Genomic DNA, 57,491 nt, shown 5'->3' on the forward strand with positions numbered 1-57,491 from the left:
GGCCGCTACTCGGCCGAGGTTGACGCCGAAGTGGTACCGCAGCCGCGCAACCGTGTGGCGCTGAAAATCAAGATCAACGAAGGCACCGTCGCTGCCATCCAGCACATCAACATCGTTGGCAACAACGTGTTCGACGATGAAACCCTGGGGCAGCTGTTCGAGCTGAAGACCACCAACTGGCTGTCGTTCTTCAAGAACGACGACAAGTATGCCCGCGAAAAACTGTCCGGTGACCTGGAGCGCCTGCGCTCCTACTACCTGGACCGCGGCTACATCAACATGGACATCGCTTCCACCCAGGTGTCCATCACGCCAGACAAGAAACACGTCTACATCACTGTCAACATCAACGAAGGCGAGAAGTACACCGTTCGCGACGTGAAGTTGTCCGGTGACCTGAAAGTGCCGGAAGACCAGGTCAAGTCGCTGCTGCTGGTGCAGCCGGGCCAGGTGTTCTCGCGCAAGGTGATGACCACCAGCTCCGAGCTGATCACCCGTCGTCTGGGTAACGAAGGCTACACCTTCGCCAACGTCAACGGTGTGCCGCAGCCCAACGATGAAGACCACACGGTCGACATCATGTTCGTGGTCGACCCGGGCAAGCGTGCCTACGTCAACCGCATCAACTACCGCGGCAACACCAAGACCGAAGACGAAGTGCTGCGTCGCGAAATGCGCCAGATGGAAGGCGGTTGGGCTTCGACCTACCTGATCGACCAGTCCAAGACCCGTCTGGAGCGCCTGGGCTTCTTCAAGGAAGTCAACGTCGAGACCCCGCCGGTGCCTGGCACTGACGACCAGGTCGACGTCAACTACAGCGTCGAAGAGCAAGCCTCCGGCTCGATCACCGCCAGCGTCGGTTTCGCCCAGAGCGCCGGCCTGATCCTGGGTGGTTCGATCAGCCAGAGCAACTTCCTCGGTACCGGTAACAAGGTGTCCATCGGCCTGACCCGTTCGGAATACCAGACCAAGTACAACTTCGGTTTCGTGGACCCCTACTTCACCGCCGACGGTGTCAGCCTGGGCTACAACCTGTTCTACAACACCACCGACTACAGCGACTACTACGACGATGGCGTTTCGTACTATGCGATCAACAGCTACGGCGCCGGGGTCAGCTTTGGCTACCCGATCAACGAAACCTCGCGCCTGACCTACGGCCTGACCCTGCAGCATGACGACATTTCGCCGGGTACCTACAGCGCCGACGAGATCTACGACTTCATCTCCCGCGAGGGTAAGAGCTTCAACAACCTCAAGGCGTCGATCGGCTGGTCCGAGTCGACCCTGAACAAAGGCGTGCTGGCCACACGTGGCCACTCGCAAAGCCTCACGCTGATGGCCACAACACCTGGCAGCGACCTGTCGTTCTACAAACTGGACTACAACGGCCAGGCCTTCCTGCCGGTGACCAACAACACCTCGCTGCGCCTGCACACCGAGCTGGGCTATGGCAATGGCTACGGGTCCACCGACGGCTTGCCGTTCTATGAAAGCTACACCGCAGGGGGCCAGGGTTCGGTGCGCGGGTTCAAGGACGGCACCCTCGGCCCGCGCAACACCCCGGCCACCGGTACCTACGCCAGCGCAGGTCAGGCTTACTATTCCGACCGCGACACCGACGTGCTAGGGGGCAACATCCTGATTACCGGCGGCGCCGAATACATCTTCCCGTTGCCGTTCGTGAAGGACCAGAGCCAGCTGCGCAGTTCGTTGTTCGTCGACGCCGGCAACGTGTATGCCGACACCTGCTACCTGGCGACCACCCAGGGCTGCGGCAGCGTCGACCTGGCACAGATGGCCGTGTCGCTGGGGGTTGGTGTGACTTGGTACAGCCCGATGGGGCCACTGAGCTTCAGCCTGGCGGCACCGTTGAAAAAGCCGGACAACGCCGAGACCCAGATCTTCCAGTTCTCGCTGGGGCAAACCTTCTGATACACCGGCCATACACTGTAGGAGCGGCCTTGTGTCGCGATGGGCTGCGCAGCAGCCCCATAAGTTGTTGCCGTGACGCTGAAATCCAGGGGCTGCTGCGCAGCCCATCGCGACACAAGGCCGCTCCTGCAGGGACCGCGTCGGGCCTGTTTGAGTATTACCCGCTTTTACCCCCGCTTAACCCAAGTTGACAGTCACCTTGCCTAAGCTGGCCAACACCCGAACCCGCCCAGCAGGACACCCTCATGCCTCCGTTCACACCCTGTTTCCCCACATCACTGCGCCACGATGAAGTACCGATCGCACTGCTCGACCTTGTCCAGCAGCGCCTGGCCAGCCTGCTCGGTCCACGCTTTACCGTGGTGCTGGGCGGCAGTGGCGATGGCGCCGGGGTCAGTCATTACCACCTGGCGATACACCACAACCAGAGCGGTGTTTCGCTTGAGGACTACGGCGACGTTGGCGCCGGTTTCATCGAACGCCTGCTGCGCATGAGCGCCCAGGTCAGGGATATGCTCGACTCAGCCACGTTCGACCGTATGGCCAGCGACGACCCGGGCCGACCGCTGGTATGGCTCAGCGAGCTGGCCAGCTACGGGGAAAGCATTACAATGCGCGCCCCAATCTGAAATATGTTTTTCCCATGAAATCACTGCTTTACGCTGTAACCTTAGTGTTTTCCTTCACCCTCCCCGCGTTGGCCAACCCACCGGCAACGTTCACCGAGGCCAAGGTGGTGGCCAAGCAGAAGGTGTACCTGGACCAGGCCAACAGCGCCATGGGCGACCTGTACTGCGGTTGCAAGTGGACCTGGGTGGGCAAGTCTGGCGGGCGTATCGATGCTGCTTCGTGTGGCTACCAGACGCGCAAGCAACAGAACCGCGCCGAGCGTACCGAATGGGAACACATCGTGCCCGCCTACACCTTTGGCAACCAGCGCCAGTGCTGGAAGAACGGCGGCCGAGAGCATTGCGTGGACAACGACCCGGTGTTCCGCGCCATGGAAGCCGACTTGTTCAACCTCTACCCGGCCGTGGGCGAGGTCAACGGCGACCGCAGCAACTTCAACTACGGCATGGTCGCTGGCAATGCCGGCGAGTATGGCCAGTGCACCACCAAGGTCGATTTCGTCCAGCGCGCCGCCGAACCGCGCGATGAAGTCAAAGGCCTGGTGGCCCGTACCACGTTCTACATGTTCGACCGTTACCAACTGAGCATGTCGCGCCAGCAGCAACAGCTGCTGATGGCCTGGGACAAACAGCACCCGGTGTCGGCCTGGGAGAAAGAGCGCGACCGGCGCATTGCCGGGATCATGGGGCATGCCAACCCGTTCGTGAGCGGGGAACGCAAGTGGACGGCTGACTACAAGCCGGTTGGCAGTGGCGTGGCGCAAGCGGTGCCGGTGAAAGCCGCCAATGCAGAGGCCAAGCCGAGCCTGGCCAGCGTCCAGTCAGTCGGGGCCGTGCTTGGCAACCGCAACAGCCACGTCTACCACCTGTCTGCTGGCTGCCCGGGCTATAACCAGGTTGCAGCCAAGAACCAGGTTACCTTCGCTAACGAGGGTGAGGCGCAGGCAGCGGGCTATCGCAAGGCAGGTAACTGCCGATAGACCTGTATCGTACTGGGGCTGCTGTGCAGCCCATCGCCGGCAAGCCAGCTCCCACAGGGACTGCGCAAGGCTCAGGCCTGTGGAACCCTGTGGGAGCTGGCTTGCCGGCGATGGGCCGCATAGCGGCCCCTTGTTCTCACGTCCTGCACGCCTCATTCACCAAATTCGCCGGCCGCTCACCGGCCAGCGCGCTGAGCAGGTTGTCTACCGCGCAACGCGCCATGGCCTGGCGGGTTTCCTCGGTCGCCGAGCCGATATGCGGGGTCGCTACCACGTTATCGAGCTGCAACAGCGGCGAGTCTACTGACAGCGGCTCCTGCACGAACACATCCAGTCCCGCACCACGTATGCGCCTGGCCCGCAGCGCTTCGATCAGCGCTTGCTCATCCACCACACGCCCGCGTGAGATGTTCACCAGTATCCCCTCAGGCTTCATCAACGCCAGTTCCCGTGCGCCGATCAGGCCTTCGGTGCTGGCGCTCAGCGGCACGGTCAGGCACACGAAATCTGCCTGCTGCAACAACTCATCCAGGCTGCACTGACGTGCTGCATGGCGTGCCTCCACCTGCGGTTTTGGGCGTTGGCTGTGGTACAGCACGCGCATGCCAAAGCCGGCTGCCGCGCGCCGGGCCAAGGCCTCGCCGATGCGGCCCATGCCGACGATGCCCAGTGTCTTGCCGTGCACATCACTGCCAAAGTGCGCCGGCCCCAGGTTAGCCTGCCAATGGCCGTCACGCACCCAGTTCGCCAGCTCCACCACCCGCCTGGCGGTAGCCAGAATCAAGGCAAAGCCGGTGTCGGCGGTGGTTTCGGTCAGCACGTCAGGTGTGTTGGTCAGCATCACGCCACGCCGGCTGAGTTCGGCAACATCGTAGTTGTCCACGCCCACCGAAACGCTGGACACCACTTCCAGCTGTGGCGCCAGGTCCAGCAGGCTGGCATCCAGGCGCAGGCTGGCCCCCAGCAACCCGTGAGCACCCGGTAACGCATCGCGCAGGTGGGCCAGGCCATCGGGCTGGGAGGTATCCACCCAGGTCACCTCAACGCGATCTTGCAGGCGTGCCATCAAGTCGTCGGAAAGGCGTTTGTACAGGACGATTCGCTTCTTCATTGCAGGTTTCCTAAGGGTTCATGGCCAGCCGCGAGCTGTTGCGCTTGGCCCGGCCAGATGTCTGGGAAGTATTGAGTGCAGCGGTCAGCGCCACTGCGGTCAGCAGCGCGCCGCACATGAACAGATAAGAGGCGCCGGGCCCGCCGGTAGCGCCGTTGAGGTAGCCCACCAGCCAAGAGCCGCCGAACGAACCCAGCGCGCCCATGCTATTGATCAGCGCCATGGCCCCGCCTGCAACGTTGGCCGGCAGGATCTCGGGCACGATTGCGAAGAACGGGCCATAGGGTGCGTACATGCACGCGCCGGCGACCACCAGCAACGCGTACGACAGCCAGAAATGCTCGCTGCCCAGGGCGTACGAGCCATAGAACGCCACGGCGGCAATCAGCAGCGGCGGCCAGACGAAGCGCTTGCGCTTTTGCAGGCGATCGGACGCCCAGGACACGCCTACCATCGCCAGCACCGCCGCCAGGTAAGGCACCGAGGCCAGCCAGCCGGCCTGCACGATATCGACGTTGGCCGCCTGCTTGAGAATCGACGGCAGCCACAGCACAAAGCCATACACGCCAATGCTCCAGCAGAAGTACTGCAGCGCCAGGATGATCACCTGCGGCGAGCGGAACGCCTCGCGGTAGTTCTTTACAGGCTTGATGCCCTGCTGCTCGTCAGCAAGTGCCTGCGCCAGGGCCGCCTTCTCCTGATCGCTCAGCCACTTCACCTGGGCCGGGCGATCATCCACCAGGCGCCACCAGAAGAACGCCCAGATCACGGCAGGCAGGCCTTCGATGATAAACATCCAGCGCCAGTCGTAATGCTTGATCAGGTACCCCGACACCACCGACATCCACAGGATGGTCACCGGGTTGCCGAGCATCAGGAAGGTATTGGCACGCGAGCGCTCGGCACGAGTGAACCAGTGGCACAGGTACACCAGCATGGCCGGCATGACGGCGGCCTCCACCACCCCGAGCAGAAAGCGGATACCGATCAGCATGTAGACGTTGCTGACCATGCCGGTGAGCGTGGCAAGGCCGCCCCACAGGATCAGGCAGACGAAGATCAGCTTCTTCACGCTGCGCTTTTCGGCGTAGATGGCGCCGGGCACCTGGAAGAAGAAGTAACCGAGAAAGAACAGCGCACCCAACAGCGAAGACAGCACCGGGGTGATGTGCAGGTCTTCGGCCATGCCGGAGGCGGCGGCGAAGCCGTAATTGGCGCGGTCCAGGTACGCCAGGCTGTACGTGACGAACACAATCGGGATGATGTACCACCAGCGGCGAGGTGCCAGGCTTTGGCTTTGCATGGTTTGTTTCTCCTGAGCTTGTTGTTTTTGTCGCAACAGGTATTTCGGGGCGGCTCACGCGCTTCTGCGCAAGTCGTGGGCCTCCAGTTCATGGCGCAGCGGCAGCCCTTCCATGTCGCCGCGCGACTGCACGGCACGGCTGCCGCACCAGTTGCCACGCGCCACCGCCTCTTCCACCGCACGGCCCTCCAGCAACGCGCTGAGCACACCGACGGCAAAGGCATCACCCGCACCGACGGTGTCTACCACACGGCTGACCGGAACCGGTGCCACCTGCCCTTCGCCCTTGGCGCTGCGCAAGTAGGCGCCGGCGTCGCCCAGCTTGATCACCACCAGTTCCACCCCTTGATCGAGGTAGAACCCAGCGATGTCCGCCGGGGTGTGCTGGCCGGTCAGCAACCGCCCCTCCTCCAGGCCCGGCAAGACCCAATCGGCCTTGGCCGCCAGGGCATTGATTTCGCGGACCATGCTGCCTTGATCCGGCCACAGCGAGGGGCGCAGGTTGGGGTCGAACGAGATGCTGCGCCCGGCTGCACGCATGGCGTCCATCAGTGCGTGAGACAGAGCACGGCAGCTGTCGGACAGCGCCGGCGGGATGCCGGTGGCGTGCAGGTGGCGAGCCTGCAGGCAGGCTGGGCCAAGCAGCGCGGGCGACAGCCTGCTGGCTGCCGAACCGCGCCGGTAGTACTCCACTGCCGGGTCGCTACCATCATCGCAACGGGCCTTGAGCTGAAAACCAGTCGGGTAACTGGGATCCACCTCGACACCGGAACAGTCCAGGCCTTCGTGGCGCAAGCTGTCGAGCACAAAACGGCCCAGCGAATCGTCACCAACACGGCTCAGCCAGCGCACTTTGAAACCCAGGCGAGCCAAGCCGATGGCCACGTTGCTGTCCGCGCCAGCGATGCGTTTGCCGAACTGGCCGACACTGGCCAGGTCGCCGGTCTGCTCGGCAACGAACATGGCCATGGTTTCGCCAAAGCACAGCACGTCATGCTCATGCATGGGCCACCTCCTCCCCCGCGCCCAGTGCAGACAGGCTGCGTACCTGCGCACGGGTAAGCGCCAGCAAGTCTTCGCCAACCAAGGGGTATTCGACGGCGCGCACCACGCCGGGCGCGAACTCGGTCATCAGCGCTGCCCACGCCTGAAGGTCCGCCGCTTGGGGCGGTATGGCAACCAGGCGGCCATCGGCCCGGCGCTGCACAGCCTTGCAATGCACATAGCGCACCCAACGGCCCAGTTGCCGTGCGGCTTGCCGCGCAGGCTCGCCCTGCCACTGCCAGTTGCCGATGTCGAAGGTCATGCCCAGGCGCAGCCCAAGCGTGTCGGCCCGCTCAAAGAACTGCAGCAGCGGTTCGATCCTGCCACCCTGTGCGGTCTGATCGTTCTCCACCAGCAACAGCGGCCCATGGGCAGGCAGCAGCGCCGCCAGAGCCATCACATCGCAGTGCTCATCGAAATGCCCCAGCGATACCTTCAGCGCCACCGCGCCAAGCGCCCGTGCGGTTTCCAGCTTGTGCACCAGTAGCGGGTCGGGCACGCCTTGCGCGGTCCACAATTCAAGGGGGGTCGAGTACAGGCATTCCAGGCGCACTGCGGCTATGACCGCACCGAGTGCAGCCGCGTCCGGTGCACTGGCAAACAATTCTTCGCGCAATTCCACTCGGCTGACGCCAGCGGCTGCCAGCATGTCCAGGAACTGCTCCTGGCCACGTTGCCGCACAAAGTCGGCGCCGTAGCTTGAGAGGCTGATGGAAACGGGGTTCGGGTGCATTGTTTTTATCCTTATGAAACCGGTTTCATTTTTAATCGGCAGTAGCAGGCGCAGGCCTGCCGTTGGTTACTGGGGTTGGGTTGAACCGCGGATGATCAGGTTGGCCTTGAAGTCGATGCGTCGGGCTGCCCCGCTGTCGCCGCGCAGGCGATCGAGCAGGCTTTCGAATGCCGCCACACCGATACGCTCGGTGGGCTGGGCCAGTGCCGTGATGCCTTTGCCGACCAAGGGGTACCAGTCGAGGTCGTCGAGGGCGATCAGCCCGACGTCGGCAAACAGGTTGCACCCGGCCTCGTGCAGTGCTCGGGTCACCGCCAAGGTGGCAATACCGTTGAAGGTGAAGATTGCTTGCGGGCCATGGCCATGGCTGGCAAGAAACGAAGCCAGTTGGCCCTGCAGCCCGGCGCTGATTTCCAGTACCTGCTGACGCATGCCGGGCCGACGGCTGACCGACGCGCCGAATGCCTGCACCCGCTCCAGCCGTGAGCTGGTGCCATCGAGGGGTTCGCTGACCGCCAGGATGTCGCGGTAGCCCTGGGCTTGCAGGTGGTCGAGGGCCTGCTCGACGGCGTCGGCATTGTCCAGCCCTACCAGGTCGACATTCAGCTCGGGCAATTGGCGGTCCACCAGCACCATCGGAATGTCCCGCTGCAGGTTGAGCAATTCGCCGGGGTGATGGCCGAGCGTATTCACGATCAAACCTTCGACGTTGTAGCTCTGCAGGGCCACCAGGTGGTGGCGCTCCTGCTCGTCGTCGCGGTTGGTGTTGCACACCACCAGGCTGTAACCGTGCTGACGGCAGGCGGTTTCCACGCCATGCATCACGGCCACTGAATAGGGGTTGAGGATATCGGCCACCAGCATGCCGATCAGTCGCGTCTGGCCGCGCTTGAGGCCGCGGGCCATCTGGTTCGGGCGGTAGCCGAGACGTTCGATGACCTCTTCCAGGCGCTTGGCCGTAGCCTCGGCCAGCAATTGGCGATCGCCACCGATGTAACGGGAGACGGTAGCCTTGGAAACACCAGCGACACGCGCTACTTCGCTAATGGTGACCCGTTCGCGGGCATGGGCAGGCGCGTCGGTCATGGGCTGTCCTTATGATTATTGTGCTAGCGATGAAACCGGTTTCAATACAGCAAAACTACGGCAGTTCGTCAACCTGCCGTTGGTCGGCAATGATGAAACAAAGATGATACTCAAGATTAGATAAGCAAATTAAATTATTGATTCAAATACAATTTCAACCAAAAAAAATGTGGAAGCAGGTTCACCCGCGAATGCGTCGGTAGATTCGACATCGCATTCGCGGGCAAACCCGCTCCCACAGTGGATCAGGGTGCAGCTGGAGAGGTCAGCGAAGCGACTTCACATCACCGGCCGTAACGGCGCTGCCCTGGTTACCCCAACTCATGCGAATGAAGTTCACCACCTCGGCTACCTCCTGATCGCTCAGGCGCCAACCGAACGCCGGCATGGTGAAGTTCGACGGCGCGGTGTGCGTCGCCGGCACCGTGCCCCCCGCCAGCACCACGTGGATCAGCGACGTGGCATCTGCAGTCTGTACCACCGGGTTGCCAGCCAAGGCCGGGAACACGCGGGTGTAGCCCTGGCCGTCGGTGCGGTGGCAGGCTGCGCAATTGTCGATGTACACCGCCGCCCCGGGCTTACTGTCGTCGCCCTTCCACAGCGCATCCGCCACCTGTTTGTCGTAGACGTGCGGCTGGTCATTCGGGTCGCTCGGTGGCAGGGTCTTCAGGTAACGGGCGATTGCGGTAAGGTCGGCGTCACTCATGTGCTGCATGCTGTGTTCGACCACATCGCTCATGCCGCCGAACACCGCGCTGCGATCGCTGCGCCCGGTCTTCAGAAACTGCACCAGCTGCGCTTCGCTCCAGCTGCCCAGGCCGTCCTTGTGATCGCCACGCAGGTTTTTCGCAATCCAGCCTTCCAGCGGTGCGCTGCCGGCCAGGAACTGCTCGCCATCTGCAGGGCTCAGCGCCTTTTCCTGCATGGTCAGCGCACGCGGTGTATGGCAGGCGCCACAATGCCCAAGGCCTTCGACCAGGTAAGCACCACGGTTCACCACCGGGTCGGCTGCCGCCGATGCCTGCCAGGGCTTGGGCTCTGGTGCGAACAGGCCGCGCCAGATTGCCAGCGGCCAACGCATGCTCAGCGGCCAGGGAATGTCAGTAGCCTTGTTCGCCTGCTCCACCGGCTCCACGCCTTTCATGAAGTAGGCGTACAGCGCCTGCATGTCCTGCTCGCTGACCCGTGCATAGGACGGGTATGGCATGGCCGGGTACAAGGTGCTGCCATCCTTGCCGATACCCTTGCGCACAGCCTGGTCGAAGTCTTCGAAACTGTACTGGCCAATGCCGCTGGCCGCCGGGGTGATGTTGGTGGAGTACACCGTGCCGATAGGGGTTTCCATTGGCAGGCCGCCGGCAAAGGGCTTGCCGCCCTTGGCGGTATGGCAGGCCACGCAGTCACCGGCGCGGGCCAGGTACTCGCCCTGGCGCACCTGTGCATCGTCATTCGCCAAGGCCTGTGCGGCCACAGTGGCACCCAGCAGCAGGGTTGCGATCAACATTGTCTTCATGCTCATCGCTCCTCAGGCCTGGACCAGCGGGCCGGGGTTTTTCAGATACTGCTCGCGAATGGCACGTGCAGACCAATAGGTCAGCGCGGCCACCAGCCCGGTCGGGTTGTAACCCAGGCCCTGCGGGAACGCCGAAGCCCCCGGCACGAACACGTTATGCACGTCCCAGCTTTGCAGGTAGCGGTTCAGGGCACTGGTCTTGGGGTCGGTACCCATGATCGCACCGCCGTTCAGGTGAGTGGTCTGGTAACTGGCGGTGTTGAAGTGATCCTTGACCTGCTTGCCCAGCACCGCAATGGCCTTGGGGTTCATCCCCTGAGCGATCTTGCTCAGTTTGTCGACCATGAACTGGTTCATCTTGATGTCGTTTTCCTGCCAGTCGAAGGTCATGCGCAACAGCGGCTGGCCGTAGGCGTCGCGGTAGGTGGGGTCCAGGTCCAGGTAATTGGCACGGTAGGACTGGTGCGCACCGTGGGCGTCCATCGAAACCTGGTGGGTGTAGTAGTCGGCTGTGGCTTTCTTCCAGGCACTGCCCCAGGCCGGCGTGCCGGGCGGGTTGGAGGTGCCGGCAATCGGCCGGCTGCCGGCCTGGTTCACCCACATCGGCGAGCCACCGACAAAGCCGTGCGGGCCATGGTCGAAGTTGTCGGCATTGAAATCGTCGATGGCAATGCCGTTGCCACCCGCGCCAATGAAGTTGTTGGTGTAGGTGTTTTTGTCGAAGAACGCCTTGACCGTGCCCATGTTCTGGTAGGCGAAGTTACGCCCGACCACACCTTCGTTCTTCACAGGGTCGTAAGGCTTGCCGATCCCGGAAAGCAGCATCAGGCGCACGTTGTTGAACTGGAACGCCGACAGGATCACCAGCTCCGCCGGCTGCTCCACCTCGCGCCCCTGGGCATCGATGTAGGTCACCCCGGTGGCCTTGCGCTTGCTGTCGTCCAGGTTCACCCGCAGCACGTGGGCATTGGGCCGCAACTCGAAGTTGGGCACCTGGCGCAGCGCCGGCAGGATGTTCACGTTGGGCGAGGCCTTGGAGTACATGTAGCACACGTAACCGCTACAGAAACCACAGAAGTTGCACGGCCCCATCTGTGCCCCGTAGGGGTTGGTGTAAGGCCCGGAGGTGTTTGCCGATGGCAGGTTGTAGGGCTTGTAGCCCAAGCTGGTGGCGGCTTTTTCGAACAGCCTTGCCGACACCACGTTCTTCTGCGCGGGCAATGGGAACGGGTTGGAACGGTCCGGCGCGTAGGGGTTGCCGCCCTTCCCTTCACCGACCACCTGGCCGTTGACGGTCCACGCCTGGCCAGAGGTGCCAAAGACCTTTTCGGCATAGTCGAAATACGGTTCCAGTTCTTCGTAACTGACGCCAAAGTCCTGGATGGTCATGCCTTCGGGGATGAACTTGCGCCCGTAGCGATCTTCGTAATGGCTACGCAGGCGCAGCTCGACCGGGTCGACCCGGAAGTGCACGCCCGACCAGTGCAGGCCCGCGCCGCCCACGCCCTTGCCCGGCAGGAAAGCACCGAGCTGGCGATTGGGCAGTGCCACGTCAGTCACGCTGTGGCGGACAGTGACGGTTTCTTTCGACACATCCACGAACAGCTTCTTGCGCACGCTATAGGTCAGCTCATCGATCACTTGCGGGTAGCTGCCTTCCGGGTAGGTATCCTGCATCGGCCCCCGCTCCAGAGCCACCACATGCAGCCCGGCCTCGGTCAGTTCCTTGGCCATGATCGCGCCGGCCCAGCCGAAGCCGACGATAACCGCATCCACTTTGTTTAACACAGTCGCCATGCCTCAGGCCCTCTCGCCGCGGATCGATACAGCCGGGAACGGGTAAGGCTCGTTGCGCTCGACCCAGTCCATGAAGTCGGCGCGGGCACCGGGGAAGCCAATCTGGGTCCAGCCGACCATGCCTTTGTTGCCGCCATGAATCGGGTCGCAGAAGAACCCCTCGCGGGTGTTCTGCACCAACAGGCTGAAGAACACCTTCGCCGGGACGGTGTCGAACACTAGCTCTCCTGCCTCGACCTTGCTGAGAATACGGTCTCGGGTAGCGCTATCTTGCGCGGCAAAAACTTGCCCGCCGTTGGCTTTGCACCAGCCGTCCACGGCAGCGATGCCCAGGCGATAGATTTGTTGCGGGCTGAGCTGCAACTGGTAGCCCAGCTCGGGCGCGGCGTCGGCGTTGAATGGGCCTTGCATGTACCACTGCGCGCCAGTCGCGTAGGGGGTGTTCATCTGGCGGTCGATGAACTCGGCGGCGCCGGCTTCGAGTGCGCCGGGGCCAAGCTCATCGGCCGGGATGATGCGCGATACCGCAGCTTGTACAAACGCCCACTCTTCGGCGCTGAAGAACGTCGGTTGATAGTTGCCTGCGGGCGGTGTGGCCGGCACTTTCGGTTGCTGATGCGGTTGCGGGGCCGCAAGCAGCTGGCTGCCGCCCACGCCAAGCCCTGTGCTGGCCACGGTAACGACTGGGATCAGGGTCAAGGTCTTGCGCAGAAAATCCCTGCGCGGGTTGTCTGGAGCATGCTCAGGCATTGCGAATCCTCATCGGCTGTGCGGCGGCCTTGATAAGCGCCATCTGATTTTCTGTGGGAGGTGATCTTGATAGGCCATCAAGAAGACAGCCGGATAATCTAGCGCGTTCAGAAATGTTTTGAAACCGGTTTCATACCTGGACATATGACCCGCTGGGCCGCCGCGACACTGTCAGCGGGTCAAGGCCTTTTCACATCTGCTTCACTCTCTGCGGATATCCACCTGCAAACCAGGAGCGATTGTGTCAGAGCTCAGAACGCGAACGTGTACCCCACAATCACCCGGTTCTCATCCGCTGCATCGGCAAAATTCGAGCGCATGCTCGCATTGCGCCAACGCAGCGACACATTCCGGAGCGCCCCCGACTGCACCACGTAGGTGACATCCGTGGTCCGCTCCCACTCCCGCCCTTCTCCGCCGCCAGCCGCCAGGGCCCTGCCCTTGACGCTGGCTATGCGCTGCGGGTCCACCTGGTCGCCCTTCACATAGCGCACGTTGAACGTCAGCCCGGGGATACCCACGGCAGCAAAGTTGTAGTCATAGCGCAGCATCCACGCCCGTTCGTTGGCCAGGGCAAAGGTGCTGACCTGCTGTTCGCTGAACAGGTAGGTATCGGTGCCACCCACGTAGGCATATGCCGTATCGCCACGCACTTTCTGGTAGCCACCACTGAACGTGTGGCCCTGCACGCTGTACCCGAAGTTGGTACTGAGGGTCTGGTTGTCGACTTCGCCCAGCAATGCCCGGCCCTGCTCGCGTGCGTTGAACCAGCGCCACTCGGTGAACACATCCCCGGGCCCCAGGCGGGTCTTGAACTTGAACCCGGCAAAATCACGCCGGAACAGGTCTTCGAGCGTGCTGGTGTGAAGGCTGAGGGTCAGGTTGTTCAGCGGCTGGTAATCGACACCGCCGTAGTACAGCCGGTCACTGGTTACCGTCGCCGAGTAGGCCCCTTGCTGCGCCATGGCGGTCAGGTCCTCATAGTCGGTGGAGTCACGCAATTTGGTGGCATCCACCTGCAGCAGGGTGAGCGTGAGCCGGTCGAGGTCCTTGCTCACCAGTTGCGCACCGTTGAACCACTGGGGGAACAAGCGGCTGTTGTTGGAGGCCAGCAAGGGCAGTTGTGGGCTCAGGCCACCCACTTTCAACTCGCTTTGTGCGAGCCTGGCCTTGAAGGTAGCCACGGCCTTTGTGTAGTCGTCTGCGGCGCGTTTGTCGCTGTTTCGCGGCAACAGGCCGGTGCCGCTGCGGTCAGGCGAGGAGTCCAGCTTGAGCCCAAGCATGCCGGCTGCGTCCAGGCCAAAGCCGACCACACCGTCGGTGTAGCCAGACTGCAGGCGCAGCATGAAGCCTTGGGCCCATTCACCGCGCCGCGATTGCGTGGCGCTGTCACCGTGAAAGTCGCGGTCGAAATAGAAATTGCGCAGTTCCAGGCTGCCGCTGGCGTCATCGATGACGCCGGCCTGCGCGTTTTGACAGGCGCAGCAAAGCGCCCCGAGCATCAGCGATGCTCGCCGGGAAAGAGTGATCATGGGTGTGCCTTGTTCTTGTTGTTAGAAGACTCAGCGCCAATCAGGTACGGGGGTTGCGCACGAAGCGCATCACCACCAGGCAGGCGATCAGGATCAGCGGGGCGATGGACAGCATGCCCATGGAGTTGCTGCCGGTGAGGTCATTGATCTTGCCCACCATCACCGGTGCGACGATGCCGCTGAGCTGCCCGACCGAGTTGATCGCCGCAGTACCAGTGGCAATTGCCAGGCCCGAGAAGGTCGATTGTGGAATGGTCCAGAAGATCGGGATGGCGATGAACGTACCTGCGGTGGCCAGCACCAGCGCGGCCATCATCGCCAGCGACGAGTCGGAATACAGGCACGCCAGCAGGTAGCCGACAGCTGCCGCCAGCAGGCAGTACACCAGATAGCGCTTGCGCTCGCCGGTACGGTCGGAGAGCCGGGTCAGCAACACCATGCCAATGCAGGCCACCGCGTAAGGCAAAGCCGACAGCACACCAACCCAGAGCATGTCCTGCACACCTGATGACTTGATCAGGTGCGGCATCCAGAAGTTGAGGCCATAGGACGCAGTCTTGATCACGTAGTAGATGAACGCCATGATCGCCACTTCGCGGGTCAGCAATACCCGCCAGATCGAGCCGAGGACCGGCTTTGCAGCGCGTTTGTCCTGGGCCAGGTTTTCCACCAGCAGGTCCTTCTCTTCACGGCTCAACCATTTCGCCGCTTCGATGTCGCGGTCCAGCTTCCACAGCACCAGCAGGCCCAGCAGCACACACGGCAGGCCGGACATCAAGAACAACCAGTGCCATCCGGCCAGGCCCAGCACGCCATCCATGGTCCCCAGCAAGACACCTGCTGCCGGGCCACCCACCGCGCCGGCCAGCGGCACCGCCAAAAACCACAGGCCATTCATCTTCGCCAGGTGCTTGCGGGGGAACCAGCATGCCAGGTAGAACAGGATCGCCGGGCCGAACCCAGCCTCCATCACCCCGATCAGAAAGCGCAGGAAATACAGGGTGTACTGGGTATAGGCAAACACCAGCGCCGCCGTCGCCAGGCCCCACGACACCATGATCCGGCAGATCCAGGCCGGTGCGCCATAGCGCTTCAGGCCCAGGCTGCTGGGCACTTCGAACAGCACATACCCCACGAAGAACATGCTCGCGGCCAGGCCATAGGCGGCATCGCTGAGGCCCAGTTCCTGCTGCATCTGCGCCTTGGCGAAACTGATGTTGATGCGGTCGAAGTACGAGAACAGGAAGCAGATGATGGCCAGCGGCATGATGCGCCAGGCCACGCGGCGGTACAGCAGCAATTCATTGATGTGGCTGTCGTTGCGCTCACGCGCCAGTTCGCCGGTCATGGCAACCATGGTGGATCTCCATTCTTGTAATTATTGGAGAGCAGCGACGCCTTCATGGGCGTCGCCAGCGGGTTTTCAGCGGATGCGGATCAGTTTTTCCTTGAAACTCTGGCCTTTTGCGACGTACTCGGCGGCGTTGCGCTGCATGCTGGCGATGGCTTCGGCCGTCAACTCGCGCACCACCTTGGCAGGCGCACCAAGAATCAGCGAGTTAGCGGGGAACACCTTGCCCTCGGTGACGATGGCACCGGCACCGACCAGGCAGTTGTTGCCGATGACCGCGCCATTGAGCACCACTGCTTGGATGCCGATCAGCGCGCCATCACCGATGGTGCAGCCGTGCAGCATGGCCTGGTGGCCGATGGTGACGCCCTGCCCCACAGTCAACGCAAAGCCGGGGTCGGCATGCAACACTGCGCCTTCCTGCACATTGCTGTGCTGGCCGATACGGATCGGTTCGTTGTCGCCCCGTAGCACGGCCTGCGGCCATACGCTGACCCCTTGTTCGAGGGTTACGTCGCCGATCACGGTGGCATCCTCGGCAATGAAAGCTTCCGGGTGCAGGTTGGGCGCAAGGGTGTCGTATTGGTAAATCGCCATCTCAAACCCTCCTCAAGCTGCGTCGTCGGTTTTTAGCACGCCGGCCGCGCACAGCTCGGCAATGTGCGCATCGCTGTAACCCAGTTCGCGCATCACCTGGCGGGTGTGCTCGCCAATCCGCGCTATCGCCCGGCGTGGCTGCAAGCGCTGGCCGTCCAGCGACAGCGGCAGCAACGGCATGGGTGTGTGGCTGCCGTCTTCCAGTTGCAGGTCGGCCATACCGCCGCTCTGCTGCAAGTGCGGGTCATTGAACAATTCTTCCGGGCGGCGGATCGGCGCAAACGGGATGCCGTTGGCCTCCAGTTGCAGCGCCAGTTGCCCGGCATCCAGGGGCGCGAACACCTCGGCCAGGTGCGCCAGCAGCCTTGGCCGTTGCAACACACGGTCGTTGTTGCTGGCCAGTGTCGGGTCATCGAGCAAGGCGGTCTGCCCCAGCACCTGGCACAGCGCATGCCACTGCCCTTCGCCGGTGGCGGCGACAAACATCTGCTCGCCACCGGCGAAGGTGAACACGTCGTAGATGGCCCAGGCACTGATGCGATTGGGCATCGGCGCGGCTGCCTCGCCGGTGACCACGTACTGCTGCATATGCTGGGCGGCCAGCAGCACGCAGTTCTCGTACAGGGCACTTTGCACCTCGCGGCCGCTGCCGGTGGTGTGGCGCTCGTTGAGCGCTGCCAGCACGCCAATGGCGCCGAACATGCCGCCCATGATGTCGTTTACCGAACTGCCCGCGCGCAACGGCCGGCCCACCGGCCCGGTCATGTAGGCCAGGCCGGCCATCATCTGCACCACCTCGTCCAGCGCCAGGCGGTTGTCATAGGGCCCGCTGAGAAAGCCTTTGTGCGAGGCATAAATCAGCCGTGGGTTGCGCTGGCGCAGCGCGGCGTAGTCCAGGCCCAGCGTGCGCATGCGCCCAGGTTTGAAATTTTCGATGAACACGTCGGCCGTATCGATCAATTGCAGCACGGCCTCGCGCCCCTCGGGCGTTTCGACATCCACGGCGATGCATTGCTTGTTGCGGTTGAAGGTGCGAAAAAAACCCGCCCCCGCGCCCAGCAGACGGCGCGTGCCGTCGCCGCGCACGGGTTCGATCTTGATCACTTCAGCGCCAAGGTCACCGAGGATCATGCCGCAGGTCGGGCCCATGACCATATGCGAAATTTCGACGACACGGATGCCGTCCAAGGGAAGTCTGGACATCGTGGTATTCCTCGTTCAGGCGGGTCAGGCGTGGCCGGCAGCGTCAGCGAAGTTGAGCGGTAGCCCGGCGCGGGCGATGCAGCCATACAGGGGCTCGCCCGGTAGCGCTTCGCTCAGCACCTGGCGCGACTCGATCAGTGCGGGCAAGTTGATACCGGTGTCGTAACCCATGCTCTGCAACATGAACACCAGGTCTTCGGTGACAGTGTTGCCCGACGCGCCAGGGGCGAACGGGCAGCCTCCCAAGCCAGCCAGAGAGGCGTCCAGCTCGCGGATGCCCTGCTGCACCGCGACCAGGCTGTTGGCCAGGGCCAGGCCACGGGTGTCATGGAAGTGCGCGGCCTTGAGGCGGTTACCGGCAATCGCCCGCACAGCCTGGAGCACCGTTGCCACCTGGCCCGGGTTGGCGTAGCCAGTGGTGTCACCCAGCGAGACAAGGTCGCAACCGGCTTCGATCACGTGGCGGGTCAGTGCACACAGGTCGGCCAGCGGTACCTCGCCCTGACGGGTGCAGCCAAAAGCGACCGACATGCCGGCAATGACCGGTACATCCTGCAGGCCCATTTCAGTACGCACTTGGCACATGCGCCCCAGTTCCTCGACCATCTCCATGGGCGTGCGGCGCACGTTGGCCAGGCTGTGCGCCATGCTGACCGATACCGGGGCGACGATGCGATGGGCGCCAGACTCAAGTGCGTCCCTGGCGCCGCGCAGGTTCGGGGCCAACACGGTTACCTGCAGGCCCGGGTATGTGAGGGCGTGGGCCACCACCTCGCGGGCATCGGCCATTTGCGGCAGCAAGCGTGCCGGTACGAAGGAAGCGACTTCCATGTGACGAACGCCGGCGGCGTAAGCGGCGTCGATCCAGCGGCGTTTGGCGGCCGTTGGCATGATGGTCTGCAGGCTCTGCAGACCGTCGCGCATGCCGACTTCGTTGATTGTTATTGTTGTCATCACGGTCTCTCTGTCTGAAGCGTTGCGCCAGACTAAGAGCTGGATGACGGGCAGAAAAGACGTGTTTCACGGGCTGATCCATCGTCAGCCACGATGGATCAGCCCGCGACCTGCCAAGCCGGTGCACGCAGCAACAGGTGGTCAAGCAGGCGCCGTGCCGACAGCGACAGCGTGTGCCGGTCGCGCATGCAGATGACGAATTCGCCAAGCGCCCAGTCGTCCGTCAGCGGGATGACCCGCAGGTCGAACAACGCCGCATAGCGGGCCACGGCCTCTTGCGGGAACACCGCCAGGCCAAGGCCGAATTGCACCAGGCGGTATGCCGCGTCGAACGACGATACATACGAGCGAAAACGCAGCTCTTTGCCTGCCTGTTCGGCGCTTCTACGCATGAAAGCATTCAATGTGGCGAAGGCAGAGAGGCCCAGGTGGTCGTAACACAGGGTTTGCGCGAAGGCAATCTGGCTACGGCCAGCCAAAGGGTGATCAGCAGCAACGACCACGGCCAGGTGATCCTGCCGGTACGGTACGAATTCCAGGTCACCCACCGCCATGGATTTGCGGCAGATGCCAAGGTCTGCATTGCCCTCGGCCACACCACGAACGACATCGGTGCTGAAGCGCTCCTCGATATCGGCCTGAATCAGTGGATTCTCCAGCATGAACGCCGACAGTTCCTCGGGCAGGAACTCCATGATCGACGAGACATTGGCCAGCACCCGCACATGGCCCCGCGCGCCTTCGGCGTATTCGCTCAGCTCGCTGTCCAGGCGTTCCATGGCGCGGGTCATTTCCCGCGCATGACGCAGCAGCGCCAACCCCGCAGGGGTGGGCTCCACGCCGCGCTTGCTGCGCTTGAGCAAGGCGGTGCCAAAGCGCGCCTCGATGTCTGAAATACGTTTGCTCACGGCCGAGGGCGCCATGAACGCGCGCTCGCCAGCGCGGGCGATGGTGCCTTCTTCGCAGACAACGATGAACAGGTTCAGGGAAAGCTGGTCGAGGGGTTGCATCGCTTGGCTCGGCTGGGAAATGGGACCGCCGGTGCAATGTAGCAAAAACCGCATTTGCTTCGAAAACTGGGTTTGAATTATCTGCCCCCAATCCCCAACCTTGGGGCAACGCAGCCCACTGCCCGCCGCTCGCAAAATACTCGGCTGAAAGGCTCCGCCCCTTGCCCCACAAGGCGTGCAAGGCCATTTGCAGACTCTGGCACAGCTCTTGCCGATCTCCTCCCAGACGCCCCAAGTCCATGGGCCCGTTTGCAGGAGGAATTGACTCATGCACCGACCGATACCCCACCCGCTGGCAGTGGCGATTTTCGCCGGCATGCTCCAGCTCCCGGCGCAGGCTGCCTTGAACGCAGTCGATCCAGGCGCTTACATCCCCGCTAACGGCGGCTTCCCCGCCTGGTACCAGGACAGTCACGGTCGTACCCTCGACCTGTGCCTGACCAAGGCGGTCAGCTCCAGGGTCGCCGGCGCGCCCGGCGCACCGTCGTACATGTGCACGCTGCTGCCCACGCCCGGTGTGTTCGACGATACCCAACCTATTGTCTTCCCCACCAACTTCCCTGACGAAGCGTTCTGGTTCACCGCCGACGCCGCTATCGTCGACGCCACCCGCGGCATCGACCTCAGCTACGGCACGGCGATCGAAGCGGCGTTCGCCGCCGAAGAACCGGTCGAGGGTGACCAGGTCAGCTTCGCCCGGGTGCGTATCCGGGTCGATGTACCCACCGCCGGCACCTACGTGGTCACCCACCCCTACGGCGTAGAAGTGTTCGATGTTCCTGCCGCCGGGCGTCGGGCGATCAACATGACCCGCGACATCGGCATCGCCGGCGCAGGCGATTTTACCGGCGCACTCAAGGGCGATGTCGGGCCGTTCCTGCGCAGTGTCAACGGCCCTTATACCGAAGGCAACGAACGCTTCGTCGGCGACCCGAACCTTGAAGAGCGGGTGACCGGCAGCCCGTTCAACACCAACTTCGTGCGCATCGAAGGCCCTGGCGGCATCGACCTGCGCACCGAACTGTTCGCGATCTCGGGCAAGCTTTCCGAAGTGGCCCTGCCAACCCCGCTGATGCCACAGCGCAGCACCTACTCGCGGCACACCGAGAATGGCGACTTGCGAGCCCAACAAGACATTTTCGTGATGGCCCCGCCGCCACCGGCCAGCGTCACCCTGACCAGCCAGACGCCCAACCTGAGCCTGACCGAGGCCAACGGCACTGGCGCCTGGTACGCCCAGTCGGCCCTCAACCCGGCGGCCGGTACCATCGTGACCCTGACCGCCGACAACAGCGTGGCGATCCCGACCAGTAGCCTGGCCACCCGCAACATGCCGCTGACCGACCTGGTTACCATCACCCAGGCCCAGTACCGCCTGTCCACCGGCGAGCTGACCTTGGTTGCCAGCACCAGCGACGAGACCACCCCGCCCGTGCTCACCGCCCATACCGGCAACGGCACGCTGATCGGCAACCTGGGCGGCACCGGCGCCGTGAAGACGTTGAGCATGACCCTCTCGCCCCTCCCGCCGGCCAAGGTGCAGGTCACCAGTGCCAACGGCGGTAGCGACACCGAAGACGTGGTGCTGGTGCCATGAACAGACAAAGGCTCAGCCTTCAAGGAGGCCGCATGAACACTTGGTCGCGCCGTGCGCTGTTCGCCGCCGGTTTTTCCCTCACCGTTACCAGCGCCGCCTTTGCCGCGTTGTCTGATGTCGACCCGGGGCCCTACACCTTCGCCACGGGCGGCTACCCGATGTGGTACAAGGACAGCCTCAACCAGTCCCTGGAACTGTGCCAGTCACGTGCCACCAGTACCCGGGCACCAGGCGCACCAGGGGCGCCGGCCTACATGTGCACCTTGCTGCCCGAGCCCGGTATCTATGACGATGCCCTGCCGCTGGTATTTCCAGATAACTGGCCACCAGAGATGTTCTGGTTCCTGGCCGAAACCTCGATACCACAAGTGGGCAACAGCGGTTATGAGCTGGAGGTCTACGTTGCGGGTGTAGAGGCAGCCTTCGCTGCTGAAAACCCGGTAGACGGTGATCAGCAAAGTTTCGCCCGCATCCGTATCCGCGCTTCGGTTCCACGCACCGGTACCTACACAATCACACATCCTTACGGGGTGGAAACGGTAAACGTCACCACGGCAGGTCGCCGTGCGATCAACATTACCCGGGACATAGGCATTGGCGCTCCGGGCAACTTCCAGGGGGCGCTGGCAGGTGCGATCGGCCCTTGGCTGAAGGGGGTTGGCGGGCCTTATACCGAGGTCAATCCTGACACTGGCTCCACCGAAACCTACATCGGTGACCCCAACATCACCGAAGCGGTAACCGGTAGCCCGTTCAATACCAACTTCGTACGCATTGATGGGCCCGCCGGCATCATCCAGACCAACGCATTCACAGTCTCTGGCAAGGTGCTGGACCAACGTGCGCAGACCCCGGTAACCCTGGAGCGCGCCACCTACTCACGCAATGCCACCGGCACCCGTACGGAAGTCTTCGCCAAGGCGCCCATAGGGGCCAGCTTGTGCATGCGCAATGGCCTGGCATTGGTCGGCACCCCGCCTTCACCGTGCCAGTTCACACTCACCGCCGACAACAACGGGCTGTTCTTCCATCAGCAGTTCGGCCAGGACGCTCCGCCGGCAATCGTGGTGGTCACCGCCAGCAACAATATTGGCGGCACCCAGCCAACCGCACTGTCGAGCAAGCTGACCGACGTGGTCAAGGTCAGCACCGCGCGTTATGACTGGGCCAACAAACGCCTGCTGATCGAGGCCAGATCCAGTGACGAAGTCGCTATCCCCGACATGCTCGCCCAGGGCTACGGCCGCCTGTCAAAATCGGGCACCCTGCAAAGCATCACGGTCAACGACGTGGCACAACCGCCAGCCACCGTCACGGTCAAGTCTGCCCATGGTGGTACTGACGTGGAACCGGTCATCGTGGTCGGCAACGCACCCGTCGAGGCGGCCAACCAGCCACCGCTGGCCCAGGCAGATGTCGGCAGCACGAGTGTTGGCGTGCCGATCACCCTCAATCTGCTGCAAAACGACAGCGATCCTGATGGCAATGTGCCGTTGACCATCAGTGACCTCACCCAGCCGGGTACCGGCCTGGGCGGTGTAGTACTGAATGGCACCACCTCGGTCACCTACACTCCGCCAGCCGGGGCTACGCAACCGCTGGTGGCCACCTTCAGCTACCGGGCGGTAGACGCCAAGGGCCTGAAGTCAGAGCCGGCCACAATAACCATCAACGTTGCGCCTAACCAGGTACCGACAGCCAACCCCGAAACCGTCGCCACCCTGGGTGTGCCATTGACCATCAACGTGCTGGCCAACGACACCGATCCGGAAGGCAACGTACCGCTGGTCGTTGCTGCCGTCACCCAACCGGCTGCCGGCCGGGGTACGGTCAGTACCGACGGTGCATCGGTGACCTATACCCCACCGGCCACGGTGACTGCGGCCTTCACCACCACCTTCACCTACCAAGCACGGGACTCACTGGGCGCGCTGTCTACTCCAGGTACGGTCACCGTCAACGTGTCGCCCCGGCCTGCCGCCGAAACCTTTGCAGTCACGGCAGCCACCGTCACGGCGCGCTCCAACAACCGTTACAACTGGGACATCAGCGGTACCTCGTCGGTAACCACGGGCAACGTTGTCACCGTCCGGGTCACCACCACCACCGGGGTGCAGACGTTGGGTACGGCCACAGTGCCAGTGACCGGCCGCTGGCGACTGGCAGTGAGCAACAGCACCACGATCATCCCGACCGCCGCGCCGACGGCAACCATCACCACCAGCCCGGGTACCACCCGCACCGTCAACGTGGTTGTGCAGTAAAGGCGGGGAAACGCCATGAAACGCCTGTATCCACTGCTGTTCAGCCTGGCCCTGACGGGCCAGGCCAGCTGGGCCGACGAACTGATGGACAACGCCGACCTTGCGCCCGGCAATGACCTCGGCGACCCGGTGATCATCCGCCTGCTACCGGTCGGTGCCGGTCAGGCTGCGGTGATCGAGCAGCAAGGGTCAGGCAACCGCGCCGCCCTCGACCAGAACGGTCAGGCCCTGCTGGGCCGTATCGTCCAGTCTGGCGGTGCGCAGGAAGCTTACATCTTGCAGGAAGGCAGTGACCTGATGGCCAGTATCAGCCAACAGGGAAATGGCAACAGCGCGTCGATCCGCCAGAGCGGCAGCAGCAACAGCGCTGCCATCGAGCAGATCGGCAACGACAACAGCGCCAGCATCGTGCAGTCGGGCTCGGGCCTCAACAGTTCCGTGACCCAGACCGGCAATGGCCAGCATGTTCAGATCACCCAATATCGATAGACCTGGAGGCACCACCATGTACAAGCTCGCCCCTTTAAGTGCCGCTATCGTCCTGGCCCTCGCAGGTCAGGCAATGGCTGCTGACAGCACCTCGTCCCAGACCCAGGACGGCAAGGAAAACATCGCCGAAGTCGCCCAGACCCAAGCATCCTTCGCCTCGGCCACGCAGAACCAGACCGGCAAGGGCCACAACCACCTGGCGGTGCAAACCGAGAGCACCAGCGATATCCAGCAGAGCGCCACCGGCCAGTACAACGCTGGCTACGCCGAGCAACTGTTCGAGAACGGTAGCCAGATCACCCAGGGTGCCGGGGGCAGCTACAACGATGCCTTTGCCAGCCAGTCGGTAGGGCTGAACAACGAATCGCTGCAAACCCAGCAAGGCGTCGGTAACAAATCCACCGTGTGGCAGGACACCCAGGAAGCCAGCAAAGCCACCACCTGGCAATCCGGTCAGCGCAACGAAGCCTTCATCGAGCAAACGTTCGGCGGCAGCAACAACCGCAGCACCGTAAACCAGACCGGCCAGGACAACTACGCCGCCGCCGAGCACCTGAACCACCTCGATGGCGACATTCAGGTCTTCCAGGATGGCCACGACAACTGGGCCTACGGCGACCAGCGTGAGGGCACCGGTGGCACCATTGGCATTGGCCAGTACGGTGGCGGCAACTCGGTGGAAGTGTGGCAGGACACCCAGATCGGTAGCCAAGCCTCGGTGGTCCAGACCGGCCAGACGAACGAGGGCTATATCGACCAGAGCTTCGGCGCCGGCAACAAGGTCAGCCTGACCCAGCAAGGCAATGCCAACGCCAGTTGGTCGGACCAGTTCGAGACCAACAACGCGACCGCCACCATCACCCAGACCGGCAACAACAACCTGCATTTCACCTATCAAAATGGTGAAAACCTCAACCTGACCATCAACACCAAAGGCAATGGCAACAGCATCACCGCCAGCAACTGGAAAGGCGCCAAGATGGGTGGCCAGTTCGGCACCAATCAGAACGCCACCATCAACCAGACCGGCAATGGCAACGGCGTCAACCTGACCCAGAAGGGCGCGGACCAGGTGGCCACGCTGACCCAGGCGGGTAAAGGCAACCAGATGCAGACCAAGCAGGACGACGTCAACAACGAGCTGTATTTCGAACAGAACGGCACTGACAACATCCTGATCGCCGACCAGCGCGGTACCGACAACTATGCCTACGGCAACAGCCAGGGCACCGGTAACTCCATCACCCTGGACCAGTCCGGCTACAGCAACCAGAGCTATACCAACCAGCTGTACGGTAGCGGCAACGAAGCCACCATCAAACAGACAGACAGCATCAACGTCGCCTACGTGACCCAGGGAGGCCAGGGCAACAAGGCGTTCGTCGACCAGAGCGGTATCGCCCAAACCGCCACCATCACCCAGCTGGGCAGCGCGAACCTGGCCACTGTGACCCAGAAGTAAACCTCTCCCCCCTTGAATCGCGGCACTCCTCTCCCTGGTGCCGCGGTTCCTTTTTCGCTCACACCCTATGCAACTTCTCGTTCTGCCGGGTATGTACATTCCCGGTAGGAGCAGCCTTGTGCTGCGAAAGGGCCTGCAGCACCGGCACATCTTTGGGAGGCATACCGGCCTCTTCGCAGCACAAGGCTGCTCCTACAGGGATTGCAATTGCAGGGATACAATGTCCAATCCCTCGAACCTGTGCGATGCCATGATCCAGTCCGATCTAGACCTGTTCGGCCCCCAGCCGCAACGCCTGGCCAACCACACCCTGCTGCTGCCCGGCTTCGCCCTGGCCGAAACCGAGGCGCTGCTCGATGCCCTGCGCCCGGTGCTGCGCGCAGCGCCCTTCCGGCACATGTACACGCCGGGTGGCCTGCGCATGGCAGTAGGCCTGACCAACTGCGGTACGCTGGGTTGGGTGAGTGACGAACACGGCTACCGCTACAGCCCCAGCGACCCGCTCAGCGGCAAGCCCTGGCCCGCGCTGCCCCCGGTGCTGCTCGCCCTCGCCGCCCGCGCTGCGGGCCTGGCCGGCTTCGAGGGTTTCGTGCCGGATGCCTGCCTGGTCAACCATTACCTGCCAGGCACACGCCTGAGCCTGCACCAGGACCGCGACGAGCAAGACTTCGGCCAGCCGATCGTGTCGGTATCACTGGGCCTCCCGGCGGTGTTCCTGTTCGGCGGTCTGCAGCGCGCCGACAAGGCCCGTCGCATCCCGCTGAGCCACGGTGATGTACTGGTCTGGGGCGGTGAGGACCGCTTGCGCTTTCACGGCGTGCTGCCTATAAAACCTGGCGTGCATCCACGCATGGGCGAACGGCGGATCAACCTGACCTTGCGCAAGGCGGGTGCCTGAACAGGACCTGTGGTCTGCCACCCGGCGCAAACAAGATGAATGCACATGAAACACGTTGAACATCTTGGCCAGGCAAGCTTCAAATATTAAGCCGCCTTCTTTTGCCTGGAGCCTGCCATGCCGAACCCGCCCTGCCCATCAAGCCGTTGCGATGGAGCCACCTACCGATGAAGATGCCTGGCCGCGCACCGAATGCCTCGCTGCAGCTCGATTACGTACGCGACACCCTGTTCGGGCCGGTGGCGCAAAGCGTGGAATGCCAGTGCCAGCTTGCCGCCCTCAACCTGCAGGGCCGACCGGGGCTGCGCCTGCACATCTGCCCGCCACTGCCTGACAAGGTCGACCGTGCTCACAGCGTGGCCTTTATCTGGGATGGGCGCAGTTACCATGGCGTAGTCCGCGACAAGGGCAAGTGCGGCGATGGCGGCCTGAACTTGCTTCTGGAACTGCAATAAGCCGATCAACGGCGGCCAAACCGGCTGAACCGGCCCGGTGCAGCGTATCTCCATAGCAAAAGGGCCCGTGCCTGCCGGAGAACGCCATGAACAGTCCATTGCTCAAACTCTTCACCCACCCCGCCGACGCCTGGCTGGATATCCGCCGGGCCGAAGAGGACCACCCACAGCAATACCTGCCGCGCCTGCTTGCCCTGGCATTGATACCCGCTGTGTGCCTGTTTGTCGGTACTACCACCTTCGGCTGGAGCCTCGCAGCCGAGGAGCGGGTACGCCTGAGCATGGGCAGCGCCGCGCAACTGGCAGGGCTGCTGTATGCCACTACCGTCGTGGGCGTGATGCTGATGGGGGTGATGATACGTTGGATGTCGCGAGGGTTCGATGCGCAGCCCAGCCTCAACCAGTGCATTGGTTTTGCCGCCTACTGTGCCACGCCGTGGTTCTTTGCCGGCGTGGTCGGGCTGGTGCCGATCCGCTGGCTGGCCTTCGCCGCACTGCTCGCCGCCTCGGCTTATGCCAGCGTATTGCTGTATGGCGGGTTGCAGACATTCCTGCGGCTGAAGAAGGAACAGGCGATGCTGTTTGCGACGTGCGTCTGGGGTGTGGGGCTTCTACTCTTGGTGACCATGCTGGTGGCAATGATCCTGTTCTGGTTCAACGGCCTGATGCCGGAATACGTACGCCCGGCCAGCCTGGGCTGACCGGGGCACGACGGGCGCGCTCAGGCAATCGACCTGATTCGCGCCGGGCGGCTGTCACGCAGCGCGTGCAGCTGCCCCACCAGGTGGACCAGATCACGGCAGCTGTTAAGGCTTTGCAGCGGGACCCCGTTCAGGGTCACACCCTCGTCCAGACTCTGACCCTGACCCAGGCGGATGGTCAGGTTAGCGCCATCCAGGCAGCTGACTTCACAGCGATCAGGCAAGCAGGCCTGCTCGATCATCTGCCGCATTTCCAGCATCGAAACTCCTATCAACGACATGGTACGACCCTCTCTGTGCGATGGCCTGTTGTGAGTGAGTACGCCTTTATCGGGCGGGGCGCCAATTGATATTGCACATGCCCGGGCAGGCGTCCATGCGCGGGGGCAATGATCATGCGGGGAATCCTCTAGCACCTTAGTGGAAGATTGCAGGCATGGGCCGAGTGTTCGAATGCACTGGCCGACTTAACGACGAGCGGTCCCTGCCGACCCCAGCGATGCCCACAGGTGCTGCGCCGCGTAGGCCCGCCACGGTCGCCAGGCCAGCGCCCGTTCGGCCAGTTTCGCGTCATCACCCTCAAGCAGGCGCAATGCCTTGATCAACGCCACATCGCCCAACGGCAAGGCATCAGCAGCGCCGGCCTGGCGCAGCGCCAGGTAGTGCGCACTCCACGGCCCAATGCCTTTTAGCCGACACAGGTTGCGCAGCAGCTCATCCAGCGCTTGGCCGCGACGCAGCAACCCGGGTTCAGCCAGTAGTGCATTGGCCAAGGTGCCGAGGGTGGCGGCGCGCGCTCGCGGCATGCCCATGTCTTCGAACTGTGCATTCGCCAATGCCGGCAAAGCCGGGAACACATGGCTCAGGCCCTCTGCCGGCAGACGCAGCGCTGTGCCATGACGTTGTACCAGCCGGCCGGCCAGGGTCATGGCGCCGGCCACGCTGATTTGCTGGCCCAGCACGGTACGCATGGCTTGTTCGCAGGCATCCCAGCCTTGCGGCACGCGCAGGCCTGGGCGCTCGCGGGTTAAACGGGCCATCAAGGGGTCGCGGGACAATTCGGCCGCGATGCGCGCTGGGTCAGCGTCGAGGTCGAAGAAGCGCCTCAGTCTGGCGATCAGGCCAGGCAATGCAGTTGAGGGAACGCCTTCGAGGCGCACGCGCAACTGGTTGCGCAAGGGGGTGGCGTGCAAGACAGCCTGGTGGCCGGCAATAACCAGGGTGCGGCGATAGGTGCCGTCGAGGCAGGTTTCAATACCAGGGATGCAGCGGGCGGTCAGGAAGCCCAGGGTCGAGGGCCAGTGATAAGGGGCACGGTAGCGCAGCCACAAGGTGTGGTGGCCGGGGGTGGGCAATGATCGGCGGACGGCGTGCTGGAGTGTGGGCTTGGGCATGGGCTGATCATGCCAAAACCCTGGGGGCCAATCCATGCTCAAGAAAGCCGGGGGTGCGAAACAGCCCCCAGCTTTTCGGGCAAGACTCAGTGCTGAGCCCCTTCCTGCTCATCCTCCATCTGCCCAAACCGCCCGGCCTGGAAATCGTCGAACGACTCGGCAATCTCCGCCTGGCTGTTCATCACGAATGGACCATAACCGACAATCGGCTCGTCGATCGGCTCGCCACTGAGCACCAGCACACCGGCACCTTCCAGCGCCTCAACGGTGACATCCTCACCCTGACGGTCCAGCAGGACCAGGCTGGACGGGCCCGCTTCACGCTCGCCGTTGATGCGCACGTTACCGCGCAACACCACCAGCGCCGCGTTGCGACCGGCAGCAATCGGCAACTGCAAGGCCGTGCCTGCATTGAGCCGCAGGTCCCACACATCCATCGCGGTAAAGGTCCGAGCCGGCCCTGGGTGCCCCTGGTAGTCACCCGCAATCACCCGCAAGCTACCGGCGTCACCGTCCAGCGTGACCACCGGGATGTCGCTGGCCAACAGTGTCTGGTAACCGGCCGCTGCACGTTTGTCACGCGCAGGCAGGTTGACCCACAGCTGAACCATTTCCAGCGTACCGCCACTGCGGGCAAAACCCGGGGAATGGAACTCTTCATGGATGATGCCGTTGGCGGCGGTCATCCACTGCACATCACCTGGCCCGATCAGGCCGCCAGCGCCCGTGGAATCACGGTGTTCCAGCTCGCCCTGGTAGACGATGGTAACGGTTTCGAAACCGCGGTGCGGGTGCTGGCCAACGCCGCGCCGCGCAGTGGTCGGGGTGAAGTCATGGGGGCCAGCGTAGTCCAGCAGCAGGAACGGGCTGATCCGGCTGGCCAGGTTGTCGTAGGTGAACAGGCTGCGCACGGGAAAGCCATCACCTACCCAATGGGCGTGCGGGCTGCGGTGGATACCCAGAATGTTTTTCATGAGAAGGCTCCTCTCTTGGCTGGGATAACCTTATCAATGATACCAATCATGCGGTAGATGGCTGATATGGCATGCATCGTCCCACCTGTGGAACAGTCAGCCCTGCAAGTAGCCAAGCACCTGTTCCGCCGCCATGGCCGGGTCTTCTTGCATGAAACAGTGCCCACCGGCAACTTGCCGGGCGCTCACATGCCGGTTGAGCCCCGCCAGGCGGTTCACCGAATGTGGCACGAAGGGATAAGTCTGCTCGCCATACAAAACCAGTGTCGGTGTACTGATCGCAGTAAGGCGGGCCCACATGCGTTTGGGGAATGAACTGAAGATTTCCACTTCCCGGCTGGGCCGGCACTTGAGCACCACTGCGTCACCGCAATCGCCAATCGCATGTTCGACATAAGCCTGCAGCGCCGCATCGGTCCAGCCCTTGAATATGCCCCGCCCTTGCAGCGAGGCCAGTGCTGCCTCGCGATCAGGCCAGTGGCTGCGGCGGCTGGCGGCCTTGCGGGCCAGCGCATGACGCTGGTGCAGGCCAACCAGTGCTGCCGCCCCCATTACACCTAGCATGCGACGGCTGAACAACACGGGGTCAAGCAACACCGCACGCTCGAACAGCTCAGGTTCAGCGGCCAGGATCAGGCCTGTAAGCACACCGCCAAAGCTGTGCCCCATGGCAACCCGCGGCACATCGCCGTACTCGCCACGCCCGGCCTGGAAAGCTTGCACTGCGAGCTCTGCAGTACGGTTCCACCCCCGAAAAACCCCACCATGGTCACTGTCGCCATGCCCCTGAACGTCGCACAGCCACAGGTCGAAATGTTCGCCCAGGCGCATCAGCAGCGGTTGGTAGGCCAGGCAACAGAAGCCATTGCCGTGCAAAAAATGCAGCAACGGCTTGCCACTGGCCGGGGTTCGCCAGCCACGCAGGGTGAAACCTTCGGCGCATTCGTGGGACCAGGGGATCAACTGCATGGGTTTGCTGTACTCGCGAGGCTAGGAAAACGCCGATTCTACAAACAGCAGCGGGTAGAGGGAAATCACCAGCATCAAGGCCATCAGGACATTGAACAGCATCAGCCAGCGCGGGTTTTGCAATACGTTGCGCAGGGCGCTGCCAAACATGACCCACACACCGACGCTGGGCAGGTTGACCAAAGCGAACACGGCGGCGATGACAACCACGTTGGTCACGTAGCCTTGCGCCGGTGTGTAGGTAGTAATCGCCCCCACCGCCATCACCCAGGCCTTGGGGTTGACCCACTGGAACGCCGCTGCGCCCCAGAAACCCAGCGGCTTGCGGGCGCTTGACGAGGCCGTGCCGACCGGCCCGGACGTGGCGATTTTCCAGGCCAGGTACAACAGGTAGGCCGCACCGGTGTAGCGCAGTACCGTGTACAGCGGCGGCCAAGCCTTGAACACTTCACCCAGGCCCAGGCCCACGGCCAGCACCATGACCATGAAACCGACGCTGATACCCAAGGCGTGAGGGATCGAGCGACGCACGCCGAAGTTCACCCCCGAGGCCAGTAACATGGTGTTGTTGGGGCCGGGGGTGATGGAAGATACAAAGGCAAACAGCACGAAAGCGGTCAACAAGTCGGCAGAGGCGAGCATGGCGGGCATTCCACTTTCTTTATAGGTGCTGTCACACTACCGGAGTCGCTCCATCGCGCGACCCATACAGTTACATTAAATTACGCAGATACACGCCACTGTATCGATACCCCGGACCAAGGAAGCCGTCACCATGAGCCTCACCATTCGCCCTGCCGTTCGCACCGATGCCGCGCAGATCCTGGCCTTCATCACCGAGCTGGCCGAGTACGAACGTGCCCGCCACGAGGTGGTCGCAACCCTGGCCGACATCGAGCACAGCCTGTTCGATGAGGGCAGCACAGTGCGTAGTCTGATGTGCGAACGCGATGGCCGGGCAGTCGGTTTTGCCGTGTACTTCTACAGCTACTCGACCTGGCTCGGGCGCAACGGTATTTATCTGGAAGACCTGTACGTCACGCCTGAACAGCGTGGCGACGGTGCTGGCCGGCAACTGCTGCGACATATTGCCCGCGAGGCGGTGGCGAACAATTGCGGGCGTCTGGAATGGAGCGTGCTGGACTGGAACGAGCCGGCGATCGGCTTTTATCAGAAGCTGGGGGCCGAGGCGCAGGGCGAGTGGGTGCGCTACCGGCTGGATGGCGAGAAGCTGGCGGCATTCGCCCGCGGATGACACACTTGCTGATGCGGCCCTATCGTCGGCAAGCCAGCTCCCACAGGTACTGTATGACCCCTAAGGGCACTGCTAATCCTGTGGGAGCTGGCTTGCCGGCGATAGGGCCCGGACAGGTAAAGTTACTGCCGCCGCCACACTGCCCCGGCAATATCGACCCGCTTGGGCAGTACCTTGTTGTCGAAGAACAGCTGCGCCGTACGCTGCTGCGCCGCCACGATCTCATCACTTACCGGCAGCACCGGTGACGCCGGCCGGTGGCTGAAACTGCGCTTTACCACTTCTTCTGGCAAGCCCATGAACTGCGCCAGCAAGCGGATGCTGCCGGCCTCGTCGCTGCGGGTAAGCGCCTCGGCCCGGCTGATTTCGTCCAGCAACTGCCCGACAAAGGCGCCATGGGCTTCGACATAGGGGCGTGAACCCAGCATGAACGGCCCGATCAGCCCCAACCCTTGGCCGTCAGCCAGCAGCAGCGCCTTGCCTTCCAGGTCGAGAGCCGAGTAGAACGGGTCCCAGATTGCCCAGGCGTCCACGCTGCCCCGCTCAAACGCCGCCCGGGCATCGGCAGGTGCCAGGTACACCGGCTGAACATCGCCAATGCTCAGCCCGGCCTTGGCCAGGGCACGCAACAGCAGGTTGTGTGCGCTGGAACCTTTCTGCAGGGCAATGCGCTTGCCTTTGAGTTCACCCACAGCGCTGATCGGGCTGTCTTTCGGCACCAGGATCACTTCAGCCTGGGGCTTGGGCGGCTCGGCACCGATGTACAACAGGTCGGCGCCGGCGGCCTGGGCGAAGATCGGCGGAATATCACCGGTCGAGCCGATATCGAGGCTGCCGATGTTCAACGCCTCAAGCATCTGCGGGCCGGCGGGGAACTCGATCCATTGCACGCGGGTGTTGGCAAAACGTTGCTCCAGCAGCCGATGCTGCTTGGCCAGCACCAGGCTGATCGAGCCCTTCTGGTAGCCAATACGCAAGGTAGCCGGGTCTGCGGCCTGGGCCGCGCTGGCCAGGGCCAGCAACAGCAGCATGGCAAGGCGTAGCATGCGCATGGGTCACTCCTTCCAGTCGGTCGAGGGTTTTTCCCACAGGTTGATCCCCCCTTCCACGGCGTACTGGTCGATGGCGGCCAGCTCTTCGGCGGTAAAGGCCAGGTTGTCGAGCGCCGCCACGTTCTCGGTGATCTGCTCGGGCCGGCTGGCGCCGATTAGCGCAGAGCTCACCCGTAGGTCGCGCAGGGTCCAGGCCAGCGCCAGTTGGGCCAGGCTCTGGCCACGCTGACGGGCAATCTCATTCAGGGCGCGTGCGCGGGCGATGTTGGCTTGCGACAAATGCTGGGGTAGCAGCGAGCCGCCACCCGCACGGTTCACACGGGCATCAGCCGGGATGCCATTCAGGTATTTATCGCTGAGCAGGCCCTGGGCCAGCGCAGTGAACACGATCACCCCGGCGCCCAAGGCATCGGTGGTGTCGAGCAGGTCCCGTTCGATCCAACGGTTGAACAGGTTGTACGACGGCTGGTGGATCAGCAGCGGTACATTCATTGCCTGCAGCAACGCCGCAATTTCCGCGGTCTTGCCGGCCGAATAGGACGAGATGCCGATGTACAGCGCCTTGCCCTGGCGCACAATGTCGGCCAGTGCGATGGCCGTTTCTTCCAAGGGGGTGTCGGCATCGAAACGGTGCGAATAGAAGATGTCGACATAATCCTGGCCCAGCCGGGCCAGGCTCTGGTCCAGGCTGGCGATGAGGTACTTGCGCGAGCTGCCGCCCTGCCCGTACGGCCCGGGCCACATGTCCCAGCCGGCCTTGCTGGAAATGATCAGCTCGTCGCGGTAGCTACGCAGGTCCTCGCGCAGAAGCCGGCCGAAGTTGGTCTCGGCACTGCCATAGGGCGGGCCGTAGTTGTTGGCCAGGTCGAAATGGTTGATACCGGCATCGAACGCCGTGTGCAGCAAGGCGCGCTGGGTGGTGATGGGCGTGGCATCGCCAAAGTTGTGCCACAGGCCCAGGGACAGGGCCGGCAGCACCAGGCCGCTGCGACCGACACGACGGTAAGGCATGCGCGCATAGCGCTCGGGGTTGGCGGTGTAGCTCATGGTTGGCCTCGTTCGGCAAAGTATGGGTTGGCTGGGCGTTGCAGGCCCAGGTGCTCGCGCAGGGTGTGGCCCTGGTACTGACGGCGGAACAGGCCGCGACGCTGCAGCTCGGGCACCACGTGCACAGCGAAGTCCTCCAGCCCCAGGGGCAGGTGCGGCACCAGCACGTTGAAGCCATCGGCGGCGCCGCCTTCGAACCAGGCTTGCAGCTCATCGGCGATCTGCGTTGGGGTACCGACCAGGCTGTAGTGCCCTCGCCCACCGGCGATGCGCCGGCCCAGCTGGGCCAGGGTCAGCTGTTCGTTGCCGGCCAGTTCGGTCAGCAGTTGCTGGCGGCTGCGCTGGCCATCCTCGGTGGGCGGCAACTCTGGCAGCGGGCCGTCCAGCGGGTAGCCGGAAAGGTCGAAGTTGCCGAGCATGCGCCCGAGCAAGCCAACGCCGACACGCGGGTCGACCAGCGCCTGGAATTGTTCGTACTTGTCCTCGGCCTGCGCCTGGCTTTGCCCCACCACAACAAACACGCCGGGCATGATCTTCAGCGAATGCTCATCTCGCCCATGGCGGGCCAGGCGCCCTTTGAGGTCGGCGTAAAAAGCCTGTGCCCGAGCCAGGCTCGGCTGGGCGGTGAACACCACCTCGGCGCTTTGGGCGGCCAGCTCGCGGCCGGTTTCGGACGAGCCGGCCTGCACCAGCACCGGTCGCCCTTGTGGGGAGCGGGCGACGTTGAGCGGGCCTTTGACGCGAAAGTGTTCGCCCACATGGTCGAGGTTACGCACGGCCTGCGGGTGGTGGAACAGGCCACTGGCCTTGTCGCGCAAGAACGCGTCATCGGCCCAACTGTCCCAAAGCCCTTGCACCACCTGCTGGAATTCGCGGGCGCGAGCATAGCGCTCGGCATGCGGGATGTGTGCCTGGCGGCCAAAGTTGCCGGCCTCGGCGGCAGCGTCGGAGGTGACCAGGTTCCAGCCGGCACGGCCTGCGGACAGGTGATCCAGCGAGGCGAACTTGCGTGCCACATGGTACGGCTCGTTGTAACTGGTGGTGGCGGTGGCGATCAGGCCGATGCGTTCGGTGACTGCGCTTAGCGCCGACAACAGGGTCAGTGGTTCGAAGTACACCGAGCGGGCACTGTGGCTGGCCAGCGGGTCGCTGGGCGCGGCGACGCTGTCAGCGACGAACAAGGCATCGAAACACGCGGCTTCGGCGATTTGTGCGGTGCGCTTGTAGGTGGCGAAATCCAGCGGGTCGGCCGGTACCTCCGGGTGGCGCCAGGCTGCCACGTGGTGACCGGTAGCCATGAGGAAAGCGCCCAGATTCATTTGGCGGGGCATGTTGTTCTCCTTGAAATCTTGATTGGGGCCGCTTTGCGGCCCATCGCCGGCAAGCCGGCTCCTACAGGGAGCGCGCAAATCTTTCGGGCTGCGCTGTACCTGTGGGAGCTGGCTTGCCGGCGATGAGGCCGGTACAGGCCACCGGTCGCCACTCAGAAATCCTTGCGCAGTTGAACGCCGAAGTAGCGCCCGTCATCCCGCGGTACTGAGCGGTAGATGTAGTCGCCGCCACTGGCCAGCATCTGCGCATACGATTTGTCGCCCAGGTTCTTGCCCAACAGGGCTACCCGCCAGCCGTCGTTGTAGTCGGCCAGGGCAATGCTGGCGTTCCAGATGCCATAGGCGCCCTGCACGGTGTCCGGGTTTTGATCGAGGCTGAACTGCACGGCGTCCTGCCAGCTGTAATCGCTGCTCAGTTCCACATCCAGGCCGTTGTCCAGCGGGATCACGTAATCGGCGCGCAGGTAGGTCTTCCAGTCCGGCGTGAACGGCAGGTGGCCGCCATCGATGTTGCAGTTGGCCGCCGCACCGGCCGGGCAGTTGAAGTGATCGACACGGGCCTTGGTGTAGGCCACGGCTGTCGACAGCTTCAGCCGCGAGGTGGCCTGGAAGCTGGCATCCAGCTCCACACCCTGGGTCTTGACCTTGCCGGCATTCACCAGGCGGGTTACCACCTGGTTGGCCACGGTGTCGAAGAAGTTGGCCTGGTAGTTGTCGTAGTCGGTGTGGAACACAGCCAGGTTGGCGGTCAGGCGATTGTCCAGCGCCGTGCTTTTCAAGCCGATTTCGTAGGCATCCGAGGTTTCGGGCTTGAGTGCCCCGGTGTCGCGCGGCTGCATGTTGAAGAACACGTTGTAAGCCGGCCCTTTATAGCCGCGCGAGTAGGTGACGTAGCCAGTCAGGTTGTCGTTGAAGTCGTATTGCAAGCCGGTGCGCCCGCTCCAGCCGTCTTCGTCCACCGAGCCGGAACTTGCAGTGGAGGGCTGGATACCAGTCACTGCGGTGGCGGAGGTAGAGACCCGGCGGTGGTCGTATTCAAGGTCGTCGTGGGTCCAGCGCAGGCCGAAAATGGCGCGCAAGTCATCGGTGAAGTTGAAGGTGTTCTCACCGAACAGCGCGACACTGTCGTTGATGGTGGAATAGTCGGCGCGGCCATTGTTGGCCACGCCGCCATTGACCGACAGGCGCTGGTAGGTCTCGTTGGATGTGCCATGCATGTAGAAAGCGCCCAGCACGTATTCGTTGAACTGCCCTTTGGGCGAAGTCAGGCGAAACTCCTGGCTGTACTGGTCATAGTCCACTGTGCCCTTGTCATGCGACGCTGTCACCGGCAGCAAGGCAAGGCGGTCGCCGTCCTGGTACTGGGTGTTGTCCCAGCCCCGCCAGGCGCTGATCGAAGTCAGGGTGTAGTCGCCCAGCTGCCAGTCCAGTTGCGCCGAAAGCCCCTGATTCTCGTCTTCGACGTGGGTCTTGAAGTCGCTGTTGATGTCGCGGTTGTGGGCGCTTGGCGTCACCGGGCGCAACTGGCTGGCGAATGCGGCGCTGGCGCTGGTGATCACGCCGCTGGGCAAGGTGTCCTCGCCCTTCATGTAGTCGGCAATCAGGGTGAGGCGCAAGTCTTCGTTGGGCTCGAACTCCAGCTTGCCGCGGGCGCCTTTGCGTTCGTAACCATTGACGTCGTGGCCATTGGCAACGTTTTCGACATTGCCATCGTAGTCGCCCCACAAGGTGCTCAAAGAGCCCTTGAGCTGCTCGCTCAGGCGCCCGCCAATTCCAAAGCGCAGGCGGTTCTCATCGCCGCCGCCAAAGTGCGAATAGTCCACATAGCCCTGGGTCTGCTCGGGGATGGCCTTGCTGACCACGTTGAGTACGCCAGCCGAGGCGTTCTTGCCAAACAGCGTGCCCTGCGGCCCGCGCAGTACCTCGATGCGTTCGAGGTCGAGCAGGTCGAGGGTCGACTGACCGGGGCGGCCGAACACCACGCCGTCGACCACCGTCGCCACGGTGGGCTCGACGCCCGGCGAGGTCGAAATGGTGCCCACGCCACGGATGAACAGCGAGGTGTCCTTGTTCGAGGCGCCAGCGCGGTAATTGAGAGTAGGCACCTGCTGGACAATGCTGGCAACGTTGTTGCGGTTGTCTCGTTCGAGCTGTTCACCGTCGATCACCGACACTGCCACCGGCACTTCCTGCAGCGTGGCTTCGCGGCGCGTGGCGGTCACGGTGACGGCGCCCAATGCAGTGGCCTGCGGAGCCGCTGCTTCGGCCGGCTCGGCTGCCTGGGCACCTTGGCCAAAAGCGGCCAGCAGGATGGCTGCGGCCAGCGGCCGACATTGCGTAGCGGGGAATGGTGTACGGCTTTTCTGCATGGTGCTCACTGCCTCGGGAAACCAGACCAGGCCCCTTCTGACGGGGCCGACACGAAGTTGCTGTGGTTGTCTGGTCTCGCTCGTGCGAGTGGCAGGCGCTGGCCAACAGCTGCGCTTGTTAGCGCTAACATGAGCAAGTATCAGAGGCCTTCGCTTAGCACGTCAAATACTTAAAAGTCAGATTGATATGCAATAAAGCTATTTGCCAACCGCCTTCCCGTTAGCGCTACCATCGCGCCATTTCCCCAGGAGGCAGCCCGGTGAGCCAGGCCAAGGATCCCCCCCGCAAGCGCCGCGGCGCAGGCCGTGTCACCCTCGCCGAGGTGGCACGCGCCGCTGAGGTTTCGGCCATCAGCGTGTCGCGCTACTTCAACCAGCCAGACCAGGTGTCGCCGCCTTTGCGCGAGCGTATCGAAGCCGCCGTGCAGGCGCTGGGCTATGTGCCCAACCTGGTCGCCGGAGGGCTGGCCTCGGCCCGTGGGCGCATTGTCGGTATGGTGATTCCGAATATCTCCGGGCCGATTTTCGCCCAGACTATCCAGGCCTTCAGCGACACCCTCAGCAGCCATGGCTACCAACTGTTGCTGGCCTCCAGTTATTTCAGCGAAGCGCAGGAAGAAAGCGCCGTACGGGCGTTTCTCGGCTGGTCGCCGGCAGCGTTGGTGGTCACCAGCCATTTCCACAGCCCGGCCACGGAAAAGATGCTGGCCAACGCAGACGTACCGGTCGTGGAAATCTGGGACTACCGCCCTGAGCGGTCGCCCTTGCAAGTGGGTTTCCTTCATCACCAGGTGGGTGTCCAGGCCTGCCGCTACCTGCTGGGCAAGGGCCACCGGCGTATCGCTTTCGTGCAAAACAGCGCGGCCGGCGACTTCAGTGCGCTGGAGCGGCGCGATGGCTATGTCGAAGCGTTGCATGAAGCCGGGCTGGAACCCTGGGTGTTCGTGCCCTCCGCCGACACCGCACCGTTCGAGGCCGGCAAGCAGGCCATGGAGGCGTTGATCCGCCGCAACCCAAGGCCCGAGGCGATCATCTTCGCCAACGACAACCTTGCTGCCGGCGCCCTGTTGGCGGGCCAGCGCGCCGGTTTGCGCCTTCCCGAAGACATGGCCATCGTTGGTTTTGGCGACTACCCCTTTGCCGACATGCTGTTGCCCAGCCTCACCACCCTGCGCCCGCCCTCGCGGGAAATTGGCGAACTAGCGGCGTTGCGCGTGTTGCAGCACCTTGGGGTGGTGGCATGTGAGGGTGAGGTACAACGGCTCAACCTGTTGGCGTGTGAGTTGATTGCCCGCGAGAGCGCGTGAGCTGCACAGGCGCTGTGACAATCCGGCCATTGAGGATTATTCTCCTACGGTATGTCCCACCGCCCCAATATGTGAGCGCCGAATATGAAAATCGATGACATGGACGCCTTTGTGGCGGTCATCCGTTGCCAGTCGACCAACCTTGCTGCCGAGGCCCTGCAACTGACCCAGCCGGCCATCACCCGCCGCGTGCAGAACTTCGAGGAAGACTTGGGCGCCACCCTGCTCGACCGCAACACCAAGCCGCTCAAGCCCACCCCCATGGGCCTGCGGGTGTACGAGCAGTGCAAGGCGATCTTGCGTGAGATCGACTCGCTGCGCGAGCTGGTGGCCAACGACGGGGCCCCGTCCGGTACCCTGCGCCTGGGCGTGCCACAAACCCTTGGCGATGTGGTGCTGCTCGATGCCTTGGCACAAATTCGGGAAACCTACCCTGACCTGCGTACCCAGGTCACCAGTGGCTGGGGCAGCAGCCTGATCGCGCGTATGGAAAACGGCGAGCTTGATGGCGCCGCGGCACTGTTTCCGCCCGGCAAGATCTTCCCCGAGGGTATCGCCAGCCAGTCGATCGCACGCATGCCGCTGCGCGTGGTGGCGGCCAAGGGAACTACCGGCAAGCGCAGCCTCAAGCTCAAGGACTGCTACACCCGTGGCTGGGTGCTCAACCCCGATGGTTGCGGCTTTCGCGCCGGGTTGCAGCGCGCCCTGAGCGAACAGGGGCTGAGGCTGTCGATCAACCTGGAGACCTTTGGCACCGAGCTGCAACTGGGGCTGGTGGCCAATGGGCAGGGGCTTGGGCTGGTGCCTGAGCCCTTGTTGCAGAACAGCCGCCACCGCGATGCGCTGGACGTGGTCAATGTGACGGACTTCAAGCCGCAGGTGGATTTGTGGCTGTTCCACCCACGCTACCTGGGCAACCTGCAGGAGCCGGTTGAGCAGTTTGGCCGGGTGGCCGGGCAGCAACTGTGCGGGTGAGCTGAAATCGCAATCCCTTGTGAGAGCAACTGTCTTGAGCAAAATCTAAAAGATTGCGCGATCACTGTGGGAGCGGCCTTGCGTCGCGATTGGGCTGCGTAGCAGCCCAAGCATTTCACTGACAATAAAATAACCAACGCGCATAACTAAATACTCATGTAATTCTTACAGTTAATAATTAGCATAGAACCAAAAAGACTTTTACAGCGATCATCCATACGAATACGGTCTTAGAAACCCACCGTGTTCCAGGGATGAATACCCATGAGTCACCCCCCTTCCGCCAGCGCCCTTGCCGAACTCACCCAGGCCCTGGCCGCCAACGCCGAACGCTACGACCGCAGCGGCCGGTTCCCCGCCGACAACTTCGACCTGCTGCACCGCCACGGCCTGCTGGGTTTGACCGTGCCCCGCGACTTGGGCGGCAGTGGCGCCGACCTGGCCAGTGCGCGCCAGGTCATCGCTGCGGTCGGCAAAGGTTGCCCGTCCACCGCACTGATCCTCGTCATGCAGTACCTGCAGCACTTTCGCCTGCAGGACGAAGACCGCTGGCCCGAGCACCTGCGCCTGCAGGTGGCCCGCGACGCGGTGGCCGACGGCGCGCTGATCAACGCGTTTCGCGTCGAACCCGAACTGGGCACACCCGCCCGCGGCGGCCTGCCGGCCACCGTCGCCCGGCGCACCGCCGAGGGCTGGCGGTTGTCCGGGCGCAAGATCTACTCCACCGGCAGCCACGGCCTGACCTGGTACCTGGTATGGGCCCGCAGCGACGACCAGGACCCACTGGTGGGCGGCTTCCTGGTGCACAAGGACACCCCGGGCATCCGTATCGTCGAAGACTGGGACCACCTGGGCATGCGCGCCACCTGCAGCCATGAAGTGCAGTTCGACGAGGTGCTGATCCCGCTCGATCATGCCGTCAGCGTCAGCCCGGCCAGCGCACCACGCGCCGAGCTCGACAGCACCGGCCTGCTGTGGATGGCAGTGTTGCTGCCTGCGCTGTACGACGGGGTGGCCCAGGCCGCACGCGACTGGCTGGTGCAGTTCCTGAACCAGCGCGCGCCATCCAACCTCGGTGCACCGCTGGCCAGCCTGCCACGTTTCCAGGACGTGGTTGGGCGTATCGACACCTTGCTGTTCGCCAACCAGAGCCTGTTGAACGCGGCCGTGACCGGGCAAGTCGATCCGCGCCACGCTGGGCAGCTCAAGCACCTGGTCAGCCGCAACGCCATCCAGGCCGTGGAACTGGCCATCGAGGCTGCGGGCAATCCTGGCCTGTCGCGGCGCAACCCGTTGGAGCGGCACTACCGTGATGTGCTGTGCAGCCGCATCCACACGCCTCAGGATGACGTTGTGCTCGGCCATGTCGGCCGTGCCGCCCTGGCGGAGGTGGCGGCATGAGCCACTCGATTATCGCCAGCCAGCTGGACGCACCGGCCAACCAATACCTGCGCGACCGATTGCCCGACCATGAGGTGATCGATATCGCCCCGGGCCAGTTGCAGCTGGACGTCCCAGCCGATGTGTTCATCGTGCGCCCAGTCAATGTACGCGGTAACCGCGTGGACAACCCGCCAGCGGGCTGGCCGTGGTCGTTGCGCTGGGTGCAGGTAGTGTCCTCGGGCATCGACTTCTACCCCGACTGGGTGTTTCAGGGCCCGCCGGTCACGAGTGGCCGCGGCGCCAATGCCGAGCAGGTGGCCGAATTCGCCCTGGCCTTGGTGTTTGCCGCGGCCAAGCAGCTGCCGGGCCTGTGGGTCAAGGACGCCGACTGGCGCCTGACCCCGCTGGCCCCCGTGCGTGGCCGCACCTTGGGCATCTTCGGTTTCGGCAGCATCGGCCAGAGCCTGGCACGCAAGGCAAACGCCCTGGGCATGCCGGTACTGGCGCTGAACCGCCCAGGCCAACCCATTGCCGAGGTGCCGGGCGTGCAGCGCGTCGACAACCTGCAGCAGCTGTTTGCCGGCAGCGACCACCTGGTCATCGCCGCCCCGCTCACCCCCGCCACCCGTGGCCTGATCGACCGCCAGGTGCTGGCCCACGCCAAACCCGGGCTGCACCTGATCAACATCGCCCGTGGCGGGCTGCTGGACCAGGGCGCCCTGCTCGAAGCCCTGGACAACGGGCTGATCGGCCGCGCCAGCCTCGATGTCACCGAACCCGAACCGTTGCCAGCAGGCCACCCGCTTTATCACCACCCTCGGGTATTCCTGTCGCCGCACACTTCGGCGATTTCCGAGGACGGCTACCCCGCGCTGCTCGAGGCATTCCTCGACAACTTCGCCCGTTACCGCGAACAGGCACCGCTGCACAACCTGATCGACACCCAGCGCGGCTACTGAACCCACACCTATTGGAGAACACCATGACTGCACTGTCTGTCGTCATCGCCCAGGAAAACACCGTACGCCAACGGGTCAGCGCCGAAGAATGGGAGGTGCGGGTCAAACTGGCGGCGGCCTACCGCCTGGCCGCGCTGTTCCGCTGGACTGACCACATCTACACGCACTTCTCGGCACGCGTGCCGGGGCCTGACGAGCACTTTCTGATCAATGCCTTCGGCCTGCTATTCGACGAAATCACCGCGTCCAACCTGGTGAAGGTGGACGTGGACGGCACCATCATCGACGACCCGCTGGGCCTGGGCATCAACCAGGCGGGCTATGTGATTCACAGCGCGATCCACCGCGCCCGGCATGACCTCAAGGCCGTGCTGCACACCCACACCCGCGATGGCGCGGCGGTGTCGGCGCAGCGCGACGGCCTGCTGCCGATCTCGCAGCACGCCCTGGCGTATTACAGCCGGGTGGCCTACCACGACTACGAAGGCGTCGCCCTGGACCTGGACGAGCAGCAGCGGCTGGTGGCCAACCTGGGCGACAGCAACATCCTCATCCTGCGCAACCATGGCCTGCTGACCGGGGGTGTCAGCGTGGAGCATGCCTTCCGTGAACTGCACGGGCTGGAGCGGGCCTGCAACATCCAGGTAGCGGCGCAGGCCGGCGGCAATGACCAGTTGCTGCATGCTGCGCCGGCGGCGATCGCCAAGGTGCATGAGCAGTCCAAGCGGTTTTCCGATGGTTTGGGTGAAGGGATCCAGCGGCACTGGGATGCGCTGATCCGGCAGCTGGACCGGGAGGGGCTGGATTACCAGGACTGACAGGTTTGCTGTGGCCTGTACCGGCCCTATCGCCGGCAAGCCAGCTCCCACAGGAATTCCATCGGATTCAGGCCTGTGCTGGTCCTGTGGGAGCTGGCTTGCCGGCGATAGGGCCCGAACAAACACCTCATATCCCATTGAAGGAACGCCCAATGCCTCCACTTCACCTGGCCCGAAGCCTGCTGGCCTGCGCCGCCCTGGCCTTGACCCTCGCCGGCTGCTCCCCCTCCAGCGAAGATGCCACCAGCAAAACCCTGAACATCGCCTTCTGGGGCGACAACACCACGCTGGTCAGCGTCGACCCGTTCCAGGTCTACTGGCTGGAGCACCGCGTACTGCTGCGCAACGTCGCCGAATCACTCACCGACCAGGACCCGGCCACAGGCCGTATCATCCCTTGGCTGGCCAGCAGCTGGGAGGTCAGTGACGACGCGCTGCAGTACACCTTCCACCTGCGCCAGGACGTCTCCTTCAGCAACGGCGAGCGCTTCGACGCCCAAGCCGTGAAAACCGCCTTTGACAGCAACAAGGCTTTCGCGGCACAACTGCCTGCCACGTTCGGCGCCACCTACCTGGCCGGTTTTGACCATGCCGAAGTGGTCGACCCGTTCACCGTGCGCCTGGTGCTGTCGCGGCCCAACGCCGGCTTCCTGCAGGCCACGTCCACCACCAACCTGGCCATCCTCGCTCCGGCCTCCTACGCGCTCACTGCTCAGGAGCGTTCGCTGGGCAAGATCATCGGCACCGGCCCGTTCATCCTCGAACACTACACCCCGGAAGTAGGCGCACGCCTGGTCAAGCGGGCGGATTATGCCTGGGCCTCCGCCAACGTCAAAAACCCCGGCGCCGCCCACCTGGACCGCGTGGAAATCAGCTACATCCCCGAAGAAAGCGTGCGCAACGGCCTGTTCCTGCAAGGCAAGGCCGACATCCTCTGGCCACGCAACCCGTTTTCCGAAGTTGACCTGAAGCTGTTCCAGGCAAAAGGCGCAACCATCCAGAGCCGATCATTACCAGGCCCGGCGCTCAACCTCTACCCCAACACCCGCAACAACCGCCTGCTGGGCGATCGCCAGGTGCGCCTGGCCCTGCAGAAGGCCATCGACCGCACCAGCTACGCCCACACCGTATACAACGCCGAGTTCCCGGTGGTGACCGGGGTGTATGACGTGACCACGCCGTACTTCAAGCCCCAAGCCGACAAGCTGGCCTACGACCCGCAGGGCGCCGAGCGCCTGCTGGATGCCGCAGGCTGGAGCAAGGGGGACGACGGCTACCGGCACAAGGACGGCAAACGCCTGACCCTGCGCTACAACATCTCCCCCGCCGAAAGCGCCGGCGATGTGCTGGTGCAAGACCAACTGCGCAAGGTCGGCATCGACCTCAAGCTGAACGTGCTGACCCGTGCCGAATGGGTGGCCGGCAACGCCTCGGGCAACTACGACCTCACCTCCACCTACATGACGCGCGCCGATCCGATCATCCTGCAGACCATCCTCGACCCACGCGCCGCCAGTAGTGCCACCTTGGCCACCAATACTTACGAGCCACACACCTTGGCCAAGGCGCAGACCTTGTTCGACAACGGCATTACCGCCACCCGCGACGACCAACGCGCCCAGGCCTATGGCCAGCTGCAAGACCTGCTGGTTGACGAAGCCTCGGCGTTCCCGCTGTACGAACGCGTGTGGCAAGCCGCCACAGCACCTAGGGTCAAGGACTTCCGCTGGACCGCCGAAGGCTTTGCGTTCCTCAGTGACATCCAGGTCGCGCAGCCATGAACCGCTACCTGATCGGCCGCATCGGCCAGGCGCTGCTGGTGTTGTGGGGCGCCTACACCATCACCTACTTCATCCTCTATCTGCTGCCCGGTGACACCCTGGCGATCATGCTCAGTGCATCGGGCATGGAAGCCGATGGCCTGTCGGCCGAGGACCTGGCCAAAGCCCGTGCCTACTACGGGCTGGACAAGGGTATCTTCGAGCAGTACTTCGACCTGCTGTGGCGGGCTCTGCACGGCGACCTGGGCCAGTCGTTGTCACTGAACCGCCCAGTGACCGCGCTGCTGGCCGAGCGCCTGCCGCAAACCCTGGCCCTGGCCGGCTTTGCCATCGCGCTGTCGTTGCTTGGCGGCATCGGCCTGGCCTACCTCACCGCTTACCTGCAATGGCAACCGCTGAAGGTGGCGCTGTCGCGCTTGCCGTCACTGGGTTTTTCGGTACCGGTGTTCTGGATGGGGCTGCTACTGATCCAGGTGTTCGCCTTTGGCCTGGGCTGGTTCCCGGCCACTGGCAGCCAGGGCTTTGCCAGCCTGGTGCTGCCGGCCGTGACCCTGGCCATCCCCAGTGCTGCGGTGTACGCCCAGGTATTGCAGCGCGGCTTCCAAAGCGTATGGCAGGAGCCGTACATCGCCACCGCATTCGCCAAGGGCCTGAGCCGTGCGCAGGTTCAAGCGCGGCACAGCCTGCGCAATGCAGCCCTGCCAATCCTTACCCTGGTCGGGTTGCAGGTGGGTAACACGGTGTCCGGGGCGGTGCTGGTCGAGACCATTTTCTCGCGCAATGGCGTTGGCCGCCTGGCCCAGGAAGCCGTACTGCGCCAAGACATCCCGGTGGTGCTGGCGATTGTCGCGGTGTCGGCGGCGGCCTTCGTGTTGGTGAACCTGATCGTCGACCTGCTGTACCCGTACCTTGACCCCCGCATCGCCCACGCCACGAAGGTGACCTGACCATGACCGCCGATACTCACCCCCTGCGTGCCGCCGCCCCGCCAGCCACCTGGAAGCGCCGCACTCGCCTGCAGCGCCTCGGCCAGGCGCTCGCCCCTTTGCTGGCGCGCCCGGGCTTCAGCCTGGCGCTAGTGGTGGTGCTGTTCGCCCTGCTAGCGGCATTGGCGCCGCACTGGCTGACTAGCTTCGACCCATACGCCACGTCGCCCGTCGACAAGCTGCGGGCCCCTGACGCCGTCCACTGGTTCGGCACCGACGAGCTGGGCCGCGACCTGTACACCCGCGTGGTCTATGGCGCCAGCCTGTCGGTGCAGGCCGCATTGCTGGCGGTTGGCATTGCCCTGGCAGGCGGGTTGAGCCTGGGCGTACTCGCCGGGTTTGCCGGCGGGCGCCTGGATGCCGCCCTCATGCGCCTGGTCGATGTGCTGCTGGCCCTCCCCGGCCTGCTGCTGGCCCTGGCCATTGTCACCGCCATCGGTTTTGGCACGGTGCCGGTGGCGATCGCCGTGGGCGTCGGCATCATCCCAGGCTTTGCCCGCACCACCCGCGGCGAAGTGCTGCGGGTCAAGACCTTGCCCTATGTCGAGGCCGCACGTCTGGGTGGCGCCAGCTGGCGCCGCACCTTGCTGCGGCATGTGCTGCCCAATGCCTGGGGGCCGGTGGCCGTATTGGCCACGCTAGACTTCGGCGCCGCCATCCTGGCCACGGCCGGCCTGAGTTTCCTGGGTTTTGGCGCAGCACCGCCAGCGGCCGAATGGGGCACCTTGATTGCCAACGGCCGGCACTTCCTGATCACCGCCCCCTGGGTGTCGCTGCTGCCCGGCCTGTTCGTGGTGGCCGTGGTATTCAGCCTCAACCACCTTGCCCGCACCTTCGAGGAGCACCCACGATGAACGACCAGCCATTGCTTGTGGTACGCGACCTCAGCATCAGTTATCACGCCTCCGGCCAGGCTACGCAGGCCGTCAAGCACCTTGCCTTCACCCTGGCCCAGGGCGAAACCGTGGCCATTGTCGGCGAGTCAGGCTCGGGCAAGTCGACTTTGGCCAACGCCCTGCTCGGCTTGTTACCGGGCACGGCGCGCATCGACAGTGGCCAGTTGTGGGTCGACGGGCTGGATGTGGTGCGCGCCAGCGAACGGCAGAAACGCCAGCTACGTGGGCGTACCGTCGGCCTGGTGCCGCAAGACCCGATGGTCAGCCTCAACCCCACCCTGCGCATTGGCCAGCAGATCGGCGAGGCGCTAGTGCTGGCCCAAGGCGGCCGCTCGCGCAGCGTCGATGCCGATGTGCTGGAGTTACTAGCCCAGGTTGGCCTCGACAACCCGGCGGTGCGCGCCCGCCAGTACCCGCACGAGCTGTCTGGCGGCATGCGCCAGCGGGTGCTGATCGCCATCGCCCTGGCCGGGAACCCACGGCTGATCATCGCCGACGAACCCACCAGCGCGCTGGACGTGACCGTGCAACGCAAGATCCTCGATCACTTGCAGCGGCTGGTGGCCGAGCGTGGCATCTCGTTGCTGATCATTACTCACGACCTGGGCATGGCCACCGACCGCGCCGACCGCCTGCTGGTGATGAAGCAAGGCGAACTGATGGAGCAAGGCCCACCCGCGCAGATCGTGCAGGCACCGCAGCACCCATACACCCGCGCACTGCTCAATGCCGCACCGGCATTCAGCGCTCGTCGCCAGCCCCGGCAACTGGCGCCGGGCGCAAAGCCGATCCTCAGCCTGCAGGGTGTTGGAAAAACGTTCGAGTTGCCCAAGGTCAAAGGCCAGGACAACCGCTTTGTCGCGTTGCAGGGCCTGGACTTGCAGGTTCACCCGGGGCAGACGCTGGCCATCGTCGGTGAATCCGGTTCGGGCAAGAGCACTGCCCTGCGCATTGCCCTGGGCCTGGAAGCGCCCAGCCAGGGCCGTGTGCTGTTCGACCAACAGGATGTCACGGGCCACGGCTGGCGCCAGTTCCGCCCCTTGCGCCGACGCATGCAACTGGTGCAGCAAAACCCCTTCGCCGCCCTCGACCCGCGTTTCACGGTGTTCGACAGCATCGTCGAGCCGCTGGTGTCGTTTGGCCTGCTCAAAGGCGCGGCACTGGAGCAGCGGGCCCGCGAACTGATCGAACGCGTGCACCTGCCTCTTCATTACCTTGACCGCCTGCCCCGCGAACTGTCTGGCGGCCAGCGCCAACGGGTGGCGATTGCCCGGGCATTGGCGCTAGAGCCAGAAGTGTTACTGCTCGATGAGCCGGTGAGTGCGCTGGATGTGTCGGTGCAGGCACAGATTCTGGCACTGCTGGATGAGCTGCAACGGGAGCTGGGCATGGCTTATGTGCTGGTATCGCATGACCTGGCGGTGGTGGCGAGCATGGCCGACCAGGTGCTGGTATTGCGCAAGGGTCAAGTGGTGGAACACGGGGCGGTCGAGCAGGTTTTCGAGCGGCCGGCGAGCGAGTATACGCGGGAGTTGATTGCTGCCATTCCTGGGCGCCCAGCCTCTGCTGCGGCTTGAGTTCTAGCGCCCCACAGCCTGATATTTTTGCCAGTTGCAAGGCTGTGGGCATCCCATCAAGCTAGATTGAAATCAGGAGGCTCTATTCATGTTTATATTTTATCAGTCTGGCAAACCCACTGCCTTGGTTCAATCTTCCAGAACTACTCGAATATTCAATCAAAGCCGACAGGCGCTCGCCATTCAATACCGATCACACTCCTCTATTAGTATAATTGCCTCAGACAAAATGCAATCCTCCGTCGTGGAGGCTCGCGGCCACGTCCTGCACTCACTGTCTTACACCCCTTTTGGCTTCAACCAAGCGACCGGGGAACTGCCTGTAGGCTTCAACGGCGAGCACTGCGACGCTGTGACAGGCATGTACGGTCTGGGCGCAGGATACCGTTGGCTTTCAACAAAATGTATGCGTTTTTCGAGCCCTGACAACCTCAGTCCTTTTGCTAAAGGGGGCATCAATGCCTACACCTATGTTCGCAACGACCCGGTTAATCTGCTTGATCTCGACGGTCACGCGCCGTCGGCTCCGATACTCCATGGAACCAAGATGCGTCGGTTCCAATACGGTTTGAGAAAAATTCACGCATTCGATAAAAATTTTGGGGTCTATGAATCCAAACCTGGTCTTTTTAAAAAGCCCAAGCTATTGATATACACTCATGGCAACGAGAATAAAATACTAATCGACGACGTCGCCATGGGCCCATTTAAATTCGCCACATGGCTAATGAGCAAAAATATAAATCTTCAGAAATACAGGAAAGTCATTTTTGCCACTTGCCTAGGAGGCTACGGCGAATCGTTTGGGCAAAAATTCTCAAATCAGAACAATGTCAAGGTGAGCGCTATTCCCGGCATCGGCGACGCAACGATGGTAAACGGCGTAGAACCTGGCACCTTCAGTTTCGGGCTTTTATCCGAACCTTATGAAGGCATTGCGGAGACAACACCACAACGCCCACGGGCTTACTCATTCGTAGAATTCACACCACAAGACGCTAAAAAATTTCGAAGCGCATGATTGAAGAGAGCATTAAGAACGCCCCCAATGAACGGGGTTATTCCATAGCATTTGACGCAACCTAAAATGCAGGTTATGCATCATCGCATTGATTTTAATACCATTAAATAATATTAGCATAGAACCACAAAGCCTTTCACAACCCCACCCCACACCCGCTAAGGTCACTCCAGACCGACCCCTTTCCTGGCGGAGGCCGTCTACCACGACCACCCCAGGAGCCTTGCACGCATGCCACCTCTCTCACCCGCACCCCTGCTTCATCTTCGCCCACGGGCCAGGTGACGCATGGCTGTCCCCATTCCATTTGCAACACAACCCACAGGTATTCCGATGAGCAAACGACAGATCCGCCTGGGCGCCATGATCCATGGCGTCGGCCACGGCTGGGGCGAATGGCGCCACCCAGAGGCGCTGGCCGATGCCAGTGTCAATTTCGGCTTCTACAAACAGCAGGCAAAGCTGGCCGAGGCGGCAAAGTTCGACTTCGCCTTCATCGCCGACAGCCTGCACATCCACGCCCGCTCCAGCCCGCACTACCTCAACCGTTTCGAGCCGTTGACCATCCTTTCGGCGCTGGCTGCGGTAACCGAGCACATCGGCCTGGTGGCCACGGTTACGGTCAGCTACACCGAGCCGTTCCAGGTAGCACGCCAATTCGCCTCGCTCGACCTGATCAGCGGCGGGCGCGCAGGCTGGAACGTGGTGACCTCCTGGCTTTCCGGCACCGCCGACAACTTCGGCAAGGCTGAACACCCGCCGCATGCCGTGCGTTACCGGATTGCCCGTGAGCATGTGGATGTGGTCAAGGGGCTGTGGGACTCGTGGGAAGACGACGCCTTTACCCGCGACAAGCAAAGCGGGCAGTTCTTCGACCCGGCCAAACTGCACACCCTCGGCCACCAGGGCGAGTACTTCAAAGTCAAGGGCCCGCTGAACATCCAGCGCTCACCCCAGGGCCAGCCGCTGATCTTCCAGGCTGGGGTGTCGGAAGACGGCCGCAACTTCGCCGCGCAAAACGCCGACGCCATTTTTGTCAGCCCGGAATCGTTCGACGACGCTCACGCCTATTACCAGGACCTCAAGCAGCGTGCCGCGCGCCATGGCCGCGACCCCGACGCACTGTTCATCCTGCCCGGCATCCGCCCCATCGTCGGCCGCAACGCCGAGGAGGTCGAGCAGCGCTACCAGCAGGCCGTCAACCTGGTGAGCATCGAGGATGCCCTGGTTGCCCTGGGTCGCCCCTTCAACGACTACGACTTCAGCCAGCATGACCTGGATGCGCCCTTCCCCGACCTCGGCACCCTGGGCAACGACAGCCACAAGGGCACCTCGGACCAGCTCAAACAATTGGCCCGTGATGAAAACCTGAGCCTGCGCGAACTGGCACTGCGCTTCTCGCGCCCACGCAGAGACTTCGTCGGCACACCGGAGCAGGTTGCCGATGCCTTGCAGCACTGGTTCGAAAACGACGCTGCCGACGGTTTCATCATCAACTCGTTGCTACCGGATGGCCTGCAGTACTTCACCGAGCACGTGGTGCCGCTGCTGCACGCCCGTGGCCTGGTGCGCAGTGAGTACACCGGTAAAACCCTGCGCGGCAATTTCGGCCTCAGCGTGCCAGAAAACCGCAACACCCTGCGCCGCAGCCAGGCAGCGGTTGCCTGAGCCCACCCAGACAAGGAGTTTTGTTCCATGAGCCTCGAATTCATCGGCCTCATCGGCCCGCAGGAAAGCAGCGAATCCCAGGCGCCACGTGGCCCGCTGGTTGATCTGGAGTTCATCAAGGCCTTCTCCCAGGCCCAGGAATATGCCGGCTTCGACAAGGCATTGCTGGCAGTCAACACCAGTGCGCCGGACTCGATGATCCTGGCCAGCTACGTGGCAGCGCTTACCGAGCGTATCGGCCTGCTGGTCGCCCACCGCCCGGGCTTCCAGGCGCCAACTTTCGCTGCCCGCCAGTTCGCCACCCTTGACCAGCTGAGCCGGGGCCGGGCCTCGATCAACGTCATCACCGGCGGCGACAGCGGCGACCTGCAGCGCGATGGCGACTTCCTCGACAAGGATGCCCGTTATGCCCGTACCGATGAATACCTGCAGGTACTGCGCGACACCTGGACCCGGCAGGAGCCCTTCGATCACCAGGGCACTCACTACCGTGTCGAAGACAACCTGACCTTGGTCAAACCGGTGCAGCATTTGCCCATCTACTTCTCCGGTGCGTCAGACGCCGCGGTTGAAGTCGCCGCCAAGCACGCCGACGTCTACATGATGTGGGGCGAACCGCTGGAGCAGGTACGCGAGCGCATCGCCAAGGTGCGCAAGGCTGCCGCCCGCTATGGGCGCGAGAAACACATCCGCTTCAGCTTGTCGTTGCGACCGATCCTGGGTGGCACCGAGGCCGAAGCCTGGGCCCGCGCCGAGCGTATTCTGGCCGATGCCCAGGAACGCATCGGCATCCGTCAGGGCAACCGCCGCGAGAAAAACTTCGGCAAGAGCAACACCGGCTCCGAACGCCTGGTACAGCTGGCAAGCCAGCGCAAGGTGCATGACACCCGGCTGTGGACCGAGATTGCGGCGCTGGGTGGCGGTGCCGGTAACTCCACCTCGCTGGTAGGCACTGCGGACCAGGTGGCCGAGGCCGCACTGGCCTACTACGAGCTGGGGGTTACTACCTTCCTGTTCCGCGGCTTTGACCAGTTGCGCGATGCGGTGGAGTACGGGCAGGACCTGATCCCGCGGATCCGTACGCTGGTTGAACAGCGTGAAGCTGGGCGCAGCGCTCGCACAGCCTAGATCTCCATTCGCTGCACCAGCCTCTTCGCGGCGGTTCGACGCCTCGACGAGCCCGCTCCCACAGGAAAATCACTGACCTCAAGGCCTGTGCAATTCCTGTGAGAGCGGGCATGTCGAGGCGTCGAACCGCCGCGAAGAGGCCGGTGCAGGCAAACACTTCCCCAACACCGTACGCCAGCCTTATCAGGACCTGGCGCCTATTCGCCTGCGTGCTCCACCGCACTCCGAGGACATGATGTCTAGAACACCGCTTTTCGCCCTGCCCCTGGCCTGCCTGCTCACCCCGTTCGCCAATGCCGCCCCAACTACCGAAGACCCGCGCCTGGACACCGTCACGGTGATCTCCACCGGCCTGCGAGGCAACCAGCGCACCGTCGCCGACAGCCCGGCCCCCATCGACGTGATCAGCAGCGAGCAGCTTTTGCGTACAGGCCGCGCCGAGCTGTCCGAGGCCATTTCCAAACTGCTGCCCTCGTTCAACTTCGGCACCAACATCGCCGGCTTTCAGTCCGGCGTGCGGCCACTGAGCAACCGCAGCCTGGGCCCGGCCTACACCCTGGTGCTGGTCAATGGCAAACGCCGCCACAACAGCGCCGTGCCGGCCAGTGGCTCGACCGACAACAGCGGTGCCAACGCCGTGGATATCGACATGATCCCGGTCAGTGCGGTGTCGCACATCGAGGTTCTGAAAGACAGCGCCGCCGCCCAGTACGGCTCGGATGCGGTGGCCGGAGTGATCAACATCATCCTCAAGAGCGCCAGCAGCGGCGGCCACTACGAAAGCAGTTACGGCAAGCTGTACAGCGGCCAGGGCGAAACCATCAAGCTGGCGGGCGACCAAGGCTTCAGCCTGGGTGACGGCGGTTTCCTGCACCTGTCGGGCGAGGCACGCAAGCGCGGCACCGCCAACTGGATCGACAAGGCCGCCCCCGATTACCGCGCCTACTTCGAAGACGACCGCCAGGCCGCCTGGGACCACCGGGCGGTGAAGAACGGCGACCCCGACCTGCGCGCCTTCAACCTCGGTTACAACGCCGAGCTGCCCATCAGCGACGACCTGAAGCTGTATTCGTTCGCCACCTATGCCGAGCGCAAGCTCGAGGCCTTCAACAATTACCGCCTGCCCAACAGCAATGCCTCGATCCCGGAGTTGTTCCCCGACGGATACTTCCCGCTCAACAATATCAAGGATACCGACTACCAGTGGCTGCTCGGCGCCCGAGGCGCTGCCGGTGCCTGGGACTGGGACCTGTCCACCACCTACGGGCGCAACAAGAACCAACAGTCCAGCGACCTGACCATCAACCCCACCTATGGCCCGACCTCGCCAACCTCGTTCGATGACCTCGCGACGTTGCAGTTCGACCAGTGGGTGAACAACCTGGACATCACCCGCGCCTTCGATGGCCTGTTCGGCCTGGCAGTACCGACCCGCGTCTCGGCCGGCCTGGAGCACCGCTGGGAGCGCTTCCGGACCTTTGCCGGCGACCCCATCGCCTACAGCGTCGGGCCCTACACCTACCCGGCCACCCTGGCGGACGGGCGCCCCAACCCGCTTTATGCGCTGGCCAACGGCCAGACCGCCGTGGGCGCCCAGGCTGCGCTGACCATCCGCCCGGAAGACGAGGCCGATGTGAAACGCAACAACTATGCCGCCTACATCGACCTCGGCCTGGACCTGACCCCGCGCTGGTACCTGGGCGCCGCCGCGCGCGTCGAGCACTACGACGACGACTCGGGCAACACCGCCAGCTTCAAGCTCAATTCACGCTATGAACTGAGCGAAACCGTGGCGGTACGCGGCACCCTGGGCAGCGGGTTCCGCGCACCGTCGCTGACCCAGAGCGGCTACACCGTCAGCGACAACCGCACCGCGCTGGACGCCGACGGCAATGTGGTGCCGGCCTTGCGCCGCACCGTGGCGCCCGGCAGTGCCGCCGCGCTGGCATTCGGCGGCGAGAAGCTCGACCCGGAGAAGTCCCGCAACGCTGGCCTTGGCCTGACCTGGCAACCGGCGCGCCGCACCAGCGTTACCCTGGACACCTACCTGATCGACATTGACGACCGCATCCTGCTCACCGAAAACCTCTACGACCGGCAGAACGGTGCCGGTGCCATTGGCGACATCCTCGAATCGCTGGGCCTGGCGCGCACCACCTGGATCAACTACTACACCAATGCCTTCGACACCCGCACCCGCGGCCTCGACCTGGTGGGTGACCACACCAGCGAGTTCGGTGCCTGGGGCGATGTGCGCTGGACCTTGGGCTTCAACTGGAACAAGACCACCGTGCGCGGCACCCGGGGTACGCCCGCAGCGCTGGCCGCTGCCGGTATCGACGTGGTCGGCCATGGCCGCGAAGGTGACCTGGTGGCAGCTTCGCCGAAGACCAAATGGGTATTGGGCAGCCAGTGGTTGCTGGGTAACTTCACCGGCACCTTGCAGACCACCCGCTACGGCAAGGTCGAAACCTGGCAGCAGAACCAGGCCCAGGACCGCACCTTTGGCGCCAAGTGGATCACCGACCTGGACCTGTCGTACCTGCTGTTCGACAGCCTGACCGTCAGTGTGGGTGGCACCAACATCTTCAATGTGCGGCCCGACAAGAACGGCGTTTACAACGCCAACGGCAACCAGGCGGCGTACGGCAACCCGCCGTTTCATCCAGGTGGCGGCTATTGGTACACCAAGCTGGCGTATGACTTCTGAAGCATCTGCACATTTGCTCCTGGCCTGTGGGAGCGGGTTCACCCGCGAAGAATCCAACCCGGTACTTGGCAATTGACGCAAACCCCGCCCCCATGCTCTCCTTATGCCTCACGTTCAGGTGCCCCCACAGGGGGTGAAACGGGAAACCGGTGCGTCCCAGGCCCTCCAGCAGGGCCGGACAAGGCCGGTGCTGCCCCCGCAACGGTAAGCGAGTGAAGTGTCTGTACCACTGTGCCATGTAGTCCGGCATGGGAAGGTGACGCTTTCCAGGAGCCCTGCTCCTCCTCGCAAGCCCGGAGACCGGCCTGACGTTCATGAACACCCCGCGGTGGGCGGGCGCTGTTGCATTCCCCTGGGCGGCCACGCATCGGGGATGCCGCGCTTGCCCGTTGCCTACCAAAAGCAGAGGAACGCGTCATGCCCGTCACCAGCACCAAGCAACACAGCCTTGACACCCCCGTCACCCTCAACCAGCGCGTCGTCATCGCCCTCGGCGCCAGCCTGCTGGGCCTGTGCCTGGTGTACTTCGCCGGTTTCTCGCACATCGAGGCCGTGCACAACGCCGCCCACGACACCCGCCACAGCGCCGCCTTCCCCTGCCACTGAGTACGCCTGATGATCACGCGCATTGCCCGTACCGCGGGCTTCAGCGGGCTGCTTGCGGCCCTGCTGCTGACCCTGCTGCAAAGCTTCTGGGTTGCCCCGCTGATTCTTGAGGCGGAAACCTACGAATCATCGGCCCCGGCCGCACAGCACGAACATGGTGGCGAAGTGGCCGCCCATGAGCACAGCGCCGAAGCCTGGTCGCCGGAAGACGGTTGGCAGCGGGTGCTGTCCACCACCGGGGGCAATCTGGTGGTCGCAGTCGGCTTCGCCCTGATTCTCGCCGCCCTGTACAGCCTGCGCGAACCGCAGCGTGCCGGCACCGGTGCGCTGTGGGGCCTGGCCGGTTTTGCCGTGTTCTGCCTGGCCCCGACGTTGGGGTTGCCGCCGGAGCTGCCCGGCACTGCCGCCGCCGACCTGGGACAACGCCAGGCATGGTGGGTTGGCACGGCCAGCGCCACCGCCCTTGGCCTGGCCTTGCTGGTGTTCGCCCGGCACTGGTTGTTGAAGGCGCTGGGCGCCGTGTTGCTGGTAATCCCCCATGTGATTGGCGCCCCACAGCCCGAAGTGCATGAGAGCCTGGCCCCCGAAGCACTGGAAACCCAGTTCAAGATGGCCTCCTGGCTGACCAACGCTGCCTTCTGGGTAGCCTTGGGCCTGCTCAGTGCGTGGTTGTTCCGCCGCTCCAGCAAGGCCTGATGCCGGCGTTCTACGCCGGCTTCGGCTGCCGCCGGGGCTGCCCGGCGGATACCCTGCATACCCTGCTGCTCCAGGCCCTGGCTAGCCAGGGCCTTGCGCTTGCCGACCTGCACGGCATTGCCAGTATCAGCCTCAAGGCCGACGAAGCCGGCTTGCAGCAACTGGCCGAACGCCTTGGCTTGCCGTTGGTGCTGTACCATAGCGCGCAACTACAGGCCTTTGAGCCGCTGCTCAGCCACCGCTCTGCCACAGCCCATGCCCACAGCGGCTGCTGGGGCGTGGCCGAGAGCGCGGCGCTGGCCCTGGCCAGCCAGCAGCCTGGGAGCACAGCCCGGTTGCTGCTGACCCGCCAGGTACTGGGCCCGGCGACCCTCGCCCTGGCCTGCTGACCATTTCGCTTCTCTTTCCTGCAAGGATTTTCCATGACGGTGTACTTCATCGGTGCCGGCCCCGGCGACCCGGAACTGATAACGGTCAAGGGCCAACGGCTGATTCGCCAGTGCCCGGTGGTCATCTATGCCGGCTCGCTGGTACCCGCTGCCGTGCTCGAAGGCCACCAGGCCGAGACCGTGATCAACAGTGCCGAGCTGCACTTGGAGCAGATCATCGCCGCCATGCGCAGCGCGCACGAACAAGGCCAGGACGTGGCCCGGGTACATAGCGGCGACCCCAGCCTGTACGGCGCCATCGGTGAGCAGATCCGCCACCTGCAGGCGCTGGGCATCGATTACCAGATCATCCCTGGGGTCACCGCCACGGCGGCCAGCGCTGCGCTGCTCGGCTGCGAGCTGACCCTGCCCCAGGTAGCGCAGACGGTGATCCTCACCCGCTATGGCGACAGTTCACCCATGCCGCCTGGCGAGCAACTGGGCGACCTGGCGCGCCACGGCAGCACCTTGGCGATTCACCTGGGGGTCAAGCACCTCCCGCGGATTGTCGAAGAACTGATGCCGCACTACGGTGCGCACTGCCCTGTGGCGGTGGTACATCGTGCCACCTGGCCAGACCAGGATTGGGTGCGCGGCACCCTTGGCGATATCGTCGAACGCGTCGCAGCCAAGGATTTTCGCCGCACGGCGCTGATCCTGGTAGGCCACGTGCTAGGGGATACGCCATTCGCCGAGTCGGCCTTGTACCGTGCCGGGCATGCTCACTTATATCGCCCTGGCGACTGAGCATTGCCAGCATTGCCGCA

General features: G+C 63.6%; 51 protein-coding genes and 1 riboswitch. Of the genes, 28 read left to right on the top strand and 23 right to left on the bottom strand.

Annotated elements, in window-relative coordinates:
- The 3 genes from bamA to JOY50_RS23340 form a co-directional block, all read left to right on the top strand.
- Positions 1–1,935 (top strand): outer membrane protein assembly factor BamA (gene bamA / locus JOY50_RS23330; protein ID WP_243055929.1); only part of this gene is annotated, 1,935 nt, incomplete at its 5' end.
- 245 nt (positions 1,936–2,180) lie between these two features.
- Positions 2,181–2,564, top strand: a complete 384-nt coding sequence (locus JOY50_RS23335; RefSeq protein ID WP_132843130.1) for a hypothetical protein — start codon at positions 2,181–2,183, stop codon at positions 2,562–2,564.
- Positions 2,565–2,578: 14 nt separating this feature from the next.
- Entirely contained in the window at positions 2,579–3,544 is a 966-nt protein-coding gene (locus tag JOY50_RS23340; RefSeq protein ID WP_243055931.1) for an endonuclease, read from the top strand.
- 136 nt (positions 3,545–3,680) lie between these two features.
- Here JOY50_RS23340 and JOY50_RS23345 read toward each other — a convergent pair whose 3' ends face one another.
- The 14 genes from JOY50_RS23345 to JOY50_RS23410 all read right to left on the bottom strand — a co-directional run bounded on the left by JOY50_RS23345 (position 3,681) and on the right by JOY50_RS23410 (position 19,528).
- Entirely contained in the window at positions 3,681–4,655 is a 975-nt protein-coding gene (locus JOY50_RS23345; protein ID WP_243055933.1) for a D-glycerate dehydrogenase, read from the bottom strand.
- 10 nt (positions 4,656–4,665) lie between these two features.
- On the bottom strand, positions 4,666–5,958 hold the full coding sequence (locus tag JOY50_RS23350) for an MFS transporter (RefSeq protein WP_132843136.1): 1,293 nt from the start codon (positions 5,956–5,958) through the stop codon (positions 4,666–4,668).
- Positions 5,959–6,012: 54 nt separating this feature from the next.
- Entirely contained in the window at positions 6,013–6,963 is a 951-nt protein-coding gene (locus JOY50_RS23355) for a sugar kinase (RefSeq protein ID WP_138737862.1), read from the bottom strand.
- Positions 6,956–7,735, bottom strand: a complete 780-nt coding sequence (locus tag JOY50_RS23360; protein ID WP_243055935.1) for a sugar phosphate isomerase/epimerase — start codon at positions 7,733–7,735, stop codon at positions 6,956–6,958. Before JOY50_RS23360 ends, JOY50_RS23355 begins: the two co-directional genes overlap by 8 nt.
- A 66-nt stretch (positions 7,736–7,801) precedes the next feature.
- The gene (gene ptxS / locus JOY50_RS23365) at positions 7,802–8,821 is read right to left on the bottom strand and encodes a transcriptional regulator PtxS (protein WP_243055937.1); all 1,020 of its coding nucleotides are present in this window, start codon (positions 8,819–8,821) and stop codon (positions 7,802–7,804) included.
- Positions 8,822–9,086: 265 nt separating this feature from the next.
- On the bottom strand, positions 9,087–10,334 hold the full coding sequence (locus JOY50_RS23370; RefSeq protein WP_132843146.1) for a cytochrome c: 1,248 nt from the start codon (positions 10,332–10,334) through the stop codon (positions 9,087–9,089).
- Positions 10,335–10,346: 12 nt separating this feature from the next.
- Complete coding sequence (locus JOY50_RS23375) at positions 10,347–12,131, bottom strand: GMC family oxidoreductase (RefSeq protein ID WP_243055938.1); 1,785 nt, start codon at positions 12,129–12,131, stop codon at positions 10,347–10,349.
- Between the two features lie 3 nt (positions 12,132–12,134).
- Complete coding sequence (locus JOY50_RS23380) at positions 12,135–12,881, bottom strand: gluconate 2-dehydrogenase subunit 3 family protein (RefSeq protein WP_243055940.1); 747 nt, start codon at positions 12,879–12,881, stop codon at positions 12,135–12,137.
- A gap of 251 nt (positions 12,882–13,132) precedes the next feature.
- Positions 13,133–14,413 (bottom strand): OprD family porin, encoded by a 1,281-nt coding sequence (locus tag JOY50_RS23385; protein WP_243055942.1) that lies wholly within the window; start codon positions 14,411–14,413, stop codon positions 13,133–13,135.
- A gap of 40 nt (positions 14,414–14,453) precedes the next feature.
- Positions 14,454–15,770 carry an MFS transporter gene (locus tag JOY50_RS23390; RefSeq protein ID WP_028612952.1) on the bottom strand — a complete coding sequence of 439 codons (1,317 nt, stop codon included), beginning with the start codon at positions 15,768–15,770 and terminating at the stop codon, positions 14,454–14,456.
- 66 nt (positions 15,771–15,836) lie between these two features.
- Entirely contained in the window at positions 15,837–16,361 is a 525-nt protein-coding gene (locus JOY50_RS23395; protein WP_132843153.1) for a gamma carbonic anhydrase family protein, read from the bottom strand.
- A 12-nt stretch (positions 16,362–16,373) separates the two neighbouring features.
- A complete protein-coding gene (locus JOY50_RS23400) occupies positions 16,374–17,564 on the bottom strand; it encodes a CaiB/BaiF CoA-transferase family protein (protein WP_132843156.1) in 1,191 nt (396 codons plus the stop codon).
- A gap of 24 nt (positions 17,565–17,588) precedes the next feature.
- On the bottom strand, positions 17,589–18,518 hold the full coding sequence (locus tag JOY50_RS23405) for a hydroxymethylglutaryl-CoA lyase (RefSeq protein WP_243055944.1): 930 nt from the start codon (positions 18,516–18,518) through the stop codon (positions 17,589–17,591).
- Positions 18,519–18,616: 98 nt separating this feature from the next.
- Positions 18,617–19,528: a LysR family transcriptional regulator gene (locus JOY50_RS23410; RefSeq protein ID WP_243055946.1), complete on the bottom strand. Its 912-nt coding sequence runs from the start codon at positions 19,526–19,528 to the stop codon at positions 18,617–18,619.
- Between the two features lie 268 nt (positions 19,529–19,796).
- On the opposite strand from JOY50_RS23410, the gene JOY50_RS23415 reads away from it, so the two are divergent.
- The 7 genes from JOY50_RS23415 to JOY50_RS23445 all read left to right on the top strand — a co-directional run bounded on the left by JOY50_RS23415 (position 19,797) and on the right by JOY50_RS23445 (position 27,394).
- Complete coding sequence (locus JOY50_RS23415) at positions 19,797–21,125, top strand: hypothetical protein (protein WP_132843162.1); 1,329 nt, start codon at positions 19,797–19,799, stop codon at positions 21,123–21,125.
- Between the two features lie 32 nt (positions 21,126–21,157).
- Positions 21,158–23,389, top strand: coding sequence for an Ig-like domain-containing protein (locus JOY50_RS23420; protein WP_243055948.1), 2,232 nt, complete (start codon positions 21,158–21,160; stop codon positions 23,387–23,389).
- A gap of 15 nt (positions 23,390–23,404) precedes the next feature.
- Complete coding sequence (locus JOY50_RS23425; protein ID WP_243055950.1) at positions 23,405–23,878, top strand: curlin; 474 nt, start codon at positions 23,405–23,407, stop codon at positions 23,876–23,878.
- Positions 23,879–23,894: 16 nt separating this feature from the next.
- Positions 23,895–25,340, top strand: coding sequence for a curlin (locus JOY50_RS23430; RefSeq protein ID WP_028612960.1), 1,446 nt, complete (start codon positions 23,895–23,897; stop codon positions 25,338–25,340).
- A gap of 250 nt (positions 25,341–25,590) precedes the next feature.
- Positions 25,591–26,238 (top strand): DNA oxidative demethylase AlkB, encoded by a 648-nt coding sequence (gene alkB, locus JOY50_RS23435; RefSeq protein WP_059396010.1) that lies wholly within the window; start codon positions 25,591–25,593, stop codon positions 26,236–26,238.
- Between the two features lie 167 nt (positions 26,239–26,405).
- Positions 26,406–26,693, top strand: coding sequence for a hypothetical protein (locus JOY50_RS23440; protein WP_016499857.1), 288 nt, complete (start codon positions 26,406–26,408; stop codon positions 26,691–26,693).
- Between the two features lie 86 nt (positions 26,694–26,779).
- Positions 26,780–27,394 carry a Yip1 family protein gene (locus tag JOY50_RS23445; protein ID WP_016499858.1) on the top strand — a complete coding sequence of 205 codons (615 nt, stop codon included), beginning with the start codon at positions 26,780–26,782 and terminating at the stop codon, positions 27,392–27,394.
- A gap of 20 nt (positions 27,395–27,414) precedes the next feature.
- Here the strand turns inward: JOY50_RS23445 and JOY50_RS23450 are convergent, their stop codons facing one another.
- The 5 genes from JOY50_RS23450 to JOY50_RS23470 all read right to left on the bottom strand — a co-directional run bounded on the left by JOY50_RS23450 (position 27,415) and on the right by JOY50_RS23470 (position 31,382).
- Entirely contained in the window at positions 27,415–27,675 is a 261-nt protein-coding gene (locus JOY50_RS23450) for a DUF1652 domain-containing protein (RefSeq protein ID WP_041167745.1), read from the bottom strand.
- A 186-nt stretch (positions 27,676–27,861) separates the two neighbouring features.
- Entirely contained in the window at positions 27,862–28,788 is a 927-nt protein-coding gene (locus tag JOY50_RS23455; RefSeq protein WP_138737332.1) for a DNA-3-methyladenine glycosylase, read from the bottom strand.
- 86 nt (positions 28,789–28,874) lie between these two features.
- Positions 28,875–29,762 carry a pirin family protein gene (locus tag JOY50_RS23460; protein ID WP_243055952.1) on the bottom strand — a complete coding sequence of 296 codons (888 nt, stop codon included), beginning with the start codon at positions 29,760–29,762 and terminating at the stop codon, positions 28,875–28,877.
- A 96-nt stretch (positions 29,763–29,858) separates the two neighbouring features.
- Positions 29,859–30,731 (bottom strand): alpha/beta fold hydrolase, encoded by an 873-nt coding sequence (locus JOY50_RS23465; protein ID WP_132843183.1) that lies wholly within the window; start codon positions 30,729–30,731, stop codon positions 29,859–29,861.
- 21 nt (positions 30,732–30,752) lie between these two features.
- Positions 30,753–31,382, bottom strand: coding sequence for a LysE family translocator (locus JOY50_RS23470; protein ID WP_192902557.1), 630 nt, complete (start codon positions 31,380–31,382; stop codon positions 30,753–30,755).
- 124 nt (positions 31,383–31,506) lie between these two features.
- Between JOY50_RS23470 and JOY50_RS23475 the strand changes: the two genes are divergently transcribed.
- Complete coding sequence (locus JOY50_RS23475) at positions 31,507–31,986, top strand: GNAT family N-acetyltransferase (protein WP_132843186.1); 480 nt, start codon at positions 31,507–31,509, stop codon at positions 31,984–31,986.
- Positions 31,987–32,108: 122 nt separating this feature from the next.
- Here JOY50_RS23475 and JOY50_RS23480 read toward each other — a convergent pair whose 3' ends face one another.
- From JOY50_RS23480 to JOY50_RS23495, 4 genes are all read right to left on the bottom strand, one after another.
- Positions 32,109–33,038 carry an aliphatic sulfonate ABC transporter substrate-binding protein gene (locus JOY50_RS23480; RefSeq protein WP_132843189.1) on the bottom strand — a complete coding sequence of 310 codons (930 nt, stop codon included), beginning with the start codon at positions 33,036–33,038 and terminating at the stop codon, positions 32,109–32,111.
- Between the two features lie 3 nt (positions 33,039–33,041).
- Positions 33,042–34,085, bottom strand: a complete 1,044-nt coding sequence (gene mgrA, locus JOY50_RS23485; protein ID WP_243055953.1) for an L-glyceraldehyde 3-phosphate reductase — start codon at positions 34,083–34,085, stop codon at positions 33,042–33,044.
- Positions 34,082–35,416, bottom strand: a complete 1,335-nt coding sequence (locus JOY50_RS23490) for an LLM class flavin-dependent oxidoreductase (RefSeq protein WP_243055955.1) — start codon at positions 35,414–35,416, stop codon at positions 34,082–34,084. The genes mgrA and JOY50_RS23490 overlap by 4 nt, the downstream gene beginning before the upstream one ends.
- Before the next feature lie 152 nt (positions 35,417–35,568).
- Positions 35,569–37,785: a TonB-dependent receptor gene (locus tag JOY50_RS23495; protein ID WP_243055957.1), complete on the bottom strand. Its 2,217-nt coding sequence runs from the start codon at positions 37,783–37,785 to the stop codon at positions 35,569–35,571.
- 260 nt (positions 37,786–38,045) lie between these two features.
- Between JOY50_RS23495 and JOY50_RS23500 the strand changes: the two genes are divergently transcribed.
- From JOY50_RS23500 to cobM, 17 genes are all read left to right on the top strand, one after another.
- Positions 38,046–39,092: a LacI family DNA-binding transcriptional regulator gene (locus JOY50_RS23500; RefSeq protein WP_132843200.1), complete on the top strand. Its 1,047-nt coding sequence runs from the start codon at positions 38,046–38,048 to the stop codon at positions 39,090–39,092.
- Between the two features lie 84 nt (positions 39,093–39,176).
- On the top strand, positions 39,177–40,067 hold the full coding sequence (locus tag JOY50_RS23505) for a LysR family transcriptional regulator (protein ID WP_132843203.1): 891 nt from the start codon (positions 39,177–39,179) through the stop codon (positions 40,065–40,067).
- Positions 40,068–40,331: 264 nt separating this feature from the next.
- Positions 40,332–41,468 carry an acyl-CoA dehydrogenase family protein gene (locus JOY50_RS23510; RefSeq protein ID WP_132843206.1) on the top strand — a complete coding sequence of 379 codons (1,137 nt, stop codon included), beginning with the start codon at positions 40,332–40,334 and terminating at the stop codon, positions 41,466–41,468.
- Complete coding sequence (locus JOY50_RS23515) at positions 41,465–42,409, top strand: D-isomer specific 2-hydroxyacid dehydrogenase family protein (protein ID WP_132843209.1); 945 nt, start codon at positions 41,465–41,467, stop codon at positions 42,407–42,409. Before JOY50_RS23510 ends, JOY50_RS23515 begins: the two co-directional genes overlap by 4 nt.
- 23 nt (positions 42,410–42,432) lie before the next feature.
- Positions 42,433–43,227: a class II aldolase/adducin family protein gene (locus JOY50_RS23520; RefSeq protein WP_028612977.1), complete on the top strand. Its 795-nt coding sequence runs from the start codon at positions 42,433–42,435 to the stop codon at positions 43,225–43,227.
- A 152-nt stretch (positions 43,228–43,379) separates the two neighbouring features.
- Positions 43,380–45,008, top strand: a complete 1,629-nt coding sequence (locus JOY50_RS23525; protein WP_243055959.1) for an ABC transporter substrate-binding protein — start codon at positions 43,380–43,382, stop codon at positions 45,006–45,008.
- A complete protein-coding gene (locus tag JOY50_RS23530) occupies positions 45,005–45,955 on the top strand; it encodes an ABC transporter permease (RefSeq protein ID WP_243055961.1) in 951 nt (316 codons plus the stop codon). The genes JOY50_RS23525 and JOY50_RS23530 overlap by 4 nt, the downstream gene beginning before the upstream one ends.
- A gap of 2 nt (positions 45,956–45,957) precedes the next feature.
- Positions 45,958–46,848, top strand: a complete 891-nt coding sequence (locus JOY50_RS23535; RefSeq protein ID WP_028612980.1) for an ABC transporter permease — start codon at positions 45,958–45,960, stop codon at positions 46,846–46,848.
- A complete protein-coding gene (locus tag JOY50_RS23540) occupies positions 46,845–48,467 on the top strand; it encodes an ABC transporter ATP-binding protein (RefSeq protein ID WP_243055962.1) in 1,623 nt (540 codons plus the stop codon). Before JOY50_RS23535 ends, JOY50_RS23540 begins: the two co-directional genes overlap by 4 nt.
- 88 nt (positions 48,468–48,555) lie before the next feature.
- Positions 48,556–49,488 (top strand): RHS repeat-associated core domain-containing protein, encoded by a 933-nt coding sequence (locus JOY50_RS23545; RefSeq protein ID WP_132843221.1) that lies wholly within the window; start codon positions 48,556–48,558, stop codon positions 49,486–49,488.
- A gap of 333 nt (positions 49,489–49,821) precedes the next feature.
- Positions 49,822–51,156, top strand: a complete 1,335-nt coding sequence (locus JOY50_RS23550) for an LLM class flavin-dependent oxidoreductase (protein WP_243055964.1) — start codon at positions 49,822–49,824, stop codon at positions 51,154–51,156.
- A gap of 27 nt (positions 51,157–51,183) precedes the next feature.
- Entirely contained in the window at positions 51,184–52,284 is a 1,101-nt protein-coding gene (locus JOY50_RS23555) for an LLM class flavin-dependent oxidoreductase (protein WP_132843227.1), read from the top strand.
- 235 nt (positions 52,285–52,519) lie between these two features.
- Positions 52,520–54,994: a TonB-dependent siderophore receptor gene (locus tag JOY50_RS23560; protein ID WP_243055965.1), complete on the top strand. Its 2,475-nt coding sequence runs from the start codon at positions 52,520–52,522 to the stop codon at positions 54,992–54,994.
- Between the two features lie 99 nt (positions 54,995–55,093).
- Positions 55,094–55,318, top strand: a riboswitch (cobalamin riboswitch).
- Positions 55,319–55,411: 93 nt separating this feature from the next.
- Entirely contained in the window at positions 55,412–55,600 is a 189-nt protein-coding gene (locus tag JOY50_RS23565; protein ID WP_132843232.1) for a CbtB domain-containing protein, read from the top strand.
- Positions 55,601–55,609: 9 nt separating this feature from the next.
- Positions 55,610–56,296, top strand: a complete 687-nt coding sequence (locus JOY50_RS23570; RefSeq protein ID WP_028612986.1) for a CbtA family protein — start codon at positions 55,610–55,612, stop codon at positions 56,294–56,296.
- Complete coding sequence (locus JOY50_RS23575) at positions 56,296–56,685, top strand: cobalamin biosynthesis protein (protein ID WP_132843234.1); 390 nt, start codon at positions 56,296–56,298, stop codon at positions 56,683–56,685. Before JOY50_RS23570 ends, JOY50_RS23575 begins: the two co-directional genes overlap by 1 nt.
- Positions 56,686–56,718: 33 nt before the next feature.
- Positions 56,719–57,471: a precorrin-4 C(11)-methyltransferase gene (cobM, locus tag JOY50_RS23580; RefSeq protein ID WP_132843236.1), complete on the top strand. Its 753-nt coding sequence runs from the start codon at positions 56,719–56,721 to the stop codon at positions 57,469–57,471.
- Positions 57,472–57,491 lie beyond the last annotated feature (20 nt).

Origin of the sequence: Pseudomonas sp. BP01 (genome assembly GCF_022760795.1) — a bacterium.
GTDB classification, from domain to species: Bacteria; Pseudomonadota; Gammaproteobacteria; order Pseudomonadales; family Pseudomonadaceae; genus Aquipseudomonas; species Aquipseudomonas putida_Q.

What these genes read in the sequence shown, in the direction of transcription:
- JOY50_RS23410 (WP_243055946.1), bottom strand. Translation starts at nt 19,528, where the DNA reads ATGCAACCCCTCGACCAGCTTTCCCTGAACCTGTTCATCGTTGTCTGC.
- JOY50_RS23455 (WP_138737332.1), bottom strand. Translation starts at nt 28,788, where the DNA reads ATGCCCAAGCCCACACTCCAGCACGCCGTCCGCCGATCATTGCCCACC.
- JOY50_RS23525 (WP_243055959.1), top strand. Translation starts at nt 43,380, where the DNA reads ATGCCTCCACTTCACCTGGCCCGAAGCCTGCTGGCCTGCGCCGCCCTG.
- JOY50_RS23340 (WP_243055931.1), top strand. Translation starts at nt 2,579, where the DNA reads ATGAAATCACTGCTTTACGCTGTAACCTTAGTGTTTTCCTTCACCCTC.
- JOY50_RS23445 (WP_016499858.1), top strand. Translation starts at nt 26,780, where the DNA reads ATGAACAGTCCATTGCTCAAACTCTTCACCCACCCCGCCGACGCCTGG.
- JOY50_RS23415 (WP_132843162.1), top strand. Translation starts at nt 19,797, where the DNA reads ATGCACCGACCGATACCCCACCCGCTGGCAGTGGCGATTTTCGCCGGC.
- JOY50_RS23555 (WP_132843227.1), top strand. Translation starts at nt 51,184, where the DNA reads ATGAGCCTCGAATTCATCGGCCTCATCGGCCCGCAGGAAAGCAGCGAA.
- JOY50_RS23530 (WP_243055961.1), top strand. Translation starts at nt 45,005, where the DNA reads ATGAACCGCTACCTGATCGGCCGCATCGGCCAGGCGCTGCTGGTGTTG.
- JOY50_RS23520 (WP_028612977.1), top strand. Translation starts at nt 42,433, where the DNA reads ATGACTGCACTGTCTGTCGTCATCGCCCAGGAAAACACCGTACGCCAA.
- JOY50_RS23430 (WP_028612960.1), top strand. Translation starts at nt 23,895, where the DNA reads ATGTACAAGCTCGCCCCTTTAAGTGCCGCTATCGTCCTGGCCCTCGCA.
- JOY50_RS23495 (WP_243055957.1), bottom strand. Translation starts at nt 37,785, where the DNA reads ATGCAGAAAAGCCGTACACCATTCCCCGCTACGCAATGTCGGCCGCTG.
- JOY50_RS23465 (WP_132843183.1), bottom strand. Translation starts at nt 30,731, where the DNA reads ATGCAGTTGATCCCCTGGTCCCACGAATGCGCCGAAGGTTTCACCCTG.
- JOY50_RS23440 (WP_016499857.1), top strand. Translation starts at nt 26,406, where the DNA reads ATGAAGATGCCTGGCCGCGCACCGAATGCCTCGCTGCAGCTCGATTAC.
- JOY50_RS23395 (WP_132843153.1), bottom strand. Translation starts at nt 16,361, where the DNA reads ATGGCGATTTACCAATACGACACCCTTGCGCCCAACCTGCACCCGGAA.
- mgrA (WP_243055953.1), bottom strand. Translation starts at nt 34,085, where the DNA reads ATGAGCTACACCGCCAACCCCGAGCGCTATGCGCGCATGCCTTACCGT.
- JOY50_RS23565 (WP_132843232.1), top strand. Translation starts at nt 55,412, where the DNA reads ATGCCCGTCACCAGCACCAAGCAACACAGCCTTGACACCCCCGTCACC.
- JOY50_RS23515 (WP_132843209.1), top strand. Translation starts at nt 41,465, where the DNA reads ATGAGCCACTCGATTATCGCCAGCCAGCTGGACGCACCGGCCAACCAA.
- JOY50_RS23375 (WP_243055938.1), bottom strand. Translation starts at nt 12,131, where the DNA reads ATGGCGACTGTGTTAAACAAAGTGGATGCGGTTATCGTCGGCTTCGGC.
- JOY50_RS23405 (WP_243055944.1), bottom strand. Translation starts at nt 18,518, where the DNA reads ATGACAACAATAACAATCAACGAAGTCGGCATGCGCGACGGTCTGCAG.
- JOY50_RS23385 (WP_243055942.1), bottom strand. Translation starts at nt 14,413, where the DNA reads ATGATCACTCTTTCCCGGCGAGCATCGCTGATGCTCGGGGCGCTTTGC.
- JOY50_RS23540 (WP_243055962.1), top strand. Translation starts at nt 46,845, where the DNA reads ATGAACGACCAGCCATTGCTTGTGGTACGCGACCTCAGCATCAGTTAT.
- JOY50_RS23480 (WP_132843189.1), bottom strand. Translation starts at nt 33,038, where the DNA reads ATGCGCATGCTACGCCTTGCCATGCTGCTGTTGCTGGCCCTGGCCAGC.
- JOY50_RS23450 (WP_041167745.1), bottom strand. Translation starts at nt 27,675, where the DNA reads ATGTCGTTGATAGGAGTTTCGATGCTGGAAATGCGGCAGATGATCGAG.
- ptxS (WP_243055937.1), bottom strand. Translation starts at nt 8,821, where the DNA reads ATGACCGACGCGCCTGCCCATGCCCGCGAACGGGTCACCATTAGCGAA.
- JOY50_RS23460 (WP_243055952.1), bottom strand. Translation starts at nt 29,762, where the DNA reads ATGAAAAACATTCTGGGTATCCACCGCAGCCCGCACGCCCATTGGGTA.
- JOY50_RS23560 (WP_243055965.1), top strand. Translation starts at nt 52,520, where the DNA reads ATGTCTAGAACACCGCTTTTCGCCCTGCCCCTGGCCTGCCTGCTCACC.
- JOY50_RS23505 (WP_132843203.1), top strand. Translation starts at nt 39,177, where the DNA reads ATGAAAATCGATGACATGGACGCCTTTGTGGCGGTCATCCGTTGCCAG.
- JOY50_RS23425 (WP_243055950.1), top strand. Translation starts at nt 23,405, where the DNA reads ATGAAACGCCTGTATCCACTGCTGTTCAGCCTGGCCCTGACGGGCCAG.
- JOY50_RS23380 (WP_243055940.1), bottom strand. Translation starts at nt 12,881, where the DNA reads ATGCCTGAGCATGCTCCAGACAACCCGCGCAGGGATTTTCTGCGCAAG.
- JOY50_RS23360 (WP_243055935.1), bottom strand. Translation starts at nt 7,735, where the DNA reads ATGCACCCGAACCCCGTTTCCATCAGCCTCTCAAGCTACGGCGCCGAC.
- JOY50_RS23545 (WP_132843221.1), top strand. Translation starts at nt 48,556, where the DNA reads ATGTTTATATTTTATCAGTCTGGCAAACCCACTGCCTTGGTTCAATCT.
- JOY50_RS23490 (WP_243055955.1), bottom strand. Translation starts at nt 35,416, where the DNA reads ATGCCCCGCCAAATGAATCTGGGCGCTTTCCTCATGGCTACCGGTCAC.
- cobM (WP_132843236.1), top strand. Translation starts at nt 56,719, where the DNA reads ATGACGGTGTACTTCATCGGTGCCGGCCCCGGCGACCCGGAACTGATA.
- JOY50_RS23570 (WP_028612986.1), top strand. Translation starts at nt 55,610, where the DNA reads ATGATCACGCGCATTGCCCGTACCGCGGGCTTCAGCGGGCTGCTTGCG.
- JOY50_RS23510 (WP_132843206.1), top strand. Translation starts at nt 40,332, where the DNA reads ATGAGTCACCCCCCTTCCGCCAGCGCCCTTGCCGAACTCACCCAGGCC.
- JOY50_RS23370 (WP_132843146.1), bottom strand. Translation starts at nt 10,334, where the DNA reads ATGAAGACAATGTTGATCGCAACCCTGCTGCTGGGTGCCACTGTGGCC.
- JOY50_RS23350 (WP_132843136.1), bottom strand. Translation starts at nt 5,958, where the DNA reads ATGCAAAGCCAAAGCCTGGCACCTCGCCGCTGGTGGTACATCATCCCG.
- JOY50_RS23535 (WP_028612980.1), top strand. Translation starts at nt 45,958, where the DNA reads ATGACCGCCGATACTCACCCCCTGCGTGCCGCCGCCCCGCCAGCCACC.
- alkB (WP_059396010.1), top strand. Translation starts at nt 25,591, where the DNA reads ATGATCCAGTCCGATCTAGACCTGTTCGGCCCCCAGCCGCAACGCCTG.
- JOY50_RS23550 (WP_243055964.1), top strand. Translation starts at nt 49,822, where the DNA reads ATGAGCAAACGACAGATCCGCCTGGGCGCCATGATCCATGGCGTCGGC.
- JOY50_RS23335 (WP_132843130.1), top strand. Translation starts at nt 2,181, where the DNA reads ATGCCTCCGTTCACACCCTGTTTCCCCACATCACTGCGCCACGATGAA.
- JOY50_RS23470 (WP_192902557.1), bottom strand. Translation starts at nt 31,382, where the DNA reads ATGCCCGCCATGCTCGCCTCTGCCGACTTGTTGACCGCTTTCGTGCTG.
- JOY50_RS23575 (WP_132843234.1), top strand. Translation starts at nt 56,296, where the DNA reads ATGCCGGCGTTCTACGCCGGCTTCGGCTGCCGCCGGGGCTGCCCGGCG.
- JOY50_RS23475 (WP_132843186.1), top strand. Translation starts at nt 31,507, where the DNA reads ATGAGCCTCACCATTCGCCCTGCCGTTCGCACCGATGCCGCGCAGATC.
- JOY50_RS23355 (WP_138737862.1), bottom strand. Translation starts at nt 6,963, where the DNA reads ATGCATGAGCATGACGTGCTGTGCTTTGGCGAAACCATGGCCATGTTC.
- JOY50_RS23390 (WP_028612952.1), bottom strand. Translation starts at nt 15,770, where the DNA reads ATGGTTGCCATGACCGGCGAACTGGCGCGTGAGCGCAACGACAGCCAC.
- JOY50_RS23420 (WP_243055948.1), top strand. Translation starts at nt 21,158, where the DNA reads ATGAACACTTGGTCGCGCCGTGCGCTGTTCGCCGCCGGTTTTTCCCTC.
- JOY50_RS23345 (WP_243055933.1), bottom strand. Translation starts at nt 4,655, where the DNA reads ATGAAGAAGCGAATCGTCCTGTACAAACGCCTTTCCGACGACTTGATG.
- JOY50_RS23400 (WP_132843156.1), bottom strand. Translation starts at nt 17,564, where the DNA reads ATGTCCAGACTTCCCTTGGACGGCATCCGTGTCGTCGAAATTTCGCAT.